Annotated in this window: 64 protein-coding genes and 2 riboswitches (2 of these 66 only partly in view); of the genes, 12 read left to right on the top strand and 52 right to left on the bottom strand. The window is 46.9% G+C overall.

Annotated elements, in window-relative coordinates:
• Window positions 1–9: the 5' end (the start) of a 30S ribosomal protein S14 gene (rpsN, locus tag BW931_RS06765; RefSeq protein ID WP_008587328.1), read on the bottom strand. It extends 261 nt beyond the left edge of the window; the window shows 9 of its 270 coding nt (coding positions 1–9); its start codon is at window positions 7–9; its stop codon lies off the left edge, out of view.
• A 228-nt stretch (window positions 10–237) separates the two neighbouring features.
• Between rpsN and BW931_RS06760 the strand changes: the two genes are divergently transcribed.
• The 4 genes from BW931_RS06760 (at window position 238) to BW931_RS06745 (ending at window position 4059) form a co-directional block, all read left to right on the top strand.
• Window positions 238–912 carry a response regulator transcription factor gene (locus tag BW931_RS06760; protein ID WP_076571027.1) on the top strand — a complete coding sequence of 225 codons (675 nt, stop codon included), beginning with the start codon at window positions 238–240 and terminating at the stop codon, window positions 910–912.
• Window positions 913–956: 44 nt separating this feature from the next.
• The gene (locus BW931_RS06755; RefSeq protein WP_234972596.1) at window positions 957–2282 is read left to right on the top strand and encodes a sensor histidine kinase; all 1326 of its coding nucleotides are present in this window, start codon (window positions 957–959) and stop codon (window positions 2280–2282) included.
• A gap of 113 nt (window positions 2283–2395) precedes the next feature.
• A complete protein-coding gene (locus tag BW931_RS06750) occupies window positions 2396–3391 on the top strand; it encodes an ABC transporter permease (protein ID WP_327288345.1) in 996 nt (331 codons plus the stop codon).
• Between the two features lie 2 nt (window positions 3392–3393).
• Window positions 3394–4059 carry an ABC transporter ATP-binding protein gene (locus tag BW931_RS06745; RefSeq protein WP_076571018.1) on the top strand — a complete coding sequence of 222 codons (666 nt, stop codon included), beginning with the start codon at window positions 3394–3396 and terminating at the stop codon, window positions 4057–4059.
• A 120-nt stretch (window positions 4060–4179) separates the two neighbouring features.
• Here the strand turns inward: BW931_RS06745 and BW931_RS06740 are convergent, their stop codons facing one another.
• Complete coding sequence (locus BW931_RS06740; RefSeq protein WP_008587316.1) at window positions 4180–4461, bottom strand: hypothetical protein; 282 nt, start codon at window positions 4459–4461, stop codon at window positions 4180–4182.
• Between the two features lie 218 nt (window positions 4462–4679).
• Window positions 4680–6464: a DUF2339 domain-containing protein gene (locus tag BW931_RS06735; RefSeq protein WP_076571016.1), complete on the bottom strand. Its 1785-nt coding sequence runs from the start codon at window positions 6462–6464 to the stop codon at window positions 4680–4682.
• Window positions 6465–6755: 291 nt separating this feature from the next.
• On the opposite strand from BW931_RS06735, the gene BW931_RS06730 reads away from it, so the two are divergent.
• Entirely contained in the window at window positions 6756–7928 is a 1173-nt protein-coding gene (locus BW931_RS06730) for an iron-containing alcohol dehydrogenase (protein WP_008587311.1), read from the top strand.
• A 164-nt stretch (window positions 7929–8092) separates the two neighbouring features.
• Window positions 8093–8506 carry a cupin domain-containing protein gene (locus BW931_RS06725; protein WP_008587309.1) on the top strand — a complete coding sequence of 138 codons (414 nt, stop codon included), beginning with the start codon at window positions 8093–8095 and terminating at the stop codon, window positions 8504–8506.
• Between the two features lie 89 nt (window positions 8507–8595).
• Here the strand turns inward: BW931_RS06725 and BW931_RS06720 are convergent, their stop codons facing one another.
• From BW931_RS06720 to BW931_RS06645, 16 genes are all read right to left on the bottom strand, one after another.
• Window positions 8596–9915, bottom strand: coding sequence for an Ltp family lipoprotein (locus tag BW931_RS06720; RefSeq protein WP_076571014.1), 1320 nt, complete (start codon window positions 9913–9915; stop codon window positions 8596–8598).
• A gap of 375 nt (window positions 9916–10290) precedes the next feature.
• Entirely contained in the window at window positions 10291–10638 is a 348-nt protein-coding gene (locus tag BW931_RS06715) for a hypothetical protein (protein WP_076571011.1), read from the bottom strand.
• 495 nt (window positions 10639–11133) lie between these two features.
• Window positions 11134–12270 (bottom strand): glycerate kinase, encoded by a 1137-nt coding sequence (locus tag BW931_RS06710; protein WP_076571009.1) that lies wholly within the window; start codon window positions 12268–12270, stop codon window positions 11134–11136.
• 39 nt (window positions 12271–12309) lie between these two features.
• Complete coding sequence (locus BW931_RS06705) at window positions 12310–13569, bottom strand: GntP family permease (protein WP_076571007.1); 1260 nt, start codon at window positions 13567–13569, stop codon at window positions 12310–12312.
• 94 nt (window positions 13570–13663) lie between these two features.
• Window positions 13664–14773: a CdaR family transcriptional regulator gene (locus BW931_RS06700; protein WP_076571005.1), complete on the bottom strand. Its 1110-nt coding sequence runs from the start codon at window positions 14771–14773 to the stop codon at window positions 13664–13666.
• Window positions 14774–15038: 265 nt separating this feature from the next.
• Window positions 15039–16031 (bottom strand): C40 family peptidase, encoded by a 993-nt coding sequence (locus tag BW931_RS06695; protein ID WP_143541865.1) that lies wholly within the window; start codon window positions 16029–16031, stop codon window positions 15039–15041.
• Window positions 16032–16050: 19 nt separating this feature from the next.
• Window positions 16051–17115: a dipeptide epimerase gene (locus tag BW931_RS06690; protein WP_076570999.1), complete on the bottom strand. Its 1065-nt coding sequence runs from the start codon at window positions 17113–17115 to the stop codon at window positions 16051–16053.
• A gap of 12 nt (window positions 17116–17127) precedes the next feature.
• The gene (locus tag BW931_RS06685) at window positions 17128–18291 is read right to left on the bottom strand and encodes a DUF819 family protein (RefSeq protein ID WP_076570996.1); all 1164 of its coding nucleotides are present in this window, start codon (window positions 18289–18291) and stop codon (window positions 17128–17130) included.
• Between the two features lie 113 nt (window positions 18292–18404).
• The gene (locus BW931_RS06680) at window positions 18405–18722 is read right to left on the bottom strand and encodes a DUF3870 domain-containing protein (protein ID WP_076570993.1); all 318 of its coding nucleotides are present in this window, start codon (window positions 18720–18722) and stop codon (window positions 18405–18407) included.
• Window positions 18723–18995: 273 nt separating this feature from the next.
• The gene (locus BW931_RS06675; protein WP_008587288.1) at window positions 18996–19220 is read right to left on the bottom strand and encodes a hypothetical protein; all 225 of its coding nucleotides are present in this window, start codon (window positions 19218–19220) and stop codon (window positions 18996–18998) included.
• A gap of 186 nt (window positions 19221–19406) precedes the next feature.
• Window positions 19407–19682 (bottom strand): hypothetical protein, encoded by a 276-nt coding sequence (locus BW931_RS06670; protein WP_076570991.1) that lies wholly within the window; start codon window positions 19680–19682, stop codon window positions 19407–19409.
• 210 nt (window positions 19683–19892) lie between these two features.
• On the bottom strand, window positions 19893–20792 hold the full coding sequence (locus BW931_RS06665; RefSeq protein ID WP_076570989.1) for a zf-HC2 domain-containing protein: 900 nt from the start codon (window positions 20790–20792) through the stop codon (window positions 19893–19895).
• A gap of 2 nt (window positions 20793–20794) precedes the next feature.
• A complete protein-coding gene (locus BW931_RS06660) occupies window positions 20795–21274 on the bottom strand; it encodes an RNA polymerase sigma factor (protein WP_076570987.1) in 480 nt (159 codons plus the stop codon).
• 355 nt (window positions 21275–21629) lie between these two features.
• A complete protein-coding gene (locus BW931_RS06655; RefSeq protein ID WP_008587281.1) occupies window positions 21630–21992 on the bottom strand; it encodes a HesB/IscA family protein in 363 nt (120 codons plus the stop codon).
• A gap of 58 nt (window positions 21993–22050) precedes the next feature.
• The gene (locus tag BW931_RS06650) at window positions 22051–22287 is read right to left on the bottom strand and encodes a YuzB family protein (protein ID WP_008587279.1); all 237 of its coding nucleotides are present in this window, start codon (window positions 22285–22287) and stop codon (window positions 22051–22053) included.
• A gap of 1 nt (window position 22288) precedes the next feature.
• Window positions 22289–22609 carry a YuzD family protein gene (locus BW931_RS06645; protein WP_143541864.1) on the bottom strand — a complete coding sequence of 107 codons (321 nt, stop codon included), beginning with the start codon at window positions 22607–22609 and terminating at the stop codon, window positions 22289–22291.
• 144 nt (window positions 22610–22753) lie between these two features.
• Between BW931_RS06645 and BW931_RS06640 the strand changes: the two genes are divergently transcribed.
• Window positions 22754–22993: a NifU family protein gene (locus BW931_RS06640; protein WP_040608998.1), complete on the top strand. Its 240-nt coding sequence runs from the start codon at window positions 22754–22756 to the stop codon at window positions 22991–22993.
• A 49-nt stretch (window positions 22994–23042) separates the two neighbouring features.
• Here BW931_RS06640 and BW931_RS06635 read toward each other — a convergent pair whose 3' ends face one another.
• On the bottom strand, window positions 23043–24002 hold the full coding sequence (locus tag BW931_RS06635) for a 2-hydroxyacid dehydrogenase (RefSeq protein WP_076570983.1): 960 nt from the start codon (window positions 24000–24002) through the stop codon (window positions 23043–23045).
• A gap of 125 nt (window positions 24003–24127) precedes the next feature.
• Here BW931_RS06635 and BW931_RS06630 point away from each other — a divergent pair, with 125 nt between their 5' ends.
• On the top strand, window positions 24128–24628 hold the full coding sequence (locus BW931_RS06630) for a phosphatidylglycerophosphatase A family protein (RefSeq protein ID WP_008587271.1): 501 nt from the start codon (window positions 24128–24130) through the stop codon (window positions 24626–24628).
• A gap of 6 nt (window positions 24629–24634) precedes the next feature.
• On the opposite strand, the gene BW931_RS06625 is transcribed toward BW931_RS06630, so the two are convergent.
• From BW931_RS06625 to BW931_RS06575, 11 genes are all read right to left on the bottom strand, one after another.
• Window positions 24635–25402, bottom strand: a complete 768-nt coding sequence (locus BW931_RS06625) for a TIGR01457 family HAD-type hydrolase (RefSeq protein WP_008587268.1) — start codon at window positions 25400–25402, stop codon at window positions 24635–24637.
• Window positions 25403–25407: 5 nt separating this feature from the next.
• Window positions 25408–25845 carry a DUF86 domain-containing protein gene (locus tag BW931_RS06620; RefSeq protein ID WP_008587265.1) on the bottom strand — a complete coding sequence of 146 codons (438 nt, stop codon included), beginning with the start codon at window positions 25843–25845 and terminating at the stop codon, window positions 25408–25410.
• A gap of 67 nt (window positions 25846–25912) precedes the next feature.
• The gene (locus tag BW931_RS06615; protein ID WP_008587262.1) at window positions 25913–26188 is read right to left on the bottom strand and encodes a YutD family protein; all 276 of its coding nucleotides are present in this window, start codon (window positions 26186–26188) and stop codon (window positions 25913–25915) included.
• A gap of 126 nt (window positions 26189–26314) precedes the next feature.
• Window positions 26315–26410, bottom strand: coding sequence for a methionine/alanine import family NSS transporter small subunit (locus BW931_RS06610; protein ID WP_008587259.1), 96 nt, complete (start codon window positions 26408–26410; stop codon window positions 26315–26317).
• A 5-nt stretch (window positions 26411–26415) separates the two neighbouring features.
• On the bottom strand, window positions 26416–27942 hold the full coding sequence (locus BW931_RS06605; RefSeq protein ID WP_076570980.1) for a sodium-dependent transporter: 1527 nt from the start codon (window positions 27940–27942) through the stop codon (window positions 26416–26418).
• 180 nt (window positions 27943–28122) lie between these two features.
• Complete coding sequence (locus BW931_RS06600; RefSeq protein ID WP_076570978.1) at window positions 28123–29667, bottom strand: Na+/H+ antiporter NhaC family protein; 1545 nt, start codon at window positions 29665–29667, stop codon at window positions 28123–28125.
• 134 nt (window positions 29668–29801) lie between these two features.
• Window positions 29802–29978, bottom strand: a riboswitch (Lysine riboswitch).
• Between the two features lie 158 nt (window positions 29979–30136).
• Complete coding sequence (locus BW931_RS06595) at window positions 30137–31540, bottom strand: bifunctional metallophosphatase/5'-nucleotidase (protein WP_076570977.1); 1404 nt, start codon at window positions 31538–31540, stop codon at window positions 30137–30139.
• A 15-nt stretch (window positions 31541–31555) separates the two neighbouring features.
• Entirely contained in the window at window positions 31556–32371 is an 816-nt protein-coding gene (locus BW931_RS06590) for a sulfite exporter TauE/SafE family protein (RefSeq protein ID WP_076570975.1), read from the bottom strand.
• 166 nt (window positions 32372–32537) lie between these two features.
• The gene (locus BW931_RS06585; protein WP_076570973.1) at window positions 32538–34178 is read right to left on the bottom strand and encodes a DUF2207 domain-containing protein; all 1641 of its coding nucleotides are present in this window, start codon (window positions 34176–34178) and stop codon (window positions 32538–32540) included.
• 107 nt (window positions 34179–34285) lie between these two features.
• Window positions 34286–35293, bottom strand: a complete 1008-nt coding sequence (locus BW931_RS06580; protein WP_076570971.1) for an ABC transporter permease subunit — start codon at window positions 35291–35293, stop codon at window positions 34286–34288.
• Window positions 35290–36129, bottom strand: a complete 840-nt coding sequence (locus BW931_RS06575; RefSeq protein ID WP_159435677.1) for an ABC transporter permease subunit — start codon at window positions 36127–36129, stop codon at window positions 35290–35292. Before BW931_RS06575 ends, BW931_RS06580 begins: the two co-directional genes overlap by 4 nt.
• A gap of 221 nt (window positions 36130–36350) precedes the next feature.
• Between BW931_RS06575 and BW931_RS06570 the strand changes: the two genes are divergently transcribed.
• A complete protein-coding gene (locus BW931_RS06570) occupies window positions 36351–37085 on the top strand; it encodes a MerR family transcriptional regulator (protein WP_076570968.1) in 735 nt (244 codons plus the stop codon).
• A gap of 131 nt (window positions 37086–37216) precedes the next feature.
• On the top strand, window positions 37217–37882 hold the full coding sequence (locus tag BW931_RS06565; RefSeq protein WP_076570966.1) for a YesK family protein: 666 nt from the start codon (window positions 37217–37219) through the stop codon (window positions 37880–37882).
• A gap of 33 nt (window positions 37883–37915) precedes the next feature.
• Here BW931_RS06565 and BW931_RS13510 read toward each other — a convergent pair whose 3' ends face one another.
• From BW931_RS13510 to BW931_RS13615, 11 genes are all read right to left on the bottom strand, one after another.
• Window positions 37916–38092 (bottom strand): hypothetical protein, encoded by a 177-nt coding sequence (locus tag BW931_RS13510; RefSeq protein ID WP_159435676.1) that lies wholly within the window; start codon window positions 38090–38092, stop codon window positions 37916–37918.
• Between the two features lie 274 nt (window positions 38093–38366).
• Complete coding sequence (locus BW931_RS06560; RefSeq protein WP_234972594.1) at window positions 38367–38735, bottom strand: hypothetical protein; 369 nt, start codon at window positions 38733–38735, stop codon at window positions 38367–38369.
• 84 nt (window positions 38736–38819) lie between these two features.
• Window positions 38820–39233, bottom strand: coding sequence for a hypothetical protein (locus BW931_RS06555; protein ID WP_008587227.1), 414 nt, complete (start codon window positions 39231–39233; stop codon window positions 38820–38822).
• The gene (locus BW931_RS06550; RefSeq protein WP_076570963.1) at window positions 39214–39438 is read right to left on the bottom strand and encodes a helix-turn-helix transcriptional regulator; all 225 of its coding nucleotides are present in this window, start codon (window positions 39436–39438) and stop codon (window positions 39214–39216) included. The genes BW931_RS06555 and BW931_RS06550 overlap by 20 nt, the downstream gene beginning before the upstream one ends.
• Window positions 39439–39634: 196 nt before the next feature.
• Window positions 39635–40657, bottom strand: a complete 1023-nt coding sequence (locus BW931_RS06545) for a DUF2332 domain-containing protein (protein WP_076570961.1) — start codon at window positions 40655–40657, stop codon at window positions 39635–39637.
• Window positions 40658–40779: 122 nt separating this feature from the next.
• Window positions 40780–42177, bottom strand: coding sequence for a Fe-S cluster assembly protein SufB (gene sufB / locus BW931_RS06540; RefSeq protein ID WP_008587222.1), 1398 nt, complete (start codon window positions 42175–42177; stop codon window positions 40780–40782).
• A gap of 32 nt (window positions 42178–42209) precedes the next feature.
• Entirely contained in the window at window positions 42210–42653 is a 444-nt protein-coding gene (sufU, locus tag BW931_RS06535; protein ID WP_008587219.1) for a Fe-S cluster assembly sulfur transfer protein SufU, read from the bottom strand.
• Window positions 42643–43863, bottom strand: a complete 1221-nt coding sequence (locus BW931_RS06530) for a cysteine desulfurase (RefSeq protein WP_076570960.1) — start codon at window positions 43861–43863, stop codon at window positions 42643–42645. Before BW931_RS06530 ends, sufU begins: the two co-directional genes overlap by 11 nt.
• On the bottom strand, window positions 43863–45170 hold the full coding sequence (gene sufD / locus BW931_RS06525; RefSeq protein ID WP_076570958.1) for a Fe-S cluster assembly protein SufD: 1308 nt from the start codon (window positions 45168–45170) through the stop codon (window positions 43863–43865). The genes BW931_RS06530 and sufD overlap by 1 nt, the downstream gene beginning before the upstream one ends.
• Window positions 45171–45191: 21 nt before the next feature.
• Window positions 45192–45974 (bottom strand): Fe-S cluster assembly ATPase SufC, encoded by a 783-nt coding sequence (sufC, locus tag BW931_RS06520; RefSeq protein WP_008587212.1) that lies wholly within the window; start codon window positions 45972–45974, stop codon window positions 45192–45194.
• A gap of 336 nt (window positions 45975–46310) precedes the next feature.
• Window positions 46311–46487, bottom strand: a complete 177-nt coding sequence (locus tag BW931_RS13615; RefSeq protein ID WP_200802038.1) for a YuzK family famiily protein — start codon at window positions 46485–46487, stop codon at window positions 46311–46313.
• A gap of 345 nt (window positions 46488–46832) precedes the next feature.
• Between BW931_RS13615 and BW931_RS06515 the strand changes: the two genes are divergently transcribed.
• Window positions 46833–47108, top strand: coding sequence for a hypothetical protein (locus BW931_RS06515; protein ID WP_008587207.1), 276 nt, complete (start codon window positions 46833–46835; stop codon window positions 47106–47108).
• A gap of 50 nt (window positions 47109–47158) precedes the next feature.
• Here BW931_RS06515 and BW931_RS06510 read toward each other — a convergent pair whose 3' ends face one another.
• The 3 genes from BW931_RS06510 to BW931_RS06500 are packed head-to-tail and all read right to left on the bottom strand — an operon-like array spanning window position 47159 to window position 49732.
• Complete coding sequence (locus BW931_RS06510) at window positions 47159–48016, bottom strand: MetQ/NlpA family ABC transporter substrate-binding protein (RefSeq protein WP_008587205.1); 858 nt, start codon at window positions 48014–48016, stop codon at window positions 47159–47161.
• 29 nt (window positions 48017–48045) lie between these two features.
• Entirely contained in the window at window positions 48046–48714 is a 669-nt protein-coding gene (locus BW931_RS06505) for a methionine ABC transporter permease (protein ID WP_008587203.1), read from the bottom strand.
• Window positions 48707–49732 (bottom strand): methionine ABC transporter ATP-binding protein, encoded by a 1026-nt coding sequence (locus BW931_RS06500; RefSeq protein WP_076570956.1) that lies wholly within the window; start codon window positions 49730–49732, stop codon window positions 48707–48709. Before BW931_RS06500 ends, BW931_RS06505 begins: the two co-directional genes overlap by 8 nt.
• Window positions 49733–49843: 111 nt before the next feature.
• Window positions 49844–49954, bottom strand: a riboswitch (SAM riboswitch).
• Between the two features lie 137 nt (window positions 49955–50091).
• On the opposite strand from BW931_RS06500, the gene BW931_RS06495 reads away from it, so the two are divergent.
• A complete protein-coding gene (locus tag BW931_RS06495; RefSeq protein ID WP_008587200.1) occupies window positions 50092–50508 on the top strand; it encodes a TlpA family protein disulfide reductase in 417 nt (138 codons plus the stop codon).
• A gap of 216 nt (window positions 50509–50724) precedes the next feature.
• Here the strand turns inward: BW931_RS06495 and BW931_RS06490 are convergent, their stop codons facing one another.
• The 7 genes from BW931_RS06490 to BW931_RS06460 form a co-directional block, all read right to left on the bottom strand.
• Window positions 50725–51030: a thioredoxin family protein gene (locus BW931_RS06490; protein WP_076570954.1), complete on the bottom strand. Its 306-nt coding sequence runs from the start codon at window positions 51028–51030 to the stop codon at window positions 50725–50727.
• Between the two features lie 10 nt (window positions 51031–51040).
• Complete coding sequence (locus BW931_RS06485; RefSeq protein WP_234972592.1) at window positions 51041–51427, bottom strand: toprim domain-containing protein; 387 nt, start codon at window positions 51425–51427, stop codon at window positions 51041–51043.
• Between the two features lie 22 nt (window positions 51428–51449).
• Window positions 51450–51836, bottom strand: a complete 387-nt coding sequence (gene gcvH, locus BW931_RS06480) for a glycine cleavage system protein GcvH (RefSeq protein WP_008587193.1) — start codon at window positions 51834–51836, stop codon at window positions 51450–51452.
• A 21-nt stretch (window positions 51837–51857) separates the two neighbouring features.
• A complete protein-coding gene (locus tag BW931_RS06475) occupies window positions 51858–52211 on the bottom strand; it encodes an arsenate reductase family protein (RefSeq protein WP_076570952.1) in 354 nt (117 codons plus the stop codon).
• Between the two features lie 108 nt (window positions 52212–52319).
• Window positions 52320–54101, bottom strand: a complete 1782-nt coding sequence (locus tag BW931_RS06470; RefSeq protein ID WP_008587188.1) for an acyl-CoA dehydrogenase family protein — start codon at window positions 54099–54101, stop codon at window positions 52320–52322.
• 12 nt (window positions 54102–54113) lie between these two features.
• Window positions 54114–55292, bottom strand: coding sequence for an acetyl-CoA C-acetyltransferase (locus BW931_RS06465; RefSeq protein WP_076570950.1), 1179 nt, complete (start codon window positions 55290–55292; stop codon window positions 54114–54116).
• Between the two features lie 14 nt (window positions 55293–55306).
• On the bottom strand, window positions 55307–56311 hold the final stretch of the coding sequence (locus BW931_RS06460) for a 3-hydroxyacyl-CoA dehydrogenase/enoyl-CoA hydratase family protein (RefSeq protein WP_076570948.1). 1395 nt of this gene lie beyond the right edge of the window; the window shows 1005 of its 2400 coding nt (coding positions 1396–2400); the start codon falls outside the window, past its right edge; it ends in the stop codon at window positions 55307–55309.

Here is a 56311-nt window from a genome sequence, read left to right as displayed (position 1 = left end):
TTTAGCCATTCTATATGAACCTCCCTGTAAATATAACTTTATATTTAATTAAATAGTAGTAAACAACGCAACCTAAATCGTAATCATTACTATTTAAGTTGCTTTTTAAATATATCATCTGCCTGGAATTTATTCAAATTCAGCGCCTGTCCTCCTTGTACTAAGACTTTTGTTCACCTTCCGTTCACCTTCTTTTGTTATCCTAAAAGAAGGAATACACAGGAAAGGATGAAAAGCATGACTTCCATATTGATTACAGATGATGACCCCTATATCAGAAAACTCGTCTCCCGGACACTTGAATCATCAGGATACGAGACATACAGAGCTTCCAATGCAGACGAAGCTGTATCCGTGCTGGATAAGTCAGGTATCGATCTGGCTGTCGTCGATGTCATGATGCCCGGAACGGACGGATACGCCTTAACGAAAATAGTCACGGAAGATTACGGACTTCCCGTCATACTTCTCACGGCTAAAGGCGAATTGCACGACAAAGAACAGGGATACCGGGCCGGGACGGACGATTACATCGTGAAGCCGTTTGAACCGAAAGAACTGCTATTCCGGATCGAAGCCGTTCTCAGAAGATACGACAAGCCGAATGTCCAGTCGTTAGCTGCGGGAGAACTCGTCATCGACCGGAATAATTACGACGTCCGGATCGGTACCAGTCACCTCATGCTTCCGCTGAAGGAATTCGACCTTCTCGCTCTCCTCGCCTCCACTCCCAACCGTGTGCTCAGCAGAGACCATCTGATTGAACAGGTGTGGGGTCTTGAATTCGAGGGAGATGAGCGTACGCTTAACGTCCACATAAAAAGATTAAGAGAGCGTCTCGCACCGCTTACCCACAGTGTTACCATACAGACGGTACGCGGCGTCGGGTACAGGCTTGAGGTGAACGGGTAGTGAGATCCCTATATACAAAATTTCTACTGTACACTCTAATCATTATGAGCGCCAGTTTTCTCATCGGTTTTCTTCTGGCGAATGCTTACTATCAGAACAACCTGAAGCCTGAAACCGACAGAAAGAACATGCAAATCGCAAAACAGATAGCTTCTTACGCCGAGTCGGCCGACAATCCGGAGGCCTACCTGTCCACTACGGCCGCTACCGGTTATCAGCTGTTTCTGAAGGGACCGGAGAAGTCCAGTTTTTTCGGAAATCCTTTTGATGGAAAAGATCTTCCGGAAGAAGACGTCCAGCGCGTCATCGATGGAAAAACGTATCACGGCATGAGGGATTTTTCGGGAGGAATTTTCGTAACCGGATTTTTCGCGAACGAACTTCGGAACTCTGTCGGGGTGCCTGTAACGATAGAAGGTGAGCCTCATGCACTGTTCCTGCGTCCGGATATTAAACTTCTTTTTAACGAAGTTCACACTCTCTTCGGTCAGATGACAGCTGTCATCATCATTTTGAGTCTTCTGGCGATGCTTCTTTTCTCCGGGATTCTCGTCCACCCGATCCGCAAGCTTTCCCGGACGACCGACGTCATTAAAAAAGGGGACTTCACTGTGCATCCGGACATTCACCGGAAAGATGAAATCGGAACGCTCGCACGAAACTTCTCTTCCATGATCGATCGGCTCGGGGAAGTCGATCGGCTCCGGCGTAACTTCGTCTCAAACGTCAGCCACGATATTCAGACGCCCCTGCTGAACATACGCGGGTACAGTCACCTGCTGGAAAACCCCAAATTATCCGAAGAGGAGAAAACGCAATATATCAATATTATTCAGGATGAAACAGAGCGACTGTCTACATTATCGAGGCAGCTCCTCCTTCTTTCCTCCATCGAAGACAGCGGAAAGCTTATCGAACGGCAAAGTTTCGATATCAAACGTCAGCTGGAAGAGACTCTCCGGCGCTACCACTGGAGAATCAGCTCGGAAGGACTGGCGTTGACGTACTCTTTTGATGAAGTGACATACAACGGGAATGCGGAACTTCTCCAGGCGGTATGGGACAATCTCATTACCAACGCCATCAAATACTCAAAACCCGATTCTTCCATCCACGTGTCATTACAGAATATGGATAAAGAAATCACGGTATCCGTCCGGGATGAAGGGATAGGGATGAGTGAAGCGGAAATAAGCCGTGCGTTCGACCGCTTCTACCGGGCGGATGAAGCACGGTCACGCACGACAGACGGCACCGGACTCGGCCTTTCCATAGTCAAAGAAGTCACCGAAATTCACGGAGGAACGGCGAGCGTCTCGAGCATTCCTGGAGAAGGTACGGTATTCACAATTACTCTTCCTCATCTGTAACACCCCGTTAACCTTTCGTTCACCTTGCTGATTTACCATAGTCAGTAGAAGGAACGAAAGGTTTTTATTATACAGAAAGGGTTGAAGAATAGATGAATATGGCATTAAAAGAAATGAAAAAAAATAAAACGAGGTTTCTTATCATAGGAGCCGTAGTTTTCCTGATCAGCCTGCTGACTTTTCTATTATCCGGACTCGCGAACGGTCTTTCGGAGGACAATATGGCGTCCATCCGGAATCTGCCCGAAGGGAATTTTCATTTAACGGAGGATGCAGAAGGTTCCTACACCCGTTCCAATCTGGATGAAGCCACTGTACAGAGTGCCACCGGTCAGAACAATTACGCTTTTTCCGTGCAGATGGGAGGGCTGGAGAAATCGGAACGTAAGTACTCGCTCGCTTTTTTCACTTCCACCTCGGCCTCCCCATTCCCGCAGCCCGATAAAGGAGAGGTTGTACTCGATTCGTCTGTTAAAGAAGAAGGGGTCTCTGTGGGTGATACGCTCACACACCCACAGACGGGCGAAGAACTGGAAGTGACCGGGTTCGCGGATAATGAACGATTCAGCCACTCCCCGGCCGCTTTCGTAAATCAGGAAGAGTTTTCTTCCATGTTCCGTATCGAAGATTTCCAGGTTCTTTATACAGAGAATGCAAAAGATATAAGCGGACTGGAGACGTTTTCGAAGAGCGAATTCCTGTCCTCTATCCCGAGCTATCAGGCGGAACAGATGACTCTGTCGATGATTCTCTGGTTCCTCGTCCTGATCAGCGGCATGCTGTTTGCGATCTTTTTCTACATGATGAACGTACAGAAAACGGGCATGTTCGGTATTCTAAAAGCGATCGGTGTTCGTACGAGACGCCTGTTTTATATGATGTGGGTCCAGATGCTGACGATTACAAGCCTGGCTGTACTGCTCTCCGGCCTCGCAGGTCAGACCGCAGGAGTCCTCCTGCCGGAAGCGATGCCTTATGATCTCCCGATTTCGACGACCCTGGCTCTTGCAGCCGTATTTCTCGTCGTCGGTTTCGTCGGTTCCACATTTTCCGGATTGCGCATTCGTCAAATTAAACCGCTGGAAGCGATCCAGCAGGGAGAGGGGTAACTATGGAAACATTTAATTTAAAGAATATCAGAAAAACATTCAAAAACGGAGAAGTCGAAGAAGAAGTTCTGAAAGGGGTGAACCTCTGCCTGCGCCCGGGAGAGATTACCGCTCTGACCGGGGCTTCCGGTTCAGGGAAAAGTACGCTGCTCACCATAGCCGCAGGTCTGCAGGAAACTTCCGAGGGTGAAATCAGTTTTAAAGGAAAAAACCTGGCTGATGTGAAGGAGGAAAAGTTACGTAAAGTGCGGGCAGAGGAATTCGGATTCATTTTCCAGTCGTCCCATTTAGTCCCTTTCCTTACCGTGGAGGAACAACTCTTCATGATGCTTGAGGTGGCCGGGAAAAAGAAAGAGGAAGAAGAAGTAACAGCTATTCTGAGTAAGGTAGGGCTTTCTCATCGCAGGAAGGCCTACCCTTCTTCCCTGTCCGGAGGAGAAAAACAGCGTGCCGCCATCGCCCGCTCCGTTATCCACCGCCCTTCCGTTCTGTTCGCCGACGAACCGACGGCAAGTCTCGATTCAAAAAAATCGGAAGAAGTGATGCAGCTCCTCGAAGACATGACGAAAGAGCTTGGCATGGCCACCCTCCTCGTCACCCACGAAACGGAGATGCTTTCTTACGCAGACCGGGTCGTTCATATGGAAGACGGGAAGATATTAGTGTGATATAAGAACAGTCCAGGTACTAGAGCTCAACTTGAACTATATACCCGATTAGCGGGACACTTGTTATAAGTGTCCCGCTAATCGGGGTGTAGTTTAGTAAACCACCGGCATTTTTTTGAATTAAGCGGACGCCATTTGAGACATCAATAACCCAGTACCAAAAACGAATAAATTTACTGCTCCTATAATAAATGAAATAACCGCTAAATAATTTTTTTCTCCATCTTTAAAACAAGCCATTATACCTAATACGAACGTAGCCAAAATCATGACACCAACTACTACAATACCTAAACGGAAATTCACCGGGATAAAATCGTATATAAGTAAATAAAAAAAGGGCATGGTAAAGAGACTACTAATAAAAGAACCATAACTATAAAAAGTTAACTTTTTATTCAACCTAAAACCACCTTTATGAGTTTGATTACATTTAACAAAGAAGGGCGAACACATAAAAGTAAAATAAATTTAGACAGGTTGACTCATTCTTGAAACGACGATCACTGTATAAAGGAGAAATGAGCCACTCCCACCTCTTTACTGACAAAAACAGCGACAAGGTCAGTTATATTCTTAAAGAATCTTGATTTACTAATAACTCATCTGTCTAACTTATTTCAACGTTTTTTGCTGCTATTTTGTTTATTCGAACGATAGAAAAACCTTGATACCAGCACTCCCACAACACCAAGCCCTATAAACAACAGACCGCGTACGATAGCATCAATATAGGAAATATCGACTAAGAAGGCTTTTCCGAGCGTAATGAAAATCCACACCATCGCGAAAACGCGGAGCGGTCTCTTATCTCTCAGAAGCCCTGCTGTCAGCACGGCCACTGCGAATAGGATCCAGCTTATTGATACCGCTATGTCCCGGTAGTCATAAAAGTTCTCCTCTCCAATCTGGAAGGCCACCTGCGTCAAGGTAAGAAGTGCAAAACCTAGCCCTGCTCCAGCAAATACGTAAATGCACGTACGCCGGACGATACCCGTCATCACTTTATTACCCGTATAGGAACGGAACAGCAAATAAGCGAGCCCTGCTACGATGGCTGCGGTGATCCCTTCAAATACCGGTACGTCCACTGCGGATTCAATATACTCGAGATTGCTGAGTGTTAAGGAGGCACCGATGATAAAGAAGATGGATGCTAGAACGGTTTGCACCCGGCTGTTGATGCCGAAGCCGAGACGGTAAAGAGCGATCGCTTCCACAAGGTATAGAATCGCGTACCCTTCGTAATCGAAAATACGGAATATCTCGAACGTACCAAGCACCACTGCGAACAGTGTATATAAATGAAAAAGCATCCCCCGGTTGTTTCGGATCCGGTAAGCAATCCCTCCGTAAAGAAGAGCGCCTGTGACTAGAAAAGCGTCGAGTACGGAAACAATCAGAGTCACCCACCCGTATTCATATATAGAAGCAGGAGAAAGAGGAGTTACAAACAGCCAGATCAGTGCAGCTATAAACGTAAGAGACAGAAGCACCCCCTTCGCCCTGGATAGAGCATCCGAATAGAACAGGAGTGCGGAAAGGCCTATGTGTATCGCTACGACGGTGTAGGCGAATATCTCATACTGATCAATAGGGCCGATACTGTTCACTTGTGAATCTGCCAGCGCAGATGCTATCACATAAACGAAAAACGTAACGGAAGGAAGCAGCGTTCCCGCGTACAACAGAACCATATACCTCCATTTCCATGCATATAAACCGAGCGTCACAACGAGCAGCATTTCATAAAAAAAGAATACGAAAAAGTTCCCCTCTTCTCCTCCAACGAGAAATGGCACGAAAAAACCGGCTATAGTCAAAAAGACGGCGAGAGCCTGGGATTTGTATATATGTGACAGGTATAATCCCGTAAAAATACCGAAAACGTACAGAACAAAAGCGATCGGCGTTTGAACCAGCCCGTACAGAACGGTACCTGCAAAGGTGGAAAATATCCATATACCTGCTCCGCCACCGATCAGACTTACCCCGAGTCCTCTCCGCTCTTTCTTCGTCTGGTACACCCCGGTAATGGCGAGTACTACGGAAGATACAAAGCCGATAAGTACCCGGACCGGTTCCGTAATCCAGTTGTTCTCGACGGCAGACTGGAAGGCCCATACCACACCGATCAGCAGGACAACGATGAACACACGCGGCAGCCACACCTGCCCGATCCATGCTTCCCAGTCTCTCTTTGCAGGCTTCGTTTCCCCCAAACCTTTTTCCGTTTCTTCGGACGAGTAGGAATCATGCTTTTCCGGTTGAGAAAAAAACGGTTGTTTTATCCCCTTTTTCTCTTCCGGTTCTCTGTCTTTAAGCATAGATTTTATTTCTTCCATTTCTCTTTCCAGCTTATCCAGACGCTCCTCCAGACGACGGTCCGATTCATTTTTATTCATCCCCGGTTTCCCCTCCTTCTGCTTATGCGTGAACTCCTGAATTTACCTTCTACATATATCATTCGTCTAAAATCCCGGTAAACCTTTTATAATATTTGTGTTTAATGTAGTGAACACGGGGAACACTCCCCAAGCGACAGTAATCGTTCCCTTAAATCACCATAAATAGAATTTTTTTGTTTAATGAAGTTCAGAGAGGGAACACTGCTCAAGCGTTGCCGTTTCATTAATACGGCAACTGTCATCAGGAAGAGACTAATCAACGAAGCCAACTGAAGGAGGCTATTATTTATGAGTCGTTTTACGATTCCGCGCGATATTTATTTTGAAGAGAACGCACTGGAAGTACTGGAATCCTTTGAAGGGAAGAAAGCCGCACTGGTCATCGGCGGCGGTTCCGTAAAACAAAACGGAAACCTTACGAAGATCCAGGAACACCTGGCAGCTGCGAATATAGAAACAGAAGTATTTGAAGGCTACGATACAGAACCGACATTCGAAGCGGTGAAAAAAGGTGCAAAAGACTTTGATCAGTTCCAGCCGGACTGGATTATCGGTATCGGCGGCGGATCTGCGATGGACTCCGCCAAAGCGATCTGGCTTTTCCACGAATATCCGGATCTCTCTTTTGAAGATGCTGTAAAACCGTTCGAACTGCCGCGTCTTCGCCAGAAAGCGAAATTCGCCGGCATTCCGACGACAAGCGGAAGTGGTTCCGAAGTATCCAACCTGTCCGTCGTCGCCGATGAAACGACGAACGTGAAATATCCGCTGGCAGACTTTGAACTGACACCGGATGTCGCTATCATCGACCCTGTCATGGTTGAGGAACTTCCTAAGCATATCGCTGCTTATACAGGCATGGACGCCTTCACCCATACGATTGAAGCGTACGTAGCGAAACCACGCACGCTGTATACAGATATCCTTTCCCTCGGGGGAGCTGAAGTGATTAAAGATAACCTGCTCGCTTCCTACAAAGGGGATCAGGAAGCTGCAAAACAGATGCACACCATTCAGGCGATGGCAGGAATGGCTTTTGCGAACGCCGTACTCGGTAACGTGCACAGCCTGGCCCACAAAAGTGGTCCGACATTCGGCATTCCGCACGGCTATGCTAACGCGATCTATCTTCCTTACGTCATCCAGTTCAACCGTGAAGTAGTGGAAGATCGTTTCGCCGAAGTTGCCCGCCGTCTTAACCTGAAAGGGAACAGTGATGCTGAACTGACCGATTCTCTTGTAGAATACATCTATCAGCTCAACAAAGACCTCGGTCTTGCAACGACTCTTCAGGACTTCGGTGTACCCGAAGAAGACTTCAACAAGCACCTGGACACGATGGCCGAGAACGCTCTCGAAGATCCATGCACAGGCACCAACCCGCGCGAAACATCTTTCGAACAGATGAAAGAACTATTCAAAGCTTCTTACTACGGCAAAGAAGCTCTCGTAAAAGCATAAGTTTCAGCACGGTTTTATAACAGAGTTTCCAGGGAAACCCCTTGGAACTCTGTTTTTTTGGTAATAAATGCAAAGCTTGTTAAGTCCGGCGTACAACGTTTAATTTCAGACAGAAACAGGTACAGAGTAAGAAGATCATATTACTACTTCAGGAGGGATAGACGATGGAATTGAAAGATTACGGTTCGGCCCCATTTGTAACGAACATTGAAGAAGCCACTAGAGAGAACACGAACTATCGTACAGCTTTATGGACCGGAAAGAATCTTCAGGTCACTTTGATGAGTATCGATGTGGGAGAAGATATCGGTCTTGAAGTCCATCACGAACTGGACCAGTTTCTCCGGGTGGAAGAAGGAGAAGGTCTTGCACAGATGGGAGACAGTGAGAACAACCTGGATTTCGAAAAGAAAGTAGGCGACGATGATGTAGTACTCGTTCCGGCAGGAAAATGGCACAACATAACGAACAAAGGCGACAAGCCGCTCAAAATCTACTCTATTTATGCGCCTCCGGAACACGACCACGGGACCGTACACAAGACGAGAGCCGAAGGAATGGAAGATCACGACCATTAATCTCAACCTTAAAAATGCTTTCCATATCAACAATGGAAAGCATTTTTTATTCATATTCTCCTGTTTCAATTCTCCACCTATCTCCGCAGCTACAGCCCCACCTGATCGGCTGCGTATTCCGCTTGTTCTCTGGTAAATCCGCTTCCTGCATCCGACGATAGCTGTTGGATCAGACCATCTCTCGAGAAGGACATCGTATCCAGATAGCTTTCCGCACTTTTCACCGCCTGCTCGTTCCAGTTTACATCCAATTGATTCACCGCGAACTCAGCGTCTTCCCGCGGATACCCGCTTCCCGCATCCGAAGATAACTGTTGGACCAGACCTTTTTTGGAAAAAGCACTGAATTCCAGATAGCTCTCTGCTTGTGCCACTGCATTCTGCTTAGATTTCGTCATAGAACCATCCGAACTTCCGTCCTCATCAGAGGACTCATCCGAAGAACTTTCGTTTCCTCCGAAATTCATCTGTTCGACCGCATATTGGGCCTGTTTTTCCGTGAATTTTTCCCCGGCGTCCGAAGTGAGCTGTTGTTTCAGCCCGCTTTCTGAAAATGAGCTGTACTCTAAATAACTCTCTGCACTTTTCACTGCCTGCTCGTTCCAGTTTACATCCAATTGATTCACTGCAAACTCAGCGTCTTCCCGGGGATAGCCACTACCATAGTCGGAGGACAGCTGATCGATAAGGCCCAGTTTGGAAAAAGCTGTGTATTCCAAATAACTCTCCGCTTCCTGAAGGGCGTTCTTTTGGGAAGTAGTCATATCACTTTCCGATTCACTACTATCTGCGGAAGACTCTTCAGAGGATTCTTCGCTGACTGTCTCCTCTTTACTGAAATCGATCTGATCGATGGCATATTGCGCCTGCTCCTCGGTAAAACCTTCGCCGGCATCCGAAGTGAGCTGCTGTTTCAACTCCTGTTCAGAAAAGGCGCTGACCTCCATATAATTTTCCGCGCTTTTCACCGCCTGCTCGTTCCAATCCACGTCTAACTGATCCACCGCATATTCAGCATCTTCCAGTGGATAGCCGCTTCCTGCTTCAGAAGACAGTTGGTTAAGGAGACCTTCTCTGGAAAAGGCAGAAAACTCTAAGTAATCCTCGGCCTCCTGCACCGCATTTTTCTGAGAAGTGGTTATTGTATTATTTTCTTCTTTCTTTTCCTTTGAGGCTTTCTCGCTTCCCTTTTCAGTACTTTCCTTTTCACCCTTCTCTTTCGTACTGGCTTCCACTTCTTCTTTACTTTCACTTTCTTCACTGGCCGCCTGTTCGCTGTTTGAGGTGCTTTCCGTCTGTTCGGTGCTCCCTTCGTCCCCAAAGTTCCCTATGACTAACATGGCTAAAATCAAAATTGTCCAGAACCAGAATCGTTTGTAGACAGGTTTTTTTGTTTTATTTCGTGCCATTGTAATCCCCCCCGTTTTTAGATTCATTTTCCACGGACTGGCGCTAACCTTTGCAGAGTTTTTCCAGGGCGCTCATCTGTACTGATCAGATTTATAATCTGTACGTTCTGAGGAGCAATAAGGTCTACTGACCAATGCCTTCTTTCCTTAAACTTTACCATGATAATCGTTAAATTAGGTGAAATTCCCCAATGTTTTTATAAGGTAAGCAATAATTTGTTAACGCTTACTTTTTTAATTGCTACACTTAAAAATTAATATAAAAGCTAAAAAGTCTTACGAAATATAGATCTAAATGCTTTCATTTCAATTTCTATCTTAAATTACTTTTTTATATGCTTAGCTCTGTTATTGTACGTCAGGTTATCACGCTTATTATTTTTCCGTGCTTAAATTTTCAAAGGTAGATGATGAAATAATCTGGTCTCTTTCTTGTCCATTTACGTCATAAGTAATTTGAATTTTTCTATTCTTATTCGTTTCAACATGGTTTTTTAAAGAAGTTTCTAAAATTGGGGAGGCTTTATCATCAATCTCAAAACCTTCTATTTCTTCTTTTTCCCCTATATCATCTCTTTCGTATACTCCTGTTTTCTTATCCGCTTTCCCCCCATAAAAATTATAATTAATCCCATCGTCAGAATGGACAGATTCTTCACGGTTAATCATTTCTACAGAAGCTATTTTTGCTGTTTTATTTCCAGACCATTTTATTGGTATCACAAAAAAATATTTTTCCCCTGAAGAAAGAGAACTTGCAGAAATATTTTCAATTGAGAATTCATCATTTTTACTAATTTCATTTTTTTAGTAGAGCTTTCAGATTCTGAACATGCACTTACGATACATAAAGTAAGTAAGACTACAAAAGCAAATAATACTTTTTTCATGCTGAATCACCCTTCCTGAAAGTAAAATAACCGGCAAACTGTTGAATCTCCCGGTTGACAATAGCATCTAGAGGCATCGTACTAGTTAGGTTTCATCGATGCATGCACCTTATCACATTCGGAAATTATTTCAAGCGGCAAACTAAGGTAGTATTTTCCACTTGAAATATTCTCATTACGCGACATACTACAAGGTTCCACAAGTGTTCAAAAATAAGCGCACAACAGTACAAACAGGTCGAGAGCAGAAAATCATAAACCTAATTTCTCTAATTTTAAGAGGGGAGTTAATTTTTCTCTCCCCTTTTATGGCATTCTGATTATAATACTATCGGTACAGTCCCATCAGTCTGGCCACATTTTCTGCGGTTTGCGCCACGTTCTGAAAAGAGACCCTCTTCAACTCTTCCAGCTCGGCGGGTCCGGCAACTGTGCTGAACACGGCGTCGATTCCTGCATCAAACACTGTTTCGTACCCTTCTTCGACACTGCCGCATAAGGCGATTACAGGTAACGGAGGAGTATTTTCCTTCGCCATTTTCGCTACGTACACGGGCGTTTTTCCAAACACCGTCTGGTGGTTGATGCCGCCTTCTCCCGTGATGACAATATCAGCGTCCTCCATATGCTTTTTCAACTGGGTTACGTCTGCCACAATCGCAGCCCCTTTTTCAAGTGAACAGGGGAAATATCCAAGAAAGGCAGCCCCCATCCCCCCAGCTGCACCGGCGCCTGGGGTGTGAACGATGTCCCGCTCCACCTGCCCCCCGGCGACAGTTGCAAAATTCGCAAGGGCACGGTCGAGCAGCACAATGTCTTCCCGGGACGCTCCTTTTTGCGGACCGTATATGGCTGAGGCACCATCGTCCCCGATTAAAGGGTTATCGACATCACAGGCGATACGGAAGTGGGACTGTTTGATTCTCGGGTCCATCCCGCTCGTATCTATATGTGCCAGGTGGGAGAGAGAAGCTCCGCCCGGCGCCAATTCCTCCCCGTTTTCATCTGTGAAGGAAACGCCCAGTGCCTGAAGCATCCCTGCACCCGCATCATTCGTCGCACTTCCGCCGAGTCCGATAATAAAAGATCGTACGCCCTGCCGGAGAGCGTGACTGATCAACTGCCCTGTACCGAAAGTGGAAGTGATCGTCGGGTCCCTCGTCTCGGCAGTCGTGTGCTGAATACCGGAAGCCGCCGCCATCTCAATCACTGCCGTGCTGCCATCTCCGGAAATGCCATAGGGAGCTTCCACGGAGTTTCCGAAAGGATCGGACACGTTGGCGGTAACTACTTCTCCTCCGGAAGCATCCACTAACGCACGCATCGTCCCTTCTCCTCCGTCGGCCATGGGGCACACAATAATTTCTGCATCCAGCACGCGTCCGAGCCCCTCTTTGGCAGCCTCCCCCACCTGTCGCGAGGTAAGGGTCTCTTTATAAGAATCAGAAGCGATAACGATTTTCATCTTTCATCCTCCTCATAGTTGCTGTTATAGCTGTACCCGTTAAAATAATTGAAACACTCCGAAAATCAGTGTAGATACGACAGCGAGCGTCAAACCTACGACAGTTTCATAAGGTATCAGCTTCACGCGTTCCTGGATACTCATCAGTACACTGCCGGCGGTGGCGTGGAAGAAGCTTCCGTGAGGCATATGGTCGATTACTGTCGCCCCGGCGTGGATCATCGCTGCACCTGCCAGGCCGCTGACGCCCATTTCAAGCAGTGTCCCGCTGAAGACTTCTGCTGCAACAATGGATCCTGCCGTCGTGGAAGCGGTCGCTCCCCCCATGAAAATTCCGGAAACAGGAGCTAATGCGTAGCTCGGCAACCCTAAATATTCGATGGTATCTATCAGCAGATACTGCAGTGTGGAATTCGAAATAATCCCCGCGATGGCTCCGGTACCGAGAAGGAGTACAGCGACTGCTGACATTTTGCTGAGGCCGGTAATGATAAACGAATTGATCGACCTCCATTTGCCCATAGCGATCGCCCCGACCAGCCCTCCTGCGGGAAGCGCGATCATAGGGTCGACTTCAATACCGGCAATTGGCCTGAGAACGAGTAAGGAAATTGCAATTAATGGCGCGACCAGGGCGAGCGTGACCGGAGGGAGCTTTTTACCCTCTCCTTCTTCCAGATCCCTCTCAGCGACGAAACTACCTTTTTGTACAAGGCGCTGCGCCATAATATATGTAACGAAAATACCGAAGACGGCAGGTACGATTCCTGCGGCCATTACAGAAGTCAATGGAACGTTGAAAGCTTCCGAAACGGCAATGGTATTCGGGTTCGGGGACATAATATTCCCTGCTTTCCCCCCGCCCACCATAGCAAGTAATATGGCCGTTTTGGACAAACCCGCTTTGTAAGCAATCGCCAATGCAATCGACGCCACCGTGATTACCGCTATATCCACGAACACACCCGCGGCGGTCAGCGCCATCGTCGCTAAAATAAGGGAGAGGAGAGCTTTCTTCTCACCGAGTTTCTCCACAACAGCATTCGCGATGGAGTTTGCCGCTCCCGACTCGATCAGAACACCGGCCAGAACCCCGGCTGCAAGGATTCGCAGCACGGCAGGGATTATCCCTTCTGCTCCTTCCACCATCAGCTCCACTGTCTGCGTGAGACCGGCCCCGCCGACAATTCCTCCAACCAGAGCTCCGGTGATAAGCGCATACACGGGCGGTACTCTTCTTAAAATCATTACGATGGCTAAAACCAGACCACCGATTGCTCCAACAGTTGTTACAGGCACTTTAAACACTCCTCGCTTAAAAACTCTCCTCCCATTGTAAGCGCCTTCCGAAAAGAAATCATCAGTCGTTTGCACAAATTAAACCGCTATCATTTTACTGTATTAAGTCCTCCTGTTCTTTGAAGCTGTGTAAAAAGACACGGGTTGCATATAAATAAAACAAATCCCTCACGTTCCGTGGCTCCCTGCCAGTGATATTTAGGATGTTTGCAAAACGATACTGAAGTGTATTTCGATGTATGTATAATTCGTCAGCCGTTTTTGCAGATTTTCCGTCACATTCTACATACGTCTTTAAAGTGGCAATCAGTACTTCCGGGAGCGGTTCATCGGATTGATGTACCGAAAACCCGTCGTTTTGATACAAGTCATAAAGCAGCACCTCCAGGGACAGCTGCCCGTAAAATACAACATCATCTTTCATTGATGTTGCTGCAGCAGTCTTCCTCGTCATCAGGCTTCTTTGATAGGAACGGGCAACTTCCGAGGCTTCAGAAGCCGGAGTCCCTACGTAACTGGACGGCAGATGTAAAAAGCGGATCCATTCTTTTAACTTCGTTTCGTACTCCTCTGACAGAGCAATCGTTTTTATGATCACGATTCTATCTTCGAGCACAGTGGCCAGTTCCTGCGGCCTTAGATGTGTCTTGATTTTTCGTTCCAGCTGATCCAGGTGAGCCCTGCTGTTTCTGTCAGAGGGCGGAAAAACACAGATGACAATCCGCGGAATATCAAGGTCGATCCCCAGCATATCCGCTTTCCGTTTAAATTCCCGGTCATTGGCATGGGTGTCTTCCAGCCACTGATACAGAAATTCCCTGCGAATCCGTTCGTCGTATTGAACCTGGTCAAGAAGGTATCTCTGTTCTATAATCATTTCCGCTGTCATTTTTACGAGTTCTCCGTATTTCCTCACTTCCCCGGGCGGCCCGGTTATCCCGATAGTTCCGATTGTGCGGTTCTCATAATAAATAGACAAATTGATTCCCTGGTCGACGCCGTTCCACTTTTCCACTTCCTTCGGATGAATCTCCAAATGGTCTGCCGGATTTTTTCTATACTTCACGGCTTCATGTATGGTCCCTCTTCTCTTCGTATCACCAGACCCTAAAATTATCCCCTTTTCATCCATGACATTGATATTATAAGAAAGAATAGCCATGGTTCTGTCTACAATCATCTGTGCAATTTCATTCGATATCAATTGACGTCCCTCTCCTCGCGTAATTGCTATGATGCTTTCTATTATGCAGGCGACGGTGTCCCGTCCTCAACCTCTCTTTACATATTTCATTAAAACGGGTTCCTGAACCATAGCACGCATTTTTAATGTGAATAAAGCTGTTCTCATAAAAAGAAGCCTGAAGGAAAATTAATTTCCTCAAGGCTTCTTTAAAGCTTCAACGTTTTGGATCATCGTAAGCAACACGTAATTTATTCCCGCAAAAGTGCCGGAGGGTTACGTTACATTAATCCAGATATCTTCTCGCACCTGCAAATTCGACGGCGTAGTCCGATTCGAACACGTCGATGATCTCTACCGTACTGGCCGAATTAGGGGAGTGGATCATCTCCCCGTCTCCGATATACATACCGACGTGGTGGACATATCCTTCTCCTTCGTCATAAGCGAAAAACAGCAGATCTCCTTTCTGCAGATCCTCTTTTGCTACAGGAGTCCCGTTTTCCGCCTGTACGGAAGAGTCTCGCGGTATTGAGATTCCATGGGATTTGAAGATGGTGTGCGTGAAGCCTGAACAGTCAAACCCGAAACCGGAAGCACCTGCCCACAAGTACGGCAGCCCCAGGAATTGTTTCCCCGTTTCCACAAGGTCCTCACCGTCCGCTTCAGGGATTTCTTCCTCACTGTTATAAACGGAAGCATCCTCTTCGTTCATCCATTTCATTCCATCACTCGGAGTAGCCACCAGCATGGAATCTCCAGCCTGGGTTACGACAGGAAGTTTCGTATTGAAACTGATTTCTTTGAATTCCTTTCCTCTGTTTTTATCGTCATACAGATGAGCAGTAGGCGATGTGACGAGTGCAAACGGCTTCTTATCTTTTAAAGTGCTGTACCTTTTCTCATCCGCCAGTTGTTCTTTCGGCATCCAGGCCGGGTAGCCGAGTTCATTTTTCGGTGTCGGCTGACCGTGGACGGCGACTTTCACCCAATCCCCTTTTTCTTCAAGGATGGTGACTTTCTGTCCATAAAGAGCCTGCGTCTGCAGGTTACCGACAAGTCCCAGTTTCTGTTCATACGTCATGCTCTCCGTCCATTCCCGCATATCGACCGGGTTACTGATTGCCGGAGCATCAACATCCCTTGTCTCAGCAGGTTCACTCCACAACGTAGCTACGGAGACATCAACGTACTTCTCTTTATTCTCTGCCTGGACAGCAGAAGTGAATACGAAACTGAACAGCAATATAGCCGTTATCCATAAAAGTTTATTTTTCATCAATAACCACCTCCAAAGATTAATAAAAACCGAGCCCGGGGCGTTCGTTCAACGTCACTTCTCTTCCTTCGTAGCTCATCCCCCCTTTCAAACCTTCATCATTCATCCAGGCCGGGGCATCTAAGTCGTACATCGTTATGTTCGGGTGGGCCATAGCAAGGTGAACAGCCGCCGTTCCCGAAACAGTCGATTCCATCATGCTTCCGATCATGCAGGGTACGCCTGCACTCTCGCAGATGTCAGCGATTTGCCCTGCTCTTCTCAATCCCCCGGCTTTCATCAGTTTAATGTTCACGTAGTCGGTACAATCCATTTCCACAAGCCTGAGTACCTCTTTCGGAGAAAAAGCGCTCTCGTCGGCCATGATCGGCACGTGGGCGTGTTCACGCACATATTTCAGAGCTTTCAGATCATGAGACGGAACAGGCTGTTCGACGAGTTCCACGTTGATGTCTTCCTGTTCTATCCGTTTCAGAAAGTGGACGGCCTGTTTGCCCGTCCACCCCTGGTTGGCATCAAGACGAAGGCGAACGTTTTCTCCCACCGCTTCTTTCACATGCAGCAGACGGTTAAAATCTTCTTTTTCATCCATGCCCACTTTCAATTTAAGGACATCGAATCCTTCCCGGACTCTTGCGACCGCTTGCTGTTTCATGAGAGCCGGGTCGTCTACACTGACGGTCATATCCGTCTCAAGCACTCCTCTTTCCCCGCCCAGCATTTTATACATGGGGAGGTTGTTATACTTTCCGAAAGCATCATGGAGAGCTATATCCACAGCCGCTTTCGCGCTCGAATTATGGATGCAGCTTTTTTCCAATTTAATGAGCTGATGGTTCAGTTTTTGTATATCCTCATTCATAAGGGAATCCCGGACAGGTCCTTCCACGGCCGCTCTCATCCCTTCCAGAGAGTCCCCCGTCACCTGGAGGGAAGCCGTCGCCGACCCGTACCCTTCGATCCCCTCTTCCGTTTTCACGAAGACATCCATCACTTCAATGTTTTCCACGGTACGGACGGCTGTTTTGAACGGCCGCTTTAAAGAAACAGTTCTGTTTTCGCATACGATATCAGTTATTTTCATATAGCTCCTCCCCTACAACATCGAAAGCACTTCGGCAACGAGCAGTCCGCCATACGTTCCGAGGAACGACCCACCGAGAGCCATCAGGACCCCGACCGGTATAAGCGATCTGTGGTAAGCTCCTGCAAGAAGTGGTGCGGACGCCATACCGCCGATATTCGCAAGACTCGAAACACCGAGTGTAAACAGGTCCAGTTTGAAAATTTTAGCGGCAAGCAACATAATGATCGCGTGCACAGCGAGAATCACGAAACCGGAAATGATATACACCGGTGCCTGTCCCAGTTGGGAGAAATCGGCACGAGAAGCGATTAAAGCGATAACGATATAAAGGAAGACGTTTGCGATATCCATCGAACCCGGAACTTTCGCAAGCTTCGTCATAGCGAGAAGCACACCGATAATGGAAACGATGAGGATCGTCCACGTCGTCGTGTTAACGACAGTACCGAAAGAAGGGAGCACTCCGCCGATCTCGGCAGCTATTGCGGAAACGAATATGGCTATGGACAAAAGCCCGAGCATGTGGACGAAAGTAATGTTCTTCGCATCCTTCTCTTTATCCTCCTCCACGAGGTCAGCGGTGATTTCATCGAGATGTTCGGTATTGGACTTAGCCCATTTGTTGAAAAGGGCCGCGAATGGAACGAGCCAGAACATGATCATGACCCAGGAGGAATAGTTGACAGTATCCATAATAAGGGCGTAACCAAAAATATTCTCCGGCACTTCGAGGATCCCCTGAATGATAACCATGTTGGCGGAGCCGCCCGTCCAGCTTCCGGCAAGAGCTCCCAGGGCCTGCCACGTATTTTCAGCATATAACCCCTGGAACAGCAGGTACGTGACGACGAATCCGAGCATAATACTGAAAGCAGCTGTAAAGTAACCGATCAGCATCTTCGGACCAAGTTTTTTCAATTTACGCAAGTCACAGTTAATGAGCATCAGGAATATAAGCATCGGCAGCAGAATGTCCCGGACATTCCCATATGTACTGTCAATAGTCTCTGTAGAACCGATGACGCCTGTCGTCTTCAGAATCGCACCTCCGAAGTAAATAAGCACGATACCCGGCACGTATTTGAAAAATTTACTTTTTGATGATTCTAGAAAAGCTACCAGTCCGGCCAGGCCTATGATGACTCCCAGATAAAGAAATCCACTTTCGATCATAATGATTCTCCCCCTTGATTAATATTATGTATAAAAACAAAAAACCAGCCGGCAAGAATACGCTTCTTGTCGACTGGATTTTATCTACGATCAGTGAGATAAAGCAATCGGTATCATATATTCATAATGTCATAATACTTCAACTGCGCCTGCTTGAAAGCTACACTCAATGCTTTCTTAGAGGACCCGAAGTACCGCGTCGTAATCTCCTGTTCGACTGTCTCCCCGTCCGTCATCTTTTTTCCGACGAACAGACTGTGGACAAAGTGGACGGTAATGTCCAGCATGGCCGTACACTCGACATCGACGATTTCATTACTGTTCATATCCACGACAAATCCGACAAAAAAGGAATCATATTTTTTCGTAATGGCATTATTCCCGGGTGATTTGGATTCACCCACTATGTAGCACGTCTGTGATTCATACATTAAGCTTCCTCCGAATCTCCGGCATCTTTTGTAAGGATAGCCCGCCCGGGTAAAGGCAAACCGCCGTCACAAAATGCAGATTCAATCGGTGTTTATTAAAATAGTACCATTTCTATAAAGCGCTTTCAAACACTTTTTGAATTTTCTCACATATTTTAGGTGATGGATGTTCTTTTGACAAACCCTTATCTACAAGAGTGTACATCAGGTCTTTCATAATAATTCTAAAGAAATTACGTAAGAGTTTATTTCTATATAATGCTAAAAGTTAACTTACTGTCTTTTACAAGGGTGTTTACCTTCTGCAATTTCAGGTTTCTCATGTGTTATTTTTGCTGCTCTATCCACACCTATAACCATCAGTAGCATAGAAAGAGCAGAAAATACCACCCAGTAACTATTGTTGTTTACTGCCAATATTAATGCAATGATTGCCAAAAAAATCGAGGTTGACTGCAATATCATCCATCTTCTGTCTTTTATTACTGGCCAGTTCATATAGTCCCCCTCTCCAAAGAGTCGTTGCTATTATAAGTTAGTACCCTTATAAAGCTCTACTTGGTAACAGTATATAAGCTCCACCCGGATCTTTTACACTTCTTTAATTATTTCTTCAGCACAGTTCTCTAATCCATTTTCTTTCCCAGGATCACTCTGAAATTATTGAAAAGACATGAAGTATTCTCAATAATATGAACTAAATATAGTTCTCCATAGACCTATAGCAGCTGATACCAGGAGCATTATTAATAAAATCTTGAATGATTCTTTATAAGCCCCGCTTTTCCTATTTTCTCTTTTCGAGATACTCCATATAAAATTAATCAAAAAAATACTTATAAATACAATCACGAACAAATGGAATGGAACATCGGTAATTGCCATAACTATTATTAAAAACATTGCAATTATACCGGCAATTGTATCATTTTGATTTTTCAATGTACTATTTTCATTCATAATTAAGTTTCCCCTTCGAGGCCTCGTTCGCTTAATCACAGTTTGTCCAGTCTCCGGTGCAACGCTTCTCTCTGTGTGAAAGAAGATACCATCAATATCAAAGATTACTACTTCCTTAATTCTACTACTCTTATTCTCTCATTTACTAAGGTGAACAGAGAACGTGTACCGTTCACAACTAAACATACGTTTATCCTGCTTATACTTTTTTCATTTAATTAAACGTGTTTTCACCCATTTTGAACCTATCCAAAGCATCCCATATAATAAGATAGCAACTAATAAAATAGCTGTGAAGTCTCTTGTTACTGAATATGTCGTGGTATTCCATCCAACTACAATGAGTTGAGCGAGTAAATAAGATAACGGAAGAAAAGTTACATTGGTTATTCGTGCGACCCAGGTTTCATTGGAACGAACAGCGAATATGAGTCCTACACAGAAAAATAGTGCAATCATTGCTAACCCTGAGAAATAAGCCAAAGACAATCTTGGCAATGTAACGACGCCCCCTCCCGAATGCTGGTCCTCTCCATAAATAAGCTGATCCTGGCTTCCGTCAGTGTGATAGTAATACACAGACTCCACTGACTCACCATCCGGGTTCAATACAATCGGCGCGTTTCCTTCATTATTAGTAAAGTCTTGCCAACTCGTCTCCCAGGCCGTCAAATGATAAATCGAACCCGTTCCACTTTTATCTGGATAAGTTTCAAGATCGTACCCGGCCACCTCATCATCAAAAACGGCAAGAACTGATCCGTTATCTGTTTCACTGACTGACACTACTTCTTCTGAATATGGCAGGTATTCACGAGCTGACAAAAAAGATACTGCAAGGACACCAACCAACAGAGTGAGCAGTGTGGAAAAAATAATCGTCTGCCATTTCTTTTTCCGTAAAGTGGCCTGAATCTTTCTCAACGGACGAGAATCTGTCTCTATCGGAAAATGTTCCTTTTCCGTCGTCTTAAGCTCATTTAAATACTCGTTACATTCCTTACACTCGTCCAGATGGATTTCTACTAATTCTTTTGAATCTTCACTAAGCATATCTTCTACGTACAGAGGAATAAGATCTTGAATGACTTCACAAGATATTGTCTTCATTTTTACTCCCTCATTTTTTCATTGATTTTTTTCCTGGCACGGTAAAAAGTGACACAAGCCCAATTGTCCGTTTTTCCAAAAATCTCACCAATTTCTTTATAGCTTAATTCTCCAAACATTCTCATTGTAACTACTTTTTTGTAAATATTTGGTAGATCATGAATAATTTTATGAATACGCATCGATTCTTCCTTATCCAAAACCTTTTTTTCTATACTTGTATCATCTGTTTCTTCAGGAATTTCCTGTCTGTTTACTACATGTTTATTTTTTCGTAAATAAGAGTAATAACTATTTTTAGCAATTTGAAAAAGCCATACTTTTATGTCGCTTTTTCCTTCAAATGAATCCAGTGCGTCAATAGCCTTCAAAAATGTTTCAGAAGTAATGTCTTCGGCAATATGTCGATTCTTTGATAAGCTATAAACAAATAAGTAAACATCCTTAAAATACCGTTTATATATCTCCTCCAGCCCGGTCACTTTTTCACCTCCTATATATTAGACGCACAACCTCACGAAATCTTACAGAGATTTTAAAGTTTTTTCTTTTTATTCAACTGAAGCGTTCAGTTCCAGGACATTTAAGTAATTAGTATATAGTTTTTTTGTAACCAATACGAAGATAACTAAGGTTATCTTCTCCCACACCGTTAGCTTCAGATTATTTTCCCGACTTTCCCGAGGGCAAGGGACTCCACTTTTTTCTTAGGTATAAATCCACAAAAAAATACACCTCCCTAACGAATGTTCCGTTCGCTAAGAAGGTGTATTATGTGAAGACACGAAAGAGGGTCGTTTCCCTCAAACGAATATAAAAAAGCTTTGAAACCGGCAGTCAGCAGTTCGGGTCTGGCGTTCCTGCGTTTGTCGCTGTCTTGAAGGATGATCCACAGCCGCACGATACGATGGCGTTCGGATTATCAATCGTGAACCCGCCACCCATCATGTTCTGTTTGAAATCGATCTTCGTCCCTTCAATAATTGCAGCATCCTGATTATTGATGATGACCTGAAGGCCGTCGTGTTCTTCTACTATATCAAGTTCTTCATTCATTGTTTCTTCAAAACCGAGCTTATAGGAAAGACCGCTACATCCTCCGCCCTGGACACCGAAGCGTAAGTATTTATCTTGAGAGTCTTCTTCCTGCAGCATTTCGTTCACTCTGTAAATCGCAGCTTCCGTAATATTCAGAACCATTCGGAACCTCTCCTTTCTACTATCAGTATATAGGCTGATCGGTAAATGTTCAATCCATTCATATCAGCTCTTCTTCCTCAAGGTATTCATAAATCTTCTCAAGCAGTTCATCCGGGGAATTCGCAAATATCCGCTGTCCTTCGACGAGAGCGTAATTTTTGATGGCACACATCCCGCAGTGATTCAGACAGCCCCATTCCTGAACATCCAGATCCGGGTCCTTCTCCAGCTTCTCTTTCACTTCCTGGGAACCGTCGGCGAGGTTCGTTACACAAAATTCTATAAGAGGATTCAATTTATCCCTCCTGTGCCGAAAGACCGTGCTTTTCCAGATGCTGATAGACGGATTTGAGACGCGGGTCTCCTTCTCCGGCTATTTCTCCTTCGACCAGCACCAGTGGATAAAAAAGCTCGTCTTCCATAATCTTTTCGATGTACTCATCTTCTTCTGCAGTAAATATATCAATGTATCGGTAAGTGATTTCTTCATTTCCATACTTGCGACCGATGGCTGCCTGGAGCCACTCATATGTCTCTTTCGACCCCGGCGCATTCACGCAGCTCGCACAGCGCTGATCCGCCCCGTACACAGTGATAGTTACATTCTCCTTATTCACCGGCCTCTCCTCCTTATCGGTTACTTTCATTTTACAAAACTATTGAGAAAAGATAAAATGATAATAGTTCTCATCTTCCAAAGCTATGGATGCTACATTTGTGATATAGTATAGATAACATCATCACGAAAGGGGAAAGTTGATATGCAACAACAAGTGGATATGAACGAACAAGTCCAGGAAGTCCTGAATAAACTGCGCCCATTTCTGTTACGTGACGGAGGGGACGTGGAACTTGTAGACGTAGAAGACGGCATCGTCCGCCTGCGCCTTATGGGAGCGTGCGGTAACTGCCCAAGTTCAACGATTACATTGAAAGCCGGAATCGAACGGGCTCTCAGCCAGGAAGTTCCGGGCATCTACGAAGTCGAGCAGGTATTCTGATTATACATTACGTAAAAAGAGAAGGGGCTCCCCTTCTCTTTTTTTATGTTCACGTGACCGGGGTGAGAGGACTCTCCCCCGCAGTGACACGCGTGACGTTGTCGAGACAGAGCTGGATCATGCGATACCTCGTCTCTGTTGTTGACGAACCGATGTGAGGGGTGGCCGTCACGTTTTTCAACCCGAGAAGCGGGTGATTCGCAGAAATCGGCTCCTCTTCGAACACATCAAGGCCGCATCCCCTGATTTCCCCGTTCTCAAGAGCGTGCTGCAGAGCTTTTTCATCCACCGTTTTCCCGCGGGAGGTATTGATGAAATAAGCGGTGTCTTTCATGGTACGGAACGCTTCATCATTGAACATATGATGGGTTTCCTCCGTGTACGGAGTCATACAGACGACGTAGTCGGACGTTTGAAGCAGTTCATCGAGAGAAACGTACCGGGCCCCTGTCTGCTCTTCCGCCTCGGGCTTACGGGAACGGTTGTGATAGAGTACGTCCATCGAAAAACCTCCGGCTCTTTTGGCCACTGCTTCTCCGATGCGTCCCATTCCGACGATACCGACGGTTTTATGGTGGATATCCGTGCCGGCCAGCTGCAGCGGAGACCATTGTTTCCACCTGTCTTCTTTTATGTAATGCTCGGCTTCGCTGATTCTTCTTGCCGTATTCATCAGAAGAGCAAACGTAAGATCAGCTGTCGTTTCGGTTAAAACATCAGGCGTATTCGTCACGGTCACCCCGTTCTTCCGCGCTGATTCCACATCAATGTTGTCAAAACCGACGGCCAGATTGGCTACGATTTTGGCGGACGTGTTCCGGAAAAAGTCATCATCCAATTTCTCGCTCAGCATCGGAACAAGAGCATCAATGTCTCCTCTTTTCGCTTTCAGCTCCTCCTCCGGGATCGGCTGGTCGATGTCGTACATATCAATGTCGAGTCGGTCACGATAAGGAGCAACGACTTCTTCCGGTAATGGTCTCGTAATCAATACTTTCGGCTTTCGCATGTATAAGTCCCCCATTCTTGGTACAGACACCCGGTCTGTCTCTTTGTTATACTTTATTCACGGGTTTGTTCCTATATAAACCAGGGAAAGAGAAAATTGTACTGAGTCGTTAGGAGGAAGTTATTATGAGTGATAAAATTACCAAACTGGAACAGACGGCACGGGCGTGGCTGAAAGAACGCGGTGTATCAATCGATGACATTGCGGATCTCGTCTATTATCTTCAGGCGAAATATCACGAAGGTCTGACGATGGAAGACTGCCGGGAAAACGTCCAGAAAGTCCTTCATAAAAGAGAAGTACAGAATGCCATTATCACCGGTATTCAAATGGACAAGCTCGCAGAAGAGAATAAGCTCGAAGAACCGCTTCAGAGTACAATCGAAACCGACGAAAGTCTGTACGGCATCGATGAAATCATCGCTTTTTCCATCGTGAACGTCTATGGTTCCATCGGGTTCACCAACTATGGCTACATCGACAAACAGAAACCCGGCATTCTGAAAGAACTGGACGATAAATCGTCCGGCAAATGCCACACTTTCCTCGATGACATCGTAGGGGCTATCGCAGCAGCTGCTTCCAGCAGGCTGGCCCACAGTGCTGCAGGTGATAACGACGAATAAAGGGCCTCAGGAAAACGTCCACTCATCCAGTTTCTTCACTTTATAAGTGGGCTGACTCGCGACCTCGTTCAAGTCTTCGAACGAGGTCGCTCCTGTTTCTACCATCAGTGTGTCCACTCCCGCATGGATGCCGGCTGATATATCCGTTTCATAGTTATCCCCAACAAGCAGCGCCTCTTCTTTACTCACACCGAGCACTTCCAGCGCCTCTTCCACAATCAACGCTTCCGGTTTCCCGACATACACGGGGCTGATTCCGGTAGTGAGAGCAATCGCTTCCGTTATCGCTCCGTTCCCGGGGAGCATTCCCTCTTCTGTCGGAATCGCCCTGTCTTTATTCGTACTTACAAACACCGCTCCGTTCTGGATATTCAGCGCAGCCTTCCTCAATTTATCGTACGACAACTCGCGGTCAATACCGACGACGACCACGTCAGCGTTCTCCTCGGTAAGCGTCGCGCCTCCTGCAAGCAGGGCTGACTCGAGCCCTTCTTCTCCGATCATGAAGACGTCCGGTTCAGGAAACGTGCGCTGTATGTAAGCGGCGGCCGCCATGCTGGACGTGTATACCTGCTCCGGAAGGGCGTGTATCCCCATCCCGTTCAGTTTATCCGCCACCTGCAAAGGCTGTCTCGAGGAGTTGTTGGTAAGGAATACGTAGGGGATGCCCTGTTTTCGGCACTCTTCGACGAAAAAGGGCGCTTCCTTTATCGCTTCGTTCCCCCGATACATCGTACCGTCCAGGTCGATCAGCAGTCCTTTGTACTTTTTCATTGCTGTCACTCCTTCGTAAACGCCGAAACACTTCCCAGTTCGGCATTCAAATAGTGACGGATACGCTCCGGAAACTGTCTTAAAGACCCGAGGCATTCGTTCCACTCGCTTAACAGACGTTCATGGGAAACGGTCGTATACTCACGCACGACTGCCTTTCTCATATCGATGATCCTCTTGTACTGATTCTCCTCTTCATAAGGTAGAACTTTTTCGTCCATAAGAATATCGATAATATCATGGTAGCTGCCCGGATCGCGCATGATGAAGCCGTCGATCATTTTATTCCCCACATCAATCATCACTTCCACACTCATGTGGGTAGCTCTTTCCAGAGCAAGCCGTTCGGTAGTGGTCTCCATCCCTGCCTGCTGCAGTTCAGGGATCAGTTCTTCCACGTAGATGAGGAGATTATCAATCTCTTCACGATTCACAAAATACATTCCCGTTCACACCTTTCCCGGTTTTTCATAAGAAATAAGAGGAGCATGTATCCTCCTCCGTTTCTGTTTACTTATCAATCCGTTTCAGCACAAAATAGGCACAACCGAAATTACAGTACTCGTACAAATAATCTTCGAGCGTACTTATCTTCGTATCGAACGTCGCTTTCTGGTTCTGATCATCATAGAATCCTTTCAGCCTGAGCTGACCATATCCCCAGTCACCTACGATGAAATCGTATTTCCCGAGTATCTCGCTTGCTCTTTGTTCAATAGACTCTTCTTCCACCGCATTGCGGTGATCCTCTAAAATTTCATATTGTTTACCTAACAATTCCAACATGTTATCACCTCTTACACTGTTGCCAGTATACCATAATTCCACACTCCGAAGAAAAAGGTAACGACCACCTCCCGGGTATTTCCCATATAAAAAAACAGCCTGCACCAAGTGCAGACCGTCTGTAACTTATGAATTTTTGGATTTACGTACAGCGTTCGTGATACTTAGAGCGAGTCCGCCCCAAATGATCGTGATGGTGAGAATAAACATAACGATAGCCATCAGAGTTACCCCTCCTTGTGATTAGGTTTAGTCGGATCTTCGAACGCCGTACCCTGAGGCCATTTCTTCATGGAGAAGGCAATACCGATGAGGATAGCTGCCAGCGCCACTACCCACCCGAAATAGATAAGAAAGTCCGTCGGATAACCGGCATATGGTTCTGCAAGTTCGTTCGTGAAGTTCTGAATCATCTGGAAACCGAGTACAATTGGTGTGAGGACGCCGAGACAGAAGCGCCACCAGCCGGCGAGCATCACGTCGGAACTCGAGTTCGCATGTTCCTGAAGAGCTTTCAGTTCTTTTGCGAACCAGGCGACGGCTACTACCTCGACAAGACCCGCGAGAGCGACACCGTAACTGTTGATAAAGTGATCGACGGTATCGAGTATGTTCAGACCGCCTTTCGTTGCGTACAACAGCGAAAGGATAGCTGCAATTCCACCGCCGAAGATAACCGATTTCTGTCGGGAAATATTGAATTTCTCAGACACAGCAGCAACGTAAGTTTCCGAAATAGAAATCAGAGAGGAGAATCCTGCCAGAACGAGAGAGGCGAAGAACAGGACACCGAACAGTCCCGGTATGCCCGGAATCTGACTGATGATTTCAGGGAACACCATGAAAGCAAGTCCTATCCCTCCGACCCCTTTCTCGGCTGCCAGGCCTGCCACAGTCGTGTCGTACTGGAAAGCCATGAATCCGACTGCGGAAAACACCCCGATTCCTGCAAGAATTTCAAAAGATGAGTTCGCAAAACCGGTAATGAATGCGTTGTTCGTAATATCGGACTTTCTCGGCAGATAGGAGGCATACGTTACCATAATTGCAAAAGCGATGGATAAACTGAAGAAAATCTGCCCGTAAGCAGCAATCCATACTTCTGCATCCAGTATTCGGCTCCAGTCCGGTTCGAAAAAGCTGTTCAGACCGTTCATTGCGCCGGGAAGCGTTACAGCCCGAACGACGATGATAAGAAACAGAACGACGAGAGCCGGGATGAATATCTTGTTGGCGACTTCAATCCCTTTTTTGACTCCCCGAGACAGTGTTCCGAGCACTATAGCCCATACGATAACGAGAGGGATGAGTACTTTAGGTACGAGACCGCCAAGCTGACCGGGGTCTACCAGATTAAGGAAATCTCCCACGAAGAAAGCCGTCGGATCACTCCCCCATGTCAGACCGATCGAATAATAGGCATACATTAATGCCCAGGCTATGATGACTGCATAATACGTCGAAATAACAAACGCGACAAGTACCTGCCACCAGCCGATCCATTCCATCTTTTTGTTGATGGTAGCAAAGGATTTCGGAGCGGATCCTCTGTACCGGTGACCGATAGTGTACTCCATAATCAACAGCGGAATCCCGGCAGTGAGTAGCGCGAATAGATAAGGAACGATGAATGCACCGCCACCACTTTCATAAGCTGTAGCCGGAAAACGCCAGATGTTACCAAGGCCGATAGCCGACCCCATCGCTGCAAGCAGGAACCCTACCCGGGTGCCCCATTGTGAGCGATTTTCCATAGAAAAGACCTCCCTTTAGACTTCACCTGTCCCCCATGGCGAAAATTTAAAAGATTCGGACAAATGAGATTATTCTGTAATCTTGTATAAAGTATAATGGGAAATTTCAACTATGTCAAAAGAAAGTTTAACAAACTAATGTAAACAAAAAGACCGACACACGTCGGTCTTTAGGGGCACTCAGCTATTTGTTTCAGGTTTGAACAGGAAACCGGCTGCAACTACTACTAAAAGAGTCGCAAGCAGCGGTAACCACACACTTCCCAGCAGTGCAAAAAGAAAATACCCCGTCGAAGCGGCGACCGCTGCGATAATAGCGTACGGAAGCTGGGTCAGTACGTGATCGATGTGATGGGACCCGGCTCCCGTAGACGAAAGAATCGTCGTATCGGAAATCGGGGAACAGTGATCCCCGAATACGGAACCTGCCAGAACCGCGGACAATGCCGGCACGATGAAGGACGGGTCCGTGACCGCAGCGATTTCCCCTGCAATCGGGAGCATGATTCCGAACGTGCCCCAGGACGTCCCTGTTGCGAGAGCCATAAACCCTGCCGTAAAGAAAATAAGCAGGGGAAGATAGGCGACATTCAGGTTCGACGCCTGCACGAGTCCGGCAAGATACTCACCCGTACTGAGTTGATCGATCACTGAACCGATCATCCATGCCAGGACAAGAATGTAGATAGCCGGGAGCATCGCCTTAATCCCTTCCAGAAGCACTTTCCGGAGCGGAGACTTGCCGTAAGGGAGACCGGTGTACATCAGAATCGCAACGACAGCCGCTGTCAGTCCTCCGTAAAACAGGGAGAAATTGACGTTCGTGTTGGCGAACGTACTCAAAATATCTGCAGCACCTTCACTGGCCCGCACACCGGTGAAAATCATCAAACCTACTGTCATCACAACGAGTACGGCAATCGGCACGAGCAGGTGTCTGATATGGCCATTATCATGAGGATAGAACTCTTCATTAAGATCCCCGGGTATATCCGTATGCTTCGGATCGGTCAACTCCCCCGTCTCCTCCGCTCTTCGTTCGTGCTTTTTCATGGAACCGAGGTCCAGCTTCAGCATGATTGTGAGGAAGACGAGCAGCAGCGCGGCAAAGACGTAGAAGTTATAAGGAATCATCTGGATGAATGCTTCGAAAGCCCCGATATCCGTTATTTCATTCGCAGCGAGAATCGTACCGATTGTACCGATGATATAGGCACCCCAACTCGAAATCGGAGAAATCACCGTCACCGGAGCCGAAGTGGAATCGATATAATAAGCGAGTTTGGCTCTCGACACTTTCTGTCTGTCGGTAACCGGCCGGGCTACCTGACCGACGGCAAGAGCGTTGAAGTAATCATCAATGAAAATGATGATACCGAGCACTGCCGGCACTAAAGAAGCACTCCGCTTCGTCTTCACGCGGGAAATCGCCCACTTCCCGAACGCCCTGCTTCCGCCGGAGGCAGTCATGAACGCGGTCATGACGCCGAGCAGCAGCAGAAAAGAGAGCAGGTACAGGTTCCCGATATTCAGTGCCCCTTCTGTATAGAAAATCGTGGAGAATTCCTGCCACAGAAGACTGAGAGTCCCCGTTATGTCGAATCCGGTAAGCATAAACGCTCCGATGAGAATTCCGAGACCGAGAGACAGCAGAACCTGCCGGGTCGCTATGACGAGAATAAGCATAAGAACGGCCGGTATAAGAGAATAGATTGTTCCTTCCATAAAGTCGTACCTCCAAAATTTTTTTGGCATGGATCGACTACATGAACATAGGAGTAATCGAAGTTTTTTTGCATATAAAAAAACAATGACAGAAAATAATCCATCATTGCTTCAGCAATATGATTATCCTCCATGCGATCAGTAGCGCACCATGCATGTAACATGCATGACAGTACATCTTTTGTTCAAACATGTACCAGCATGGAAGGTGTGACGGTCCATCCATACTTCGGCAGGGCATCCTTTCCCGGGGGCTCTTCGCTGTCACGCTCGTTCCCGATACTGATATGTCCTGCACCTCTACCTCATCGTGGCGATAAGGTCACGCGTATTCAATTCGGATTAAATTCTATCAGCTTCCCTTCCCTATTGCAAGGGGACTTAAGCTTCAAAAAAAGAATTGCCGTCTCCAGCAATTCTTTTAAACCGGCCTATTACTAAAAAATGGACGGCGACGCCCTCGATACCGTTACCGGGAAGAATACTCTCCGGACTGCACAACTTCAAGCAGCAGATCGCGAAGCATTTCCGGCAGGTAATACGTTTTCGTCGCACTGTGACTGATTTCCGGGAAAAACTTCCCGAAACTGAACGTATCTGCTGTAGCCAGACTGTACCAGCGGTCCCGTTCGATCGGCTGACCGTCGAACCATACTTTACGCACGTGTTCGCCTCCGCCCGGGGAAGTGGCCGTTTCGATTTCAATACCTTCAAAAATCATTTTACCGATCACTTCTCCGCGGAACCCGAGCCCTTTCAGCGGAAATTCCGTCACCTGTTTCGTGTAGGCGGAGCGGACGACTTCGACGATTTCCTTGCCGCTCAAATGGACCTTGCAGGGGTTCATCGGGTGGGGACAGATTCGGTGCAGATCCGCGTACGTCACGGCTCCCTCATCCAGTCCTTCAAGAATGACACCGGCATTCAGCATAGCTATATCTGCCTCTGTCCAGCTGCGCAGTTCCTTCGTCAGTTCTCTCATCAGCGGTGTCTCATGGAACCAGTCCGCTGTCAGAGGAGTTTTCAGTTCCGCCACGGTCGAATAAAGACGCCGGTGCGCTTTTTCTTTTAAATTCTCGAGCCTTTCTCTCACTTCCGCACTTTCTTCAAGCGTATCGGATGCGACCGTGTACGCTTCCTTATTCACCAGTTTCTGCTTCGAATGATCCCAGTCTATAAAAATTTCACCGAGATGTGTCCCGTGCTTCCCAGCAGCCGTAAGCAGCACGCCATTGTGCTTCTCCCCTTCCGGAAGAAGGTGATGAGTATGACCTCCGATGATTACGTCAAGTCCGGGATAATCGGCAGCCATCTGCCGGTCCGTATGGTAACCGAGGTGGGAAAGAAGAACCACGATATCACTCTGTTCCTTCACTTCCTCCATATACCTGTCCATCATTCTCTCCGGTGCCTCCACTTTCCACCCGAGCAGCTGATAGAATACACGGAAAGGAGCAGTGAGCCCGATTATGCCGAGTTTCACACCGCTCGCAGTCTCCCTGATGACGTAAGGCTTCAGCCAGTCCGGATCTTCTTTTGACATAGGGAAAGCATTCGCGCAGGCTACCGGAAAGTCCGCTTCGTCGTACAGATGGTAAAGTTCCTGTTCCGCAAGGGTGATGCCTTCGTTGTTGCCGAAGTTCACTACATCATATTCGCTTGCATTCAGTAATTCCACGTTCCCTTTGCCTTTCAGTCCTTCTGCCACGGGGTGGAAGCGGTCCACGTGGTCCCCGTTGTCGAATACAAAAGAAGCTTCTTCTCTGTTTCTATGCTCCCGCCGTTTCTCTTCGATATAACCGGCGAGTTTCGGCCATTTTTCGAAATAACTGTGCAAATCGCTCGTATAGTAAATAAATATTTTCTCTATCATAATCTCTTCTCCTTATCATAATCCCTGAGAAATCAGACGGATACCTACGACAATCAGAAGAATGCGCAGCACCCATTCTATACTTTTCGCATTCATCTTACGATTCACGTACGCCCCGACCGTGCCGCCGAGATACGCTCCCGGAATGAAGAACAGTGTCCGATACCAGTCCACGTGACCAAGACTGATATGCGTCACGGAACTCGGGATTACGGCAAAAAATATCATGAACATCGAGGTGGCTGTGGCAATATGCGGAGGCAGCTGGAACAGCAGAATCATCGCCGGCACCATGAGCGACCCGCCTCCGATACCGAGCAGTCCGGATAACGTCCCGACCACGAAAGCGAGGACAAGACCGAGAGTAATCGGAACCGTATAGTGATACTCCTCCCCGGCTACAGTCCGGACCCCTTTCATCCCCTTCTTGAAGAGAGGCGTGGACCCCTGGCGCCTCGGCAGGAAGAAAAGAAGGGATACGAAAATCATAACTCCTCCAAAAATGAGGGAAAATACATCCGCATTGAGAAAACCGTTAATGTACGCCCCAAATATGCCGCCCGGGATACTTCCGATAAGAAACAGAGCCCCGAGTTTAAAATCGACCCTCTTATGCCGAATATAGGAAAGGGCGGAGGACATCCCGGTGAAAATCATAACGATAAGAGATATCGCCACAATCTTCTGCGGGGTGACCCACGAAAAAGCTTCGAAGAAATCGGACAGAAACAGCAGGGACGGTATTAGAATCACTCCGCCGCCAAGACCGGCTATACTTCCGATGAAAGCGGTAAGGAACCCGATAATCAATGAAATAATTATAAAAATCATAAATATGTACCCTCTTTATCTTTTATATTCAACTATACCCTTATTAGAACGATGATAACACAGGTTTTCAGTGAATGGAAAAAAGCACGGGCCCCTGAAGAGGCTCGTGCATAAATTGAAAATTTAACGGTTTATAAGTGTACGTGTTGAGAATCGAATCGGCGCATCAGAAAGCACCTGAACCACCACCGCCACCGCCTACTCCGGCACCACCACCGGCTCCGGCGCCTGTAGTCGCAGCCGAAACGGAGGCGGTCTGATCTGCCTGTCGGAAACTCTGATCAAGCGTCCCTGCAAGTATCATAAACATGGCGAGATCGTTCGCAGTTACGGCACTGGCGGGCAGATCGATGTCCGATTTTCTTTTTCCCGCGCCCACCTGATACAGATAGGCGGATATCTGATCTTTTTCTTCCCACTGTTGCCACTCTTCTCCCGTTTTAAGTGGTTCGAGCTCCTGCTTGAGCCGCTGCCCTTCAAACGTAAGGGGGCGATAGAGCAAAGCGAACAGGAGAAAGTAAAAGAATAACGCAATCGCGACCGCCATCCAGATGAATACTTCATAGACAGGAAACAGAATCGTAAAAGGCAATATGGCCAGCCCCGCCACTCCGGCCGTCCAGCGGGCTTTCGTATTCTTCTCGTACAGGTCGTACTGCTTCACTTCCTGTTTTACTGCTTCGCTCCACAGACGGAAGTTCTCCTGATAGGATTCAATGTGGCCCTCATCCTCCAGATATTCTTCCAGGTCTTCCACCTTGAATGTCCCATCCTCTCCCACTTCATCGAACAGCCAGTTCATCAGAAGCGTCTCATGGGGGTAATCGGTTTCCCGGTTCACTGCCCGGAATTCCTGCTCCGGCCCTTCCTCGACGTTTCCTTTCCTCACAACCTCAAGCAGGGCAGGAGTCATCATAGGAATCGTCACCTGACCATAGTTGCTGAACATAAGCATGGCGGGCAGGCTCATCGAAGTCTCCGGAAATCTTCCGGTGCCGCTTCTCTTACGTTCTGCTTCCCGCAGCGTTTCTTTCCTTCTCCGGAAACCGGTAAGGAACAGGACGAATGCCAGAAGGAAAAAAGCTCCGGTTATATAAGGACCGAGCCCGCTCCACAATTCGTAACGTTCCTGCCGGGCGATCATCTTCTCATTCAATTCCGCTTCCTCATCAAGGATTTCCGCCAGCATGGCTTCATCACTGGTCAGCTCCGCCTGCGGAAAAAGGGTGGCGTCATAAGCGACGCGTATGTCTCCGTTCTTCCCCTCCGGCACCTTCCCCATATCGAAAACCACTGTGCCGTCGGAACCGCTGTCCGCGGTATGATAAGCGGCATCATAACCATAAGCCGCTTTTGCTTCGGAAGGCTCCGGTGGTACAACCGTAATCGTCATGTTTTCATAATCCGATTCGTTACTACCGTCGAAAAACGGCCAGTAGAACTGGGCAACATCCGAATACACGTCCACCCCGCCCTCGATAACGTAAGTAAGGCGGACCGATACCGTTTCATCTTCACCGGAACGATGAACTTTATACAATTCATCTTCCTGTTCCACTTTGAGTTCTTTCCCCTGTTCAAAAGCCTTCACATCTTCGATCACTGCATTATCTTTAGCTATGAGCGTTCTCGAAATACCATTGAACTCTCCTTCGAATTGATACGTGTGCCGCTCTTCGACGTGAACCGTTCCGTCTTCTTGCAGCTCTGCCGTGATAGCAGTTTTTTCAATGTCATATTCCACCGCGAATGCATGCAGAGGAAAAGCAAGCATAAATAAGCTCAGCATGAGTATGATTTTTTTCATGGTTTCCCCTCGCTCTCTTCCTACTTCCTACGGTTATGAGCAAGAAAAGGTTTCAAGTGGTAAAGAAGTTGAAAGAAATCAGTTTTACATTAAACCGCAGTGAACCCCTAATACTTCGAAGCTTTTTCCACCATACTGAAATCATCCCGGCCGCCAACCGACTGCAGATCACTTTCTTCTTCACTTTTGGAAACCTTCCCGTCTTCTGCTAAAACTTTTCTCAGGGCACGACTCATCCCCGTCAAAGCAAGAACGAACAACACGAGAAAAATCAGCGGGATACCTACCAGCCAGTATACGTTCGTTTGCAGTGTACGAAAATACATACCTACCATGGAAGCCCACTCATAAGTGACGGGTACCGGACGCCCGGCCCCTAATCCGAATTCCGCTTTCGTTCCACCGAAAAAGAGTTCAAATACACCGAGGTGGCTTATAACGAGAACAGCCTGGACGTTCTGTCTCATGAACAGCGTAACCAGCCGTTCTTTCAGATGAGGAAGCAGATGAGAACGGAACAGATGAAACGGTCCTGCTCCGAGAGACCTGCTCGTCGTGATGTACTCCTTCTTCAAGATGGCGCTCGTCTCATTCGCTATGTAAATGGCGGCAGGAGGTGTCAATAAAATACCGATAACCAGCACCTCTGTGCCTAACCGGAACCCGAGCGTCGTTGGGAATCCGGACATGGGCTCCAGCAATAATGGTCTGAGAAAGTTGTAGGCAATGACGGAAGCCGGTATGAAATATAAAGCAGAAAGCGTGTTTTCAACGATTTTAGACTTCCCTTTATTTTTGAATCCAAGAGGGATGCCGAACAGGAAAGCAAGCGCGAAACTGAGAGCTCCTATAGAAAACACGCCCAGAATCGTATACTTGGCTCCTTTAAGAATGTAATAAACGATATGATTGCCATTCATATCCGTACCCAGAATCGAGTGTTCGAAGGGAGCAAAAGGAGGACCGACCATCTCCCCCTGTCCGTTTTCGAGGAAGGGAGTGTGACGCACATATGAATCGAAAAAATTCGCGTGAATCAGGCTGCCTGCCAGCATAACTATTATAAATCCGAATCCCCATAGGAATAACGGCTGTTTGCCCAACCTTTTCATCATAGGGAGACCTCCTGCCTGGTGAAGAAATACAGGGCCAATTCAACGATTTTCAGAAAAAGATAAACAGGCCCAAAGAATAATAGAGCTGTAACAAAAAACACGGGAGGCTGCGAATAAGTAAGCAGGAAAGACGTCATCCCGAAATTCTCGAAAAGATATTCGACGATGAGCAGGTTGCTGACCATAATACTGATCAGGAACTTCGCCTGGTAAGACAGACGCACCAGAATATTCCTCAAAATATGGGTAAGCAGTATGAATGTTTTCGGTAATCCTTTACTTACAGCCATTTCATAGTATGGCTTTTCTTTCTCTTCCTCCACAAGACTGAGCATCGACTGAAAAAAGTAAATGGTCGGAAGAATCGACAGGATCAGGGCCGGTGCCAGCACGGCTTCTTCTTCTCCTGCACCTGCAATTTTTATGTAAGTAGATCCTGTTTCTACATACAGCCATACGAGAAACATCTGGGAAGCAACAACGAATACGATGTCCGGAATACTTTGCAGGATGGAAGTAAAAGACAAGCACAGCTGATAGAGTCTCTTTGGTGCGCGCCACAAAAGAAGCGTACCGAGGAGAGCCAGGGAGAAAGAAACGACGAGAGCTATTCCCAATACTGTCAAAGAACTCGCAAAAGCCTTGAATATAATCGGAAACAGACTTCTTTCCTCCCCGGACCCGGGGTTGATATAGACCAGCGCCTCCGGGTTCGTCAATTGACCGAGAATCCCGCCGATTTGTTCGAGTCCAGGCCAGACAAACCCCTCCACCGATATGAATAAAGGAGAGATACTTATGAGGAAGACGCCCAGTATTAAAAAGAAAGGTTTCATACATTCATGTAACAAATATGACTTCCACGCCAAAGACCTCACCTGCCCGTCCATTCGTTGAAACTATTCATGCTTTATCACCTTGTTACCTGAATTACTTATGTATCGATAAAAATTCTAAATTTTGTAACTATTTTAACAGAGATGATTAACTTTTCACAGTTAATTGTTGTTGACCCTACCGCTACGGGATACTTTATAGTTATCAGTGAAAGGAGGACGTGATGATGAAAGTAAAAGAAATGGCAGAGTTATCGGGTGTCAGCGTTCGCACGTTGCACCACTACGATGACATCGGATTACTGGTCCCAGAGGAGGTTACAGAAGCCGGCTACCGGATATATTCCGATAAAAATCTGGAAGTCCTCCAGCAAATTCTGTTTTTCAAAGAGCTCGGCTTACCATTGGAAAAAATCAAAGAGATTATGCACAATCCATCATTCGATCGGCGGGAAGCATTACTCATGCAACGCGACACGCTTTATAGTAAAAGAGAGCGGCTTGACGAAGTGATCAGAACGATCGAAAAAACAATACAAGAGTTGAAAGGAGAGATACAGATGTCAAACCGGGAAAAATTCACAGGTTTTGACTTTGGTCATAATCCCTACGAGGAAGAAGCGAGAGAAAGATGGGGGGATCAGGTAGTCGATGAATCCGAGGAAAAGGTTAAGAAAATGACCGGGTATGACCAGGAGAAATTCAATGAAATCTTTCGTGAATTGGCCCTTATCCGTGGTGTATCACCTGAATCCGAGATAGCTCAGGAAAAAATCGATATATGGTATCACTATTTAAATGAAGTGGGGAATTACTCTCCGCACGCTTTCGAAGGACTCGGTCATATGTACGTAAATGATGAACGCTTCACTGAAAACATAGACCAGTTCGGAGAGGGTTTGGCTGAATTCATGTATAATGCTATGAGCGTTTATGCAGAAAGGAAGAAGAATTAATACTGTATGGTAGTGCAGTAAATTCCACACCCTGAATAGTGTACGCTATCGGGGTGATCTATATTCCATGTTAAAATCATGGTACAAGAAAAAAGGTTGCATTCCGTTAAAGACTTTCGGGAGGTGAGAATGTGTATTCAATATTGGCTGTCGGGTTATTTTTGGGTTTACTGATTTTCAGTTTCTTCTTTATCATTGCGAAATTTAATAATCGGTACTACTTGGCTCCACTAATGACATTCATCACAGCTTTTATTATTGTTCTCTACAGTTATTTCTTTATAAGAGGATTTGAAGGGATGGGGTATATATTTTTGGCAATGGGGATTCTGGTGGTCAGTATACTCGGTGCGATAGCAATACCTTCCCTGACTAAATCAGCCAGACAGACGAGATTCACGCGTGGCGATAAAATTGGTCTGTTTGTAATACCCGTCATCTTCTTCACCATCGTACTCGTTCCTGGTTTAAACGAAAGCGATTATTGGATTATTGAACAGGGACAGATGACCGTCCAGAATAACACGGAAAATCACTATAGTGTTTCCACAATTTCAGAAGGAAATAAAGAAATTTTCGTAAGGCTTGGCGAAAAATATGCAGGTCAGAAAATAGAAGTCGAGGAGATCAATCAAACGAATGGCACGGAAGTTATTTTAAATATGACTCAGAATCAAAGTGATCTTCACAAGTCTCCTTTTATTTATATCGGACTCGATGAAATTGAGGAGCCGTTAAACGTACGTACGACTGCGGGAGAGAAAATTCACTCATCTACTGAGAAAACCAGTGAATAGGACCAAAAGACTATTTTTCATTGCAACACCCCCTTATAATTGTTTGTTTTTCTTACGTCCATTCAAGGTTACCATGATAAAATGCCCGACCGTTCCGCCGATCATGAGCCCTCCCCACAAACTCCAGTCCAAGTCGGTCTTCCAAAGGCTTACTAGCAGGAATCCGATTGTGAAACCCATCAAAATGCCGGCCAGAGTTTTCAATTTCACAGATACCCCTCCTTAATCTACTAACATGACTCTCTTTAAAAATTGTCTTATGTCTTAAATCCTGGAAATGGCTTATTTATTTTTCGTCCAACTTTCTTTCAAGTACCTTAACCCGCGTTTCCAAAGATTCTATTCTGTCTTTTTGTTCCGAAAACTCATTCATCTTCGGTTTCAGCGCACCGGTGATTTGTTTTACTCCCCAATATATTATCGCAACGGGAAGGGCAAGAATTACTAAACAAATGACAATAAAAACTAAAACGTCGATAGTAAATCAACTCCTGTCTGTGTTACCTTGCAGAGACGTACTGCTGCTTAGGCGACGTTTATACATCCAGTAATAGACGAGATAGCTGGAAACAGCAACAAGCAAATAAAGCAGTTCAGGTTTAATGCTCCCGAATAAGTTCCACCCTCCGTTATTCAATTGCAGGAATTCGAAAACGGAACTTAAAAAGAAAACCATTACGAGTAAAATCCAACTGCTTACAATAGCTTTCTGTTTAATAATCTTCAAGCGTTCACTATCTCTCGTATTGACCCCGCCAAATTCATCCGTACCGGTAAACCATCCGGAAGCGAAGAAAATAACCAAGCCCGCGAATACAATGATTCCGAAACTGACTAATTCCAAAATAAGCACCTCATTGAAAATAATGTTCTTTCCAATTTATGTTAGATAAAACCAGGTGATTTGTCAAAACCCTTTTGAAAACGTTCCACTGCTTCAATCTTCCTGTTTCTTCCGTAAATAATAAAGATAAAAGTAAGGTACTACGAAACATATAAAAACTATCGCTCCTATGAGGATTCCCGTATTTAAATCCGCAGTAAGAGTAACTGCAACACCGAGACCGATTGCAATAACACTAATTACCGCTATCGAAGTAAGAAATCCTTTCTTAGGGGACTTTTTATCTGATTCATGATCCACGCTTATACTCATAGATAAATAAGCAGAGACTATGCCTGTGAGAATTAGCACAAACCACAGCGGGTTACCGGTCATCCCTTCCATACCTTTCGTAACCAGATCGTACCCTAATATGCCTATGATTCCAGCGGTCTGAACGATAAATAAAATTCGCGTGTTCTCCAAATTCTTCCGTTTCAAACGTTCGTCATTTATTTTTTGTATCATCGGTCCGCTCCTCCTTATCTATCCAGAACAGTTCATCCAGAGACTTGTGTACCGCGTCGCAAATGGCAAGACACAGTTTTAACGTAGGGTTGTATTTTCCCTTCTCTATTAAACTGATTGTTTGACGGGTGACTCCTGTTTGTTCGGCTAACTGCGCCTGGGTCATATCCATTTGCACGCGGGCTATTTTTACGTTATTTTTCACTTATGTAAGACCCCCTTCACTATATAAAGTAACATATAAATTACATAATTCAATATATACATTACATTAAATCTAAAAAGTCGACGCTTATCCAATATAAAGGTAAGCGTCTTTACAGTATGGATATGGGCAATCATGGGGATATATAACAGATATTCTGTGCTCCGCCTCATTCGAAATTCTGTATTTTCTATAGTTAGATCTTCCAGTCGAACCATCGGCCATGCCCGTCCGTCTCGCCCAGTGTGTTCGTTTTTGTTTCCCTCCGGAAGACGCTATCGATGTGTAATTGGCGGTCCTGCATATTGTTATAAACGTGGAAAACCCGTCTTTGTTCACTGAGCTTCCTTATTTCCTCCTCCACCCTGTTTTTATCTTCTTTCGTGAACTGATTAGCTACATGAGTGTGAAAAATACATAGAGTGGAATCTTCAGACATTTCTGCCGCAATCTCAGGAAGTAGGGAGACACCGTCTCCTTCTATGAGAGCGAGCGGTTGCTGCTGCAGTTTTCGGGCGGCGCGCAAAAAGTTGCGTCGTCTGTCGGCATGTTCGAGCCAGATGAGCGCCTCCAGCCATAATTTCTCTTCTGTTACGGTCACATCCACAATGTTCAGATCCACCCCTGTCCGTTCTGCAACCGGAGGAACATCGTTCAGCAAGTGTTCCGGTATTCTCCCCTCCCGTACTTTCGACTCCAAATGTACGGCAGAATCTTTTTTTTCATACGTTTTCCCAGTGCCGTAGCTGTAAGCATACTGGTCCCATAGTAATTGCAGCCCTGCACTCGTTCCTATCTCTATAAGCGACAGCGGTTTCTGTGTTTGAGCATATATGTAAGAGAAGACAGGAAACAGGTAGGCACAGCGTCTCACTTCATTTGTCTGTACGATGTTATTTTTCAAAATTACTTTTATTTCTTCCTTATTTTCCAAACAGAAGTCTTTGAATATCCGGTACAGATAACGGTCTCTTTTCGGGAAATCCACGAGACTGGGGTAGTAGTCTTTCAGTTCGTGTTCCGTATCTTTGAGCAGCAGATAGTGTACAGCCCCGAACAGCAGATTCGGTATCGGCTGACTTTTCTCTACCTCGGTACACAGGTCCAGTATGTCTTCGTCTTCTGCAATTTTAAGGCTCAGCTCCCAGTAAAGCGGACTGGAACCAATGCATTCTTTTTCGGCAAAATCCTTGAACGTGTCAGTGAGCAACTTCTTCATCTTCTCCCTCCTTCTTTAGGTAAGTTACTCTTCCTTTTATCTTACACTAATTTACATTTAACTAAAATAACGAAACAAAAAACCCCTGTACGAATTGAATCGTGACAGGGGTCTTACAGCTATTAACCGATAGAACCTTCCATCTCGAATTTGATGAGACGGTTCATTTCTACCGCATATTCCATCGGAAGTTCTTTCGTAAATGGCTCGATGAAGCCCATTACGATCATTTCAGTCGCTTCCTCTTCAGAAAGACCGCGACTCATGAGATAGAATAGCTGCTCTTCGGACACTTTCGAAACTTTCGCTTCGTGTTCGAGAGAGATGTTTTCGTTCATGATTTCGTTATAAGGAATCGTATCGGATGTGGATTCGTTATCCATGATCAGCGTGTCGCACTCAATGTTCGAGCGGGCGCCTTCCGCTTTTTTACCGAATTGGACGATTCCGCGGTACGTTACCTTACCACCGTTTTTGGAGATGGATTTGGAAACGATACTTGATGAAGTATTCGGTGCCAGGTGGTGCATCTTCGCACCGGCATCCTGGTGCTGACCTGCGCCGGCAAGAGCGATGGAAAGCGTGTTACCGCGTGCTCCTTCACCTGTAAGAAGAACGGATGGATATTTCATTGTAAGTTTGGAACCGAGGTTACCGTCCACCCATTCCATCGAAGCGTTCTCTTCCGCTACAGCACGTTTCGTAACCAGGTTATAGACGTTGTTCGCCCAGTTCTGGATCGTCGTATAACGGCAGTAGGCATCTTTCTTAACGAAGATTTCCACTACTGCACTGTGCAGGGAGCTTGAGGAGTACGTCGGTGCTGTACAGCCTTCAACGTAGTGCACGGATGCGCCTTCATCTGCGATGATCAGCGTACGTTCGAACTGACCCATGTTTTCCGAGTTGATACGGAAATAGGCCTGAAGCGGTGTATCCACTTTCGTATTCTTCGGTACGTAGATAAAGGAACCGCCGGACCATACGGCTGAGTTCAGCGCTGCGAACTTGTTGTCGGAGTTCGGAATCGCTTTTGCGAAATACTGCCGGAACAGATCTTCGTTTTCTTTAAGCGCTGTATCCGTATCTTTGAAAATAACGCCGAGGTTCTCCAGATCTTCCTGCATGTTGTGATATACAACTTCGGATTCATACTGGGCAGATACACCGGCAAGATATTTCTGTTCTGCTTCCGGAATACCGAGACGATCAAAGGTGTCTTTGATTTCCCGCGGTACTTCATCCCAGGAACGTTCTGTATTTTCGGAAGGCTTTACGTAATACGTAATATCGTCGAAGTCAAGCTCTGACAAGTCGCCGCCCCACTGAGGCATCGGTTTCTTGTAGAACTGTTCAAGAGACTTCAGGCGATAGTTAAGCATCCACTCCGGCTCTTCCTTACGTGCGGAAATATCTTTTACGACCTGTTCTGTCAGACCTCTTTCGGTCCTGTAAACAGATACGTCTTTATCGTGAAAGCCATATTTATAGTCTTCCATTTCTGGAGCTTTCTTAGCCATGATATTACCTCCTTATATATTGATTCATCCGTTTAAGCTTCTTCGGACTCCTCTACCCCCTGCTCCATCGCTTTCCAGGAGAGGGTGGCACATTTGATACGGGCCGGAAACTGGGAAACTCCCTGAAGCGCCTCGATATCTTCCAGTGCGAATTGTTCCGGGTCGACGTCTTCTCCCTGCATCATAGCGGAGAAAAGTTTCGACATTTCAAGAGCTTCTTCGACTGTTTTCCCTTTTACTGCCTCTGTCATCATGGAGGCGGAGGAAAGGCTGATAGAGCAGCCTTCTCCGTCGAATTTAGCTTCGTTCACCACTCCATCTTCAAGCTGAAGCTGAAGCTGGATTCTGTCTCCGCATGTAGGGTTATTCATATCGATCGCCATGTGCTCGCCTTCGATAGACCCTTTATTGCGGGGATTTTTGTAGTGATCCATGATAACCTGGCGATAAAGTGTGTCTAAGTTATTAAATGACATCGCCAAAATACTCCTTTGTTTTCTGAAGTCCTTCCACAAAGCGGTCAATCTCATCCGTCGTGTTATACAAATAGAAACTGGCTCTGGCTGTTGCATTTACACCGAGCCACTTCATGAGCGGCTGGGCACAGTGGTGTCCGGCTCTTACGGCTATCCCTTCCGTATCAAGAACGGTAGCCAGATCGTGCGGGTGGACGCCATCGACGTTGAAAGTGACAAGTCCTGCCCGTTCTCTCGGACCATAGACAGTCACTCCGTCCATGTCGTCCATCTTCTGAAGCGCATAGCTGATGAGCTCCTCTTCGTGCTTCTCGATTTCTTCCATACCGACGCTTTCGAGATAATCGATTGCAGCACCGAGTCCTATCGCTCCGGCTATGATCGGCGTACCTCCTTCGAACTTCCACGGAAGTTCTTTCCACGTGGAATCGTACAGGCTGACGAAATCGATCATTTCTCCGCCGAATTCTACCGGTTCCATGTTATCGAGCAAATCTTTCTTACCATACAATACCCCTATTCCCGTCGGTCCACACATCTTGTGGGCCGAGAAGGCATAGAAATCACAGTCCAGATCCTGCACATCGATTTTGATGTGAGGAGCACTCTGAGCACCGTCCACGACTATTACTGCATTCTTCTCGTGAGCCGCCGCTGCGATTTCTTTGATCGGGTTGATGGTACCGAGAACGTTTGAAACATGGGAGACAGCGACTATTTTGGTTCTGTCGCTGATCGTATCCCTCACATCGCTCATGGAAAGCGTGCCGTCCTCCTGCATCGGAATGTATTTAAGTGTTGCGTTTTTGCGCTTTGCAAGCTGCTGCCATGGTATCAGGTTACTGTGGTGTTCCATTTCCGTAATGACAATCTCATCACCAGGTTCCACGTTATCCACGCCGTAGCTCTGGGCTACCGTGTTGATCCCCGTTGTCGTACCACGATTAAAAACAATTTCCTTCGTATTGGATGCATTTATGAAGGAGCGGACTTTCTCGCGTGCTCCTTCATATTCATCCGTAGCGACCGCCCCCAGTGTATGCACTCCGCGGTGAACGTTCGAGTTGTACCGCTTATAGTAGTCATCAATTTTATCGATGACAGACTTCGGAGTCTGGGAGGTCGCAGATGAATCGAGGTATACAAGAGGATGACCGTTTACCTCCTGATGAAGAATCGGAAATGCCTCACGTACCGCCAATACATCCATTAATTCACTTTCCTTTCGATAACCTGACGGAGCTGATTTTTCACAGCCTCTACCGGAAGCTGGTTAACGACCGGTGCCAGGAATCCGTGAATGATCAGGCGCTCCGCTTCTCTCTTCGGAATACCGCGGCTCATCATGTAGTAAAGCTGAACCGGGTCCACACGTCCGACAGAAGCTGCGTGACCTGCTGTTACATCGTCTTCATCGATAAGAAGAATCGGGTTAGCATCCCCACGGGCATCCTTACTGAGCATAAGAACACGGGACTCCTGTTCCGCATTCGCTTTCGTTGCACCGTGGTCGATTTTGCCGATGCCGTTGAAGATACCGGAAGACTTGTCCTTCATAACTCCGTGCTGAAGAATGAAGCCGTCCGATTCTTTACCGAAGTGACGGATATTCGTCGTAAAGTTCTGCTTTTGCTCTCCACGTCCGACGACAACCATCTTCGCATCGCCTTCCGAGTTATCACCGACGAGATGCGTGATATTCTCGGCCGCGGTGTTCCCTTCGTTCATCTGACCGATCGCCCATTCGATACGGGCATCTCTGCCTGCAATACCGCGGCGGTTCGAGTAGACGGTCGTACCTGCTGCGAAGTTGTCGACAGCACCGAAGGAAACTTTCGCGTTATCTTTTGCGATGACTTCCGTAATGATATTAGCTGACGTCTGAGCTTCCGTGTTATTGGAAATGTAGTTTTCCACGTAAGTGACGGAACTGTTCTCTTCTGCTACGACGAGGATGTGGTTGATAAGAGATGCGCGCTCATCCTCCTGCCAGAAGATTGCCTGAAGCGGCTCTTCGATATGCACGTTTTTCGGAACGTAAAGGAAGATACCGCTGTTCATAAGAGCTGCATGCAGAGCACTGAGACGGTGTTCATCTACAGCTACCGCTTCTGTCATGTAATACTCTTTCACGAGTTCTGAATGATCGCGGAGTGCAGTGAAAATGTCCGTGAAAATCACGCCTTTGTCCTGCAGTTCCTGGTTAAGAGAAGAGTATGCAGCCGTGTGGTTGCGCTGAATGAGAAGGTTCTCCGTTTCTTTCTCCTGATCGAGGAAATTCTGGATTTCCGGTGGAAGATTTTCGAGCGAGTCGATGTTCGTTCCTTCCACGTCATGAGAGAAATCGGTGAAGTTCCATTTCTCTATATTAGTTTTATCAGGCTTCGGCATCGGAAGATTCTCCGATTTTTCAAGAGCCGCCAGACGAAGCTCTTTCATCCATGCCGGTTCGTTATGCTTGTTCGAATATTCTGTGACGTATTGCTTGTCGTATGGCATTGATACTTCTACAGCCATGAGATCCCTCCTAACCTTCGATTATTTAGAGCCGATTGTTTCGTCTTCGATTCCAAGTTCTTCCTTGATCCAGTCGTACCCTTCTTCCTCGAGACGCTGAGCAAGTTCAGGTCCGCCGGTTTTCACAATGCGTCCCTGCATCATTACGTGCACTTTATCAGGAGTGATGTAGTTGAGAAGACGCTGATAGTGAGTGATGATCAGGCAGCCGAAGGAGTCGTCACGCATCTCGTTGATGCCTTTTGCTACGACTTTAAGAGCGTCGATATCGAGACCGGAGTCGATTTCATCCAGAATGGCGATAGACGGCTCGATGTTCATAAGCTGAAGGATTTCGTTACGTTTCTTCTCTCCGCCGGAGAAACCTTCGTTAAGGTAACGCTGAGCCATATTCTTATCGATGTCGAGTGTATCCATCTTCGCATCCATCTGTTTGATGAATTTCATCAGGGAAATCTCGTCGCCTTCTTCACGGCGGGAGTTGATCGCCGAACGAAGGAAGTCGGAGTTCGTCACACCGCTGATTTCACTTGGGTACTGCATAGCAAGGAACAGACCCGCCTGGGCACGTTCGTCCACTTCCATCTCGAGAACGTTTTCCCCGTCGAGCAGAATTTCACCTTGGGTAACTTCGTATTTAGGGTGACCCATCACTGCTGAAGCCAGTGTGGATTTACCGGTTCCGTTCGGTCCCATTACCGCGTGGAATTCTCCACCTTTTAGAGTTAAATTTAGACCTTTCAGAATTTCCAAACCTTCAATTTCAACATGAAGATCTTTGATTTCGAGTGTTGAGCCTGCCATGTATAATACCTCCTGTGTATTGTGATCAATTATTGGGTGTATGGTCGGTTGATTTAAAACCATTCTCAATTTATTCTCATTATAATCTTAAATCATTTCAAAGCTGATATCAACTTTTTTCGTCCTTTCCATTTCCCGTTTGCACCATCTCCTATTATAACAAAAACTTAAGGAATAGCTAAAGTTATCTATTACATTAATCTTTTGATATTCAATTTGGAGACAGGGGCGTCTGCTGAGATGAAGTGTGCGAGAGTGCCATGCGTGCCTGCAGGAAAAAACCGCCCGGAGAGAAGACTGATCCTTCTCTACGGGCGGTTCCTTTATACTTATACATTATCTGTGCAGCTGTCTTTCCATTTCCGAGTGTATTTTCTTACTTTCTTCATACTCCCGGCTCCGTTTCTTCTCTACCTGAATCTGGGTTTCCAACTTTCTGCCGTATTCCGCAAAGCAAATGTCGTGTGCCTGGAACATTCCTTTTTCCATTTCACTCGTATAAGTTAAACCCAAACAGTCGCTGATAATTAATCAATCCTTTCAGAGTTTTTACAACTATAAGAATAGCACAAAGAAGAAATCAGACAAAAGCGCAAATCTTATGATTATTCAGCATTTTCGTATAGATATACTCTCTGAGAATAAATCAGGAAAGGCATGCCTATAATTCGTCCTTTTCTCTTCTTTATACTCTTCTGTTGTTATATGGGGGTGATTCCCCGCACTCGGAAAATTAAACACATTTTTTTGAATATCCTTCTCCTATTCCGGATGCCGGGAACCTCAGAAGTTCTGAAACTTCGCGCCTCCTTCTTCCGTATATGCGTTATACGCAATTTACAACGGGAGGGAACGTACATGGTATTTGGCTTTTCCGGAATCATCATACTGGTCATCATCTATTTCTCAATTAAAATCAGTAATTTAGAAAATCGGGTGGAAGGGCTGCATTATAAACTTGATACAATCAAAGCACAGACAAACGTTTCCGGCTACCCGGTCGATGAAGAACTGCTGGAATTACTCGGGCAGGGAGAGGAAATAAAAGCTGTCAAAAAAGCACGGCAGGCTTTCGGACTTTCTCTCGTCGAAGGAAAGCGCTATGTAGATAATTTGAAAACGGACAATAGCTGAAGCAAAAAAAGGAAGCACTCCCCACTCAAGTCAGGGGAAGTGCTTCCTTTTCATTTTTCGCTGTCACTGCCGTCTACAGGCACGACCGCACCATCATACTGCTCTTTCATGAAGGATTGGATTTCATCGGAGCGAAGTACTTCCACCAGGGTGTTCAATGCTTCGCTGTCCTTATCTTCACTTTTCGCTGCGATTACGTTTACGTAAGGAGAGTCGGAACCTTCGAGAAGAAGGGCGTCTTCACTCGGGTTAAGGTCCGCCTGGATCGCGTAGTTCGTGTTGATGGCGACAAGCGCATTCTCTTCTCTCTCGTAGTTTTCAGGTAGAAGGGCTGCATCGATCCCTGCGTCGAACTCAAGATTTTTAGGGTTCTCGACGACGTCTTCCAGTTTAGCGTTCACCGGATCCACGTCCGGGTCGATTTTCACCAGGCCTTCTTTCTCGAGAAGGGAAAGGATACGCCCATGGTCTGCGACAGAGCGGCTCATAAGCACCGTCGTTCCATCCTCCACATCTTCGATACTTTCGATTCCTTTGGAGTAGATACCCATCGGCTCGATGTGGATACCTCCAAGGTTGGCGAAATCATAGCCGTTCTCTTCCATTTGCGTATTCAGGTAAGGAATATGCTGAAAATAGTTTGCGTCGATCTCCCCTTCAGACAGATCACGGTTCGGGAGGACGTAATCCTGATATTCTTCGATATTCAGCGTAATGCCCTTTTCTTCCATAAGCGGCTGTGCTTCTTTCAACACTTCTGCGTGCGGAACACTGGTGGCGCCGACGGATATTTCGGATGTTTCTTTATCCGATCCTTCCGAATCACCGGAATCTGAGCTGTCCGATCCACATGCTGCGAGCAGGGAAACAAGGGCTATAGTGGCTAACGTGAGTAGAAATTTTTTCATGGTACTCTCTCCTTTTTTAAAACGTAGTTTTATCTTTTGTCCAGTTTTCTGGAAGCGAAGTCTCCGATGAACTGGAAAACGAATACGATAATGACGATAAGCACGGTACATACGAATACGACATCAAAACTGTTCCTCTGGAACCCGTAAAAGTAAGCGAAGTCCCCGAGACCTCCGGCGCCGATCACTCCCGCTACAGCTGTATAGCTGATCAGAGCGATGGCCGTTACTGTAAGTCCGGATATCAAAGCCGGAGTCGATTCCGGCAGAAGAACTTTGAAAATGATTGTACGGTATTTGGCTCCCATCGCTTTGGCCGCTTCGATTACACCTTTATCCACTTCTTTAAGTGCTATTTCAACGAGACGGGCATAGAAAGGCGCACCTCCGATAATGAGTGCCGGCAGTGCTGCTGAAGGCCCGCGTATCGTCCCGACGAAAAAATCGGTGAACGGGAACAGAAGCAGGATGAGAATAATGAACGGGATAGCCCGGAAGACGTTGACGAAAGCTGCGGTAATCCAGTTCGCTATTTTATTCTGCCAGATGCCTCCCGGGCCTGTTAAATAAAGCAGCAGACCGAGAAGCAGGCCGAATATGAACGTTCCGAGAACGGAGAAGAACGTCATAAACAGCGTCTCGTTCGTCGCGGTAATCATGTCGTCAACCTGAACGTTAGGAAACAATTGTTCAAACATCAAGGGCCACCTCCACTTCTACAGACGTTTCTCTTACATACGTCAGAGCCCGTTCAATTTCTTCTTTTTCTCCTTCGAGATGCACGATCAATGTACCATATGCACCCTTCTGGGTCTGGGTGATCTTCCCGTGGAGCACGTTCACATCCACCTGGAACTTCCGGGACACTTCACTGATCAGTGCCTGATGCGTACGTTCTCCGACGAAATGAAACTGGGCCACTTCCCCGAGAGGGTATTCCTCTTTAATAAGAGAAAGAGAAGATTCCCGGTCAGGGTCTCCCATCACCTGGTCGACGAAACGTTTCGTCACTTTCTGTTTCGGTCTTAAAAATACGTCCAGTACGTCACCTTCTTCCACAATTTTTCCGTCTTCCATTACAGCCACACGGTGGCAGATTTTACGGATGACGTGCATTTCGTGAGTAATGAGCACGATGGTAAGTCCGAGTTTCGCATTGATATCGACGAGCAAATCAAGAATGGAGTCGGTCGTTTCCGGATCGAGAGCGGAGGTCGCCTCATCACATAAAAGGACTTTCGGGCGATTTGCGAGTGCTCTGGCGATACCGACACGCTGTTTTTGACCCCCGCTCAACTGGGAAGGGTACGAGGTCCCGCGGCCGCCGAGACCAACGAGCTCCACCAGTTCGTCCACACGTTCCTTTCTTTCCTCCTTCGGTACTCCCGCAATTTCGAGTGGAAAAGCGATATTATCTTCCACTGTACGGGACCACAGCAGGTTGAAGTGCTGGAAGATCATTCCCATGTCCTGGCGGGCCAGACGGAGATCTCCTTTTGACAGTGAAGAAATCTCCCTGTCGTCTATATTGATCGTTCCGCCACTCGGGTCTTCGAGACGGTTCAGCAGGCGGATGAAAGTACTTTTTCCGGCCCCGCTGTATCCGATGACGCCGAAAATTTCACCGGAGTCGATCGTCGCCTCGAGGTCACTGACCGCGTGTACATCCTGATCCTTCGTTCGGAACACTTTTGACAGACCTTTAATCGAAATCATTGTTTTTCCTCCTGCGTCTGTAAGAGTCGCTGTCTCTTACGGTTTTAGCAAATAAAAAAACCCCTCTGCCTGAAAGAACAGAAAGGTTGGTATTTAAAAATCAATTCTGTTCTCTCATCTATCAGAACCGATTGTTCTGTAGGATTTGGCACCATTTTAAACAGAATGTTTAACGGTTGCCGGGCTTCATAGGGCCAGTCCCTCCACCTCTCTTGATAAGAGAATTTCATTTATTCAATTTATAGAGCGATACGGAAGATTTTAGCACTGTACCGGGCTGGTGTCAATAAACTTCAATAAAAAGCGTGTATATGTTACGATTTTTGCAAACTTGCTATTGAAGAAAGGATCCGATACTTATGAAAGCACCCGTATTCACATTACCATACCTTACCGGAGAAGGCACTTATACACTTCCGGAAACTCCGGGGAAAGTCACCATTCTTACTTTCTGGGCCTCCTGGTGCCCGGATTCCGGTGCAGATATGCCGAAAAAAGAGCAGCTTTTCGATTCGCTCCATACGGACGACGTGGAAATGATTACCATCAACGTTGCCGGCCGGGAAGGAAAGAGGGAAGATGCCGTAAAGTATAAAGAGAAATTTTTGACACAGCCGACGCTTGAGGATAATGGAACGAAAGTGTATGACCTCTACGGCTGCACCGGTGTTCCTACCACCGTCATCATCTCATCCGAAGGGGAAATCGTTCATCAGTTCGGCGACGACGCTTCCTTTATGGACATTATGAAAGCCGTCGGAGAAACGGTGGAATAGTGGAGATTTCTTTTGCGTGACTTTCGGACGCCATATCCGGCCCCGAAGGTCACGTTTCTCTCTGTTTCCTTCCCTTCAGCACATCCTTCCCTCTCTGAAGGGAACGATTCGGCGTAAATCGTTCCTTTCAGGCCCCCGTGGCGCTTCCGAAAGGAACGATTCTCCCGTCCGCGTTCACAAAAGCACCAGCTCCCGGGATGATGAGCTGGTGCTTCGCTATATTTTCTCTTTTTCTTTCATCAGATTGAAAATTTTCGTCACCGATTCGAACGCATACACTTTCTCTTCCACTTTCCCGTCTTTCCATACGAGCAGACAGGGTACGCTTGATACCTGTTCCTCCTGCATGAAGTCCGGGAAGAGGCTCGCGTTCATTTCATAGAAGACATCTTCTTCTCTCATCTTCTCGATGATATCAAGCATTTCCCTTGCCAGGTGGCACGTTCCGCAAAAGGGACTGTAAATGAATACGTACCCTCTTCCTACTTCCGGCAGTGTTTCCCTTACATTCACTTCTTTCATTGTTGCCTCCTTACATCATGTAGACAGGTTTGATCCGGAACCGGTACCCCGCAAGCATCCGTGCGAGTTCCGGTTCCGGCGTAGCAGCTACTTCCCGGTACGTTTTGCTTGTGTACAGATGTACAGCGTGAGGAAGTTCTTCCCTGAACTGTTCCCGGAGTCTGTAGCCCGAGTAGTCTTCATCGACGAGTATATAAACGTTGCGGTGATCCAGATCGTACTCATAAATCAGCTCATCCAGACGCTCCAGGCCGAGTGTTCCATACGTGCAGATGATTTCAAGAGGCTGCGCCAGCATCTTCTTAATATGCTTTTTGTCCGTAATCCCCTCAACGATTAAAATAGGTTCATTCATCCCGCTTACCCCTTTATACAGAAACAGACCATGCGGATCCATGGTCTGTCGAAGTTAATAAGTTCTATTCATCTTCGGAAATCATAGCTTCGTACTCATCCGCACTCATCAGATCATCCAGTCCGGACTTCCCGGAAGGCTCGACTACGATCATCCACGCTTTATCGTAAGGAGATTCGTTTACTAGTTCCGGGCTGTCCTCGAGTTCATCGTTCACTTCAACGACTTTCCCGCTGACGGGAGCATAAAGTTCGGATACCGTCTTCACGGATTCCACACTTCCGAACGGCTCATCCACTTCCACTTCATCACCGACTTCCGGAAGCTCGGCGAACACGACGTCACCGAGTTCGGACTGGGCGAACTCTGTAATACCGATGCGAAGGTTATCCCCTTCTTCTTTTACCCATTCATGTTCTTTTGAATAACGAAATTCTTTTGGCAGTTCCATTATTGACCCCTCCTTCAAAAATTACAGCCAGTTGGCTTCGTACTCCGCTTCTTTGAACCCTGCGGTCACGCGACTTCCATCCGTAGCTAGCGGCCGCTTGATCAGCATGCCGTCGGAAGCCAGTATCTCCGCCTGTTCTTCAAGCGTCATGTCCCCTACTTTGTCTTTCAGTCCAAGCTCACGGTACTTCTTCCCGCTGGAATTGAAGAAACGTTTCGAAGGAAGATCGCTGTTTTTCATCATCTGCAGCAGCATTTCCTTCGAAGGTGGAGTTTCCACGAGATTCACAGCTTTATAATCCACATCGTTCTCATCAAGCCATCTTTTCGCGTTGCGGCACGTGCCGCACTTCGGATACCAGTAAAAGGTAAGCATGACTTCTCCCCCATTCCTAACAAAACAATATCACATTTATCCTACCACAACCGCTCTTTGTTGAAAAACAAAAGGCTGTCCCCCGGCAGAGGACAGCCTTTTTCGAAATTACACGAAGTATTTTCCGGCTTTTTCAAGACCGACGGAAATTTCACGTTTTTTCTTGATAACATTCACCGGGTTATGACGCGTCAGCTTCCGGAGAGCTCCGAGCATCATGCGGAGATCGTCGCCCTCTTCCGCTGCGATAAGTGTTTCTTTCGCGTGCGCTTCGATACGATTGAACGCTTCCTGAACGTACACTTCCGTATATAGAAGTTTCTGGCTGTGTTTTTCGGCTCCGTCTTTGTCGACAGCTTTCTTCGTACGGAGAATGGCAGATTCCATATTGAAAATTTCACCCGTAATGTCTGCCAGGTTCACAAGTACTTCCTGTTCCTGATCCAGTTTCTCTCCATATTTCTGAGCAGCAAGTCCGGAAGCCAGCAGAGCGATCTTCTTCGCATTCTTCAGCAGGTAGAATTCCTGTTCAAGCGGAGCGTCTCCCGGTTCTTCAGGCATCATCGTCATGATTTCTTCCTGAAGTTTCTTAGCTTTTTCAAAAATCGGCAGTTCGCCTTTCATCGCTTTTTTGACGAGGTTGCCGGGAACGATCATACGGTTGATTTCGTTCGTTCCTTCGAAAATACGGTTGATACGGGAATCCCGGTACATACGTTCCACTTCGTATTCCTGCATGAAACCGTATCCGCCGTGGATCTGTACCGCTTCGTCCACTGCGAAGTCAAGCAGTTCCGAACCGAACACCTTCGTAAGAGAACATTCGATGGCGTACTCGGCGATGACGTTGGCGACAGCTTTTCCGTCATTCAGTTCTTCCTCGGAAAGCCGTCCCATACTTTGTTCAAACAGCCCGACGGTACGGTAGACGGCGCTTTCGTTCGCGTACGTGTTCGCTGCGACGGACGCCACTTTTTCCTTGATAAGCGGGAAGCTCATAATCGGAGTATCGAACTGTTTCCGTTCCTGAGCGTAGTTGACGGAAAGTTCGATGGCTCTCTTCGCACTTCCGACACTTCCGATCGCCAGCTTGTAACGGCCGACGTTCAGGATATTGAAAGCGATGATGTGCCCTCTGCCGATTTCACCGAGAACGTTCTCGACAGGCACTTCGGCGTCTTCAAGGATAAGGGTACGGGTGGAGGACCCTTTGATCCCCATCTTCTTCTCCTCAGGACCAGTGGATACGCCCGGGTGCTCTCTTTCTACGATGAAAGCCGTGAATTTCTCTCCGTCAATTTTTGCGTAGACGATGAATACGTCCGCGAACGCGGAGTTCGTAATCCACTGCTTCTCTCCGTTCAGTACGTAGTGAGTACCGGCCTCATTCAGTTTGGCTGTCGTTTTGGCTCCCCGGGCATCAGACCCTGAACCCGGTTCAGTCAGGGCATACGCAGCCAGCAGTTCACCTGTCGCCAGTTTCGGCAGATATTTCTTCTTCTGATCACTGTTTCCGAAGAAGACGATCGGCAGAGAACCGATTCCGACGTGTGCTCCGTGGGTCAAAGAGAAACCACCGGCGCGGGCAAATTTCTCCGTAATAAGGGAAGAACTGATCTTGTCCAGCTGTACCCCGCCATACTCTTCCGGTACGTCCGCACCGAGCAATCCGAGTTCTCCCGCTTTCTTCATAAGCTCGAGGGAGTGTTCGAATTCGTGGTTCTCGATTTTATCCACTTTCGGAAGAACGTCTCCCGTGATGAAGTCTTCCGTCGTTTTGGCAATCATTTTATGTTCTTCGGTAAAATCTTCCGGGGTGATGATATCTTCCGCTTCCACATCTTCCACCAGAAAACTTCCGCCTTTGATCATATCTTTAACATCACTCATATTTATTCCTCCTCAGGATAATAGTTCGAATACTCCGGCAGCGCCCATTCCGCCGCCGATACACATCGTTACAACGCCGTATTTTTCGTTGCGGCGTTTCATCTCATGAATAAGTGACAGCGTCAGCTTCGTTCCTGTACAGCCGAGCGGGTGTCCAAGAGCGATCGCTCCTCCATTCACGTTCACTTTCTCCTCATCAAGTCCGAGTTCACGGATGACCCGAAGTGACTGGGAAGCAAAGGCTTCGTTCAGTTCGAACAGACCGATGTCTTCCAGGGAAAGGCCTGCCATTTTCAAAGCTTTCGGCACCGCTTCAATCGGTCCTACTCCCATAATCTCCGGTTCCACACCGGCCACTGCGAAAGAGTGGAACTTGGCGAGCGGCTGCAGGCCTTCCTTCTCGGCTTTCTCCCGGTCCATGACGAGCACCGAAGCTGCTCCGTCGCTCATCTGGGACGAATTTCCTGCTGTAACCGATCCCTTTACGTGGAAAGCAGGCTTCAGTTTGGCAAGTGTTTCTGTCGTCGTACCGTGACGTACCCCTTCATCCCGCTCGAGCGTACGCGTCACTTTCCTGGTCGTGTTATCCGGCCCCGGGACATTTTCGGTCACTTCGACAGGAACGATTTCCTCGTCGAACTTCCCTTCTTCCAGAGCTTTAGCCGCTCTCTCGTGACTTCTGGCCGCAAAAGCATCCTGATCTTCCCGGGAGATGTTGAAGCGGTTCGCCACTTCCTCTGCCGTGTGTCCCATCGACATATAGTACTCAGGAGCGTTCTCCACAAGCTCCACGTTCGGCTTGATGACGTGTCCTCCCATAGGGATCAGACTCATCGATTCCGCGCCTCCGGCAATCGCAGCTTCCGAATGTCCGAGCATAATCTTCTCGGCGGCATTGGCTATACTCTGAAGTCCGGATGAACAGTATCGGTTGATTGTAATCGTCGGAACGGAGTGGTGCAGACCCGCAAGAGCCCCGATACTCCGTGCCATATTCATCCCCTGCTCGGCCTCAGGCATCGCGCACCCGATGATGACATCATCAATAGGACCGTCGTAGTTATTTGCTCTTCTTAGCGTTTCCCTGATTGTCAGCGCCGCAAGATCGTCCGGGCGACTGCTTGCAAGCGTGCCTTTCTTCGCTTTACCGACCGGCGTACGTGCACCGGCCACAATTACTGCTTCTCTCACAACTTTCTCCCCCTTTAGTTACGAAGTGGTTTCCCTTTAAGTAACATGTGCTGCATTCTCTGCTGTGTTTTCGCTTCACCGATCAGACTGAGGAAAGCTTCCCTTTCGAGATCCAGAAGATACTGCTCATCCACTTTCGATCCTTCCTTCACACGTCCTCCGGCCAATACGAATGCAAGTTTTTCGGCGATTTTCAGATCGTGATCCGAAGCGAAGCCGCCGTAGTGCATTTCTTTCGCACCAAGAAGCATCGTGGCAAACCCTGATTCACCGGTTACCGGAACAGGTTTACGTTTCGGTGCCTGGTATCCGGCCCGGGCAAGCCCGAGTACTTTCTGCTTCGCATCGTGAAGCAGGTGATCCTGATTGAAAGAGATCGCATCCATCTGATCGAGGAATCCGTTTTGACGTGCTTCCTCGGCGGAAGTCGACGTTTTAGCGGTAGCGATTTTCTGGAATACGCTATTGGAAACCTTTTGAAGGTCAAAGTCTACACTTTCCGGCATATTGTTCAGATGCTTCAGATAAAGTTCTTTGTTTCCGCCTCCGCCCGGGATGAGTCCGACACCCGGTTCCACGAGTCCCATATACGTCTCACTCGAAGCCTGGATCGCAGCAGCCGGCAGGCATACTTCCGCTCCTCCGCCGAGCGCCATTCCGAATGGAGCGGCAACGACAGGCTTGTCGGAGTACTTGATGCGCATCATCGCCTGCTGGAACTGTTTGACGACGAGTTCGATTTCGAAGAAGTTCTGGTCCTGTGCTTCCATAAGCATCATGCCGAGGTTCGCACCGACGCAGAAATTATTTCCCTGGTTTCCGATGACGAGTCCTTCGAAGTCCTCATCGACGATATCGACCGCTTTATTGATCATCTGGATGACGTCCATACCGATGGCATTGCTTTGGGAGTGGAATTCAAGTCCGGCGACTCCGTCTCCGAGATCGATGACGCTCGCTCCGGCATTTTTCGCAAGTACTTCCTTCGTTTCCTTCAGCAGGCGCAGATTAATATCTTT

This window comes from Salimicrobium salexigens, assembly GCF_900156705.1.
Lineage (GTDB): Bacteria > Bacillota > Bacilli > Bacillales > Halobacillaceae > Salimicrobium > Salimicrobium album.
The sequence above is the reverse complement of the archived record's forward strand: the minus strand, read 5'-3'. Positions and strand labels throughout refer to the sequence as shown.

Bases quoted from the DNA above. Each gene is read 5' to 3' on its own strand.
- sufU (WP_008587219.1), bottom strand. From the start codon at position 42,653: ATGTCATTTAATAACTTAGACACACTTTATCGCCAGGTTATCATGGAT.
- BW931_RS06490 (WP_076570954.1), bottom strand. From the start codon at position 51,030: ATGAAAGAAGTGAATGTAAGGGAAACACTGCCGGAAGTAGGAAGAGGG.
- BW931_RS06625 (WP_008587268.1), bottom strand. From the start codon at position 25,402: ATGAAAAAGTACAAAGGACTGCTGATCGACCTGGACGGTACGATGTAT.
- BW931_RS06695 (WP_143541865.1), bottom strand. From the start codon at position 16,031: ATGAAAAATAAACTTTTATGGATAACGGCTATATTGCTGTTCAGTTTC.
- BW931_RS06610 (WP_008587259.1), bottom strand. From the start codon at position 26,410: ATGGCTATCGTTATGTTTATTCTCACCATCACGATCATTTGGGGCGGA.
- BW931_RS06510 (WP_008587205.1), bottom strand. From the start codon at position 48,016: ATGAAAAAATTTCTACTCACGTTAGCCACTATAGCCCTTGTTTCCCTG.
- BW931_RS06630 (WP_008587271.1), top strand. From the start codon at position 24,128: ATGAGTGATAAAATTACCAAACTGGAACAGACGGCACGGGCGTGGCTG.
- BW931_RS06555 (WP_008587227.1), bottom strand. From the start codon at position 39,233: ATGATACAAAAAATAAATGACGAACGTTTGAAACGGAAGAATTTGGAG.
- BW931_RS06605 (WP_076570980.1), bottom strand. From the start codon at position 27,942: ATGGAAAATCGCTCACAATGGGGCACCCGGGTAGGGTTCCTGCTTGCA.
- BW931_RS06655 (WP_008587281.1), bottom strand. From the start codon at position 21,992: ATGGTTCTGAATATTACGGAAGCTGCGATTTACAGAGTGAACGAAATG.
- BW931_RS06745 (WP_076571018.1), top strand. From the start codon at position 3,394: ATGGAAACATTTAATTTAAAGAATATCAGAAAAACATTCAAAAACGGA.
- BW931_RS06590 (WP_076570975.1), bottom strand. From the start codon at position 32,371: ATGATTTTTATAATTATTTCATTGATTATCGGGTTCCTTACCGCTTTC.
- BW931_RS06500 (WP_076570956.1), bottom strand. From the start codon at position 49,732: ATGATTTCGATTAAAGGTCTGTCAAAAGTGTTCCGAACGAAGGATCAG.
- sufC (WP_008587212.1), bottom strand. From the start codon at position 45,974: ATGGCAGGCTCAACACTCGAAATCAAAGATCTTCATGTTGAAATTGAA.
- BW931_RS06680 (WP_076570993.1), bottom strand. From the start codon at position 18,722: ATGTATGAATCACAGACGTGCTACATAGTGGGTGAATCCAAATCACCC.
- BW931_RS06485 (WP_234972592.1), bottom strand. From the start codon at position 51,427: ATGGATCCGCATGGTCTGTTTCTGTATAAAGGGGTAAGCGGGATGAAT.
- BW931_RS06730 (WP_008587311.1), top strand. From the start codon at position 6,756: ATGAGTCGTTTTACGATTCCGCGCGATATTTATTTTGAAGAGAACGCA.
- BW931_RS06545 (WP_076570961.1), bottom strand. From the start codon at position 40,657: ATGAAGAAGTTGCTCACTGACACGTTCAAGGATTTTGCCGAAAAAGAA.
- BW931_RS06595 (WP_076570977.1), bottom strand. From the start codon at position 31,540: ATGATAGAGAAAATATTTATTTACTATACGAGCGATTTGCACAGTTAT.
- BW931_RS06720 (WP_076571014.1), bottom strand. From the start codon at position 9,915: ATGGCACGAAATAAAACAAAAAAACCTGTCTACAAACGATTCTGGTTC.
- BW931_RS06580 (WP_076570971.1), bottom strand. From the start codon at position 35,293: ATGATGAAAAGGTTGGGCAAACAGCCGTTATTCCTATGGGGATTCGGA.
- BW931_RS06530 (WP_076570960.1), bottom strand. From the start codon at position 43,863: ATGGATGTATTGGCGGTACGTGAGGCATTTCCGATTCTTCATCAGGAG.
- BW931_RS06600 (WP_076570978.1), bottom strand. From the start codon at position 29,667: ATGGAAGGAACAATCTATTCTCTTATACCGGCCGTTCTTATGCTTATT.
- BW931_RS06475 (WP_076570952.1), bottom strand. From the start codon at position 52,211: ATGCTTACCTTTTACTGGTATCCGAAGTGCGGCACGTGCCGCAACGCG.
- BW931_RS06750 (WP_327288345.1), top strand. From the start codon at position 2,396: ATGAAAAAAAATAAAACGAGGTTTCTTATCATAGGAGCCGTAGTTTTC.
- BW931_RS06585 (WP_076570973.1), bottom strand. From the start codon at position 34,178: ATGAAAAAAATCATACTCATGCTGAGCTTATTTATGCTTGCTTTTCCT.
- BW931_RS06670 (WP_076570991.1), bottom strand. From the start codon at position 19,682: ATGAATGAAAATAGTACATTGAAAAATCAAAATGATACAATTGCCGGT.
- BW931_RS06690 (WP_076570999.1), bottom strand. From the start codon at position 17,115: ATGAAAATAACTGATATCGTATGCGAAAACAGAACTGTTTCTTTAAAG.
- gcvH (WP_008587193.1), bottom strand. From the start codon at position 51,836: ATGGAACTGCCAAAAGAATTTCGTTATTCAAAAGAACATGAATGGGTA.
- BW931_RS06495 (WP_008587200.1), top strand. From the start codon at position 50,092: ATGAAAGCACCCGTATTCACATTACCATACCTTACCGGAGAAGGCACT.
- sufD (WP_076570958.1), bottom strand. From the start codon at position 45,170: ATGGCTGTAGAAGTATCAATGCCATACGACAAGCAATACGTCACAGAA.
- BW931_RS06515 (WP_008587207.1), top strand. From the start codon at position 46,833: ATGGTATTTGGCTTTTCCGGAATCATCATACTGGTCATCATCTATTTC.
- BW931_RS06735 (WP_076571016.1), bottom strand. From the start codon at position 6,464: ATGAATAAAAATGAATCGGACCGTCGTCTGGAGGAGCGTCTGGATAAG.
- BW931_RS06665 (WP_076570989.1), bottom strand. From the start codon at position 20,792: ATGAAGACAATATCTTGTGAAGTCATTCAAGATCTTATTCCTCTGTAC.
- sufB (WP_008587222.1), bottom strand. From the start codon at position 42,177: ATGGCTAAGAAAGCTCCAGAAATGGAAGACTATAAATATGGCTTTCAC.
- BW931_RS06620 (WP_008587265.1), bottom strand. From the start codon at position 25,845: ATGTATTTTGTGAATCGTGAAGAGATTGATAATCTCCTCATCTACGTG.
- BW931_RS06470 (WP_008587188.1), bottom strand. From the start codon at position 54,101: ATGAGTGATGTTAAAGATATGATCAAAGGCGGAAGTTTTCTGGTGGAA.
- BW931_RS06675 (WP_008587288.1), bottom strand. From the start codon at position 19,220: ATGAACTGGCCAGTAATAAAAGACAGAAGATGGATGATATTGCAGTCA.
- BW931_RS06755 (WP_234972596.1), top strand. From the start codon at position 957: ATGAGCGCCAGTTTTCTCATCGGTTTTCTTCTGGCGAATGCTTACTAT.
- BW931_RS06575 (WP_159435677.1), bottom strand. From the start codon at position 36,129: ATGAAACCTTTCTTTTTAATACTGGGCGTCTTCCTCATAAGTATCTCT.
- BW931_RS06635 (WP_076570983.1), bottom strand. From the start codon at position 24,002: ATGCGAAAGCCGAAAGTATTGATTACGAGACCATTACCGGAAGAAGTC.
- BW931_RS06505 (WP_008587203.1), bottom strand. From the start codon at position 48,714: ATGTTTGAACAATTGTTTCCTAACGTTCAGGTTGACGACATGATTACC.
- BW931_RS06615 (WP_008587262.1), bottom strand. From the start codon at position 26,188: ATGTTGGAATTGTTAGGTAAACAATATGAAATTTTAGAGGATCACCGC.
- BW931_RS06640 (WP_040608998.1), top strand. From the start codon at position 22,754: ATGCAACAACAAGTGGATATGAACGAACAAGTCCAGGAAGTCCTGAAT.
- BW931_RS06685 (WP_076570996.1), bottom strand. From the start codon at position 18,291: ATGATCGAAAGTGGATTTCTTTATCTGGGAGTCATCATAGGCCTGGCC.
- BW931_RS06725 (WP_008587309.1), top strand. From the start codon at position 8,093: ATGGAATTGAAAGATTACGGTTCGGCCCCATTTGTAACGAACATTGAA.
- BW931_RS06710 (WP_076571009.1), bottom strand. From the start codon at position 12,270: ATGAAAATCGTTATCGCTTCTGATTCTTATAAAGAGACCCTTACCTCG.
- BW931_RS06760 (WP_076571027.1), top strand. From the start codon at position 238: ATGACTTCCATATTGATTACAGATGATGACCCCTATATCAGAAAACTC.